At 62.3% G+C, this 57,671-nt stretch carries 44 protein-coding genes and 1 pseudogene; 19 read left to right on the plus strand and 26 right to left on the minus strand.

Translation table 11 applies throughout. The features are described from left to right. Together M5B43_RS16135 and M5B43_RS16140 are read left to right on the plus strand one after the other, a co-directional pair. On the plus strand, positions 1 to 291 hold a 291-nt coding region (locus M5B43_RS16135; RefSeq protein ID WP_248751101.1), incomplete at its 5' end, for a hypothetical protein. A 73-nt stretch (positions 292 to 364) separates the two neighbouring features. Next, positions 365 to 2,530, plus strand: coding sequence for a mechanosensitive ion channel domain-containing protein (locus M5B43_RS16140; protein WP_248751029.1), 2,166 nt, complete (start codon positions 365 to 367; stop codon positions 2,528 to 2,530). A gap of 222 nt (positions 2,531 to 2,752) precedes the next feature. Here the strand turns inward: M5B43_RS16140 and M5B43_RS16145 are convergent, their stop codons facing one another. The 5 genes from M5B43_RS16145 to M5B43_RS16165 all read right to left on the minus strand — a co-directional run bounded on the left by M5B43_RS16145 (position 2,753) and on the right by M5B43_RS16165 (position 7,707). Continuing rightward, entirely contained in the window at positions 2,753 to 2,977 is a 225-nt protein-coding gene (locus M5B43_RS16145) for an MbtH family protein (RefSeq protein ID WP_028617283.1), read from the minus strand. An 82-nt stretch (positions 2,978 to 3,059) separates the two neighbouring features. Next, the gene (locus M5B43_RS16150; RefSeq protein ID WP_248751030.1) at positions 3,060 to 4,472 is read right to left on the minus strand and encodes an aspartate aminotransferase family protein; all 1,413 of its coding nucleotides are present in this window, start codon (positions 4,470 to 4,472) and stop codon (positions 3,060 to 3,062) included. A gap of 332 nt (positions 4,473 to 4,804) precedes the next feature. Further along, positions 4,805 to 5,572, minus strand: coding sequence for an N-acetylmuramoyl-L-alanine amidase (locus M5B43_RS16155; protein WP_248751031.1), 768 nt, complete (start codon positions 5,570 to 5,572; stop codon positions 4,805 to 4,807). Positions 5,573 to 5,692: 120 nt separating this feature from the next. Next, on the minus strand, positions 5,693 to 7,012 hold the full coding sequence (locus M5B43_RS16160; RefSeq protein ID WP_248751032.1) for an ATP-binding protein: 1,320 nt from the start codon (positions 7,010 to 7,012) through the stop codon (positions 5,693 to 5,695). After that, positions 7,012 to 7,707, minus strand: a complete 696-nt coding sequence (locus M5B43_RS16165; protein WP_248751033.1) for a response regulator transcription factor — start codon at positions 7,705 to 7,707, stop codon at positions 7,012 to 7,014. The genes M5B43_RS16160 and M5B43_RS16165 overlap by 1 nt, the downstream gene beginning before the upstream one ends. Positions 7,708 to 7,882: 175 nt before the next feature. Between M5B43_RS16165 and dsbD the strand changes: the two genes are divergently transcribed. From dsbD to M5B43_RS16185, 4 genes and pseudogenes are all read left to right on the plus strand, one after another. Next, complete coding sequence (gene dsbD / locus M5B43_RS16170; RefSeq protein WP_248751034.1) at positions 7,883 to 9,610, plus strand: protein-disulfide reductase DsbD; 1,728 nt, start codon at positions 7,883 to 7,885, stop codon at positions 9,608 to 9,610. After that, positions 9,610 to 10,455 (plus strand): TlpA disulfide reductase family protein, encoded by an 846-nt coding sequence (locus tag M5B43_RS16175; protein WP_248751035.1) that lies wholly within the window; start codon positions 9,610 to 9,612, stop codon positions 10,453 to 10,455. Before dsbD ends, M5B43_RS16175 begins: the two co-directional genes overlap by 1 nt. Continuing rightward, positions 10,431 to 11,204 (plus strand): thiol:disulfide interchange protein DsbG, encoded by a 774-nt coding sequence (gene dsbG, locus M5B43_RS16180; protein ID WP_248751036.1) that lies wholly within the window; start codon positions 10,431 to 10,433, stop codon positions 11,202 to 11,204. The genes M5B43_RS16175 and dsbG overlap by 25 nt, the downstream gene beginning before the upstream one ends. Before the next feature lie 102 nt (positions 11,205 to 11,306). Further along, positions 11,307 to 11,626: pseudogene (locus tag M5B43_RS16185) on the plus strand (transposase); the annotation flags it as partial. Positions 11,627 to 11,730: 104 nt separating this feature from the next. Here M5B43_RS16185 and M5B43_RS16190 read toward each other — a convergent pair. After that, positions 11,731 to 24,624 carry a non-ribosomal peptide synthetase gene (locus tag M5B43_RS16190; RefSeq protein WP_248751037.1) on the minus strand — a complete coding sequence of 4,298 codons (12,894 nt, stop codon included), beginning with the start codon at positions 24,622 to 24,624 and terminating at the stop codon, positions 11,731 to 11,733. Between the two features lie 70 nt (positions 24,625 to 24,694). Next, positions 24,695 to 25,447: an alpha/beta fold hydrolase gene (locus M5B43_RS16195; RefSeq protein ID WP_248751038.1), complete on the minus strand. Its 753-nt coding sequence runs from the start codon at positions 25,445 to 25,447 to the stop codon at positions 24,695 to 24,697. A gap of 302 nt (positions 25,448 to 25,749) precedes the next feature. Between M5B43_RS16195 and M5B43_RS16200 the strand changes: the two genes are divergently transcribed. Then, positions 25,750 to 26,301: an RNA polymerase factor sigma-70 gene (locus tag M5B43_RS16200; protein ID WP_248751039.1), complete on the plus strand. Its 552-nt coding sequence runs from the start codon at positions 25,750 to 25,752 to the stop codon at positions 26,299 to 26,301. A 2-nt stretch (positions 26,302 to 26,303) separates the two neighbouring features. Here M5B43_RS16200 and M5B43_RS16205 read toward each other — a convergent pair whose 3' ends face one another. Continuing rightward, on the minus strand, positions 26,304 to 27,092 hold the full coding sequence (locus M5B43_RS16205) for a transporter substrate-binding domain-containing protein (RefSeq protein ID WP_248751040.1): 789 nt from the start codon (positions 27,090 to 27,092) through the stop codon (positions 26,304 to 26,306). Positions 27,093 to 27,184: 92 nt separating this feature from the next. Then, positions 27,185 to 27,808 (minus strand): TetR/AcrR family transcriptional regulator, encoded by a 624-nt coding sequence (locus M5B43_RS16210; RefSeq protein WP_248751041.1) that lies wholly within the window; start codon positions 27,806 to 27,808, stop codon positions 27,185 to 27,187. A gap of 153 nt (positions 27,809 to 27,961) precedes the next feature. On the opposite strand from M5B43_RS16210, the gene M5B43_RS16215 reads away from it, so the two are divergent. The 8 genes from M5B43_RS16215 to M5B43_RS16250 all read left to right on the plus strand — a co-directional run bounded on the left by M5B43_RS16215 (position 27,962) and on the right by M5B43_RS16250 (position 37,183). Continuing rightward, positions 27,962 to 29,740, plus strand: a complete 1,779-nt coding sequence (locus M5B43_RS16215; protein ID WP_248751042.1) for an acyclic terpene utilization AtuA family protein — start codon at positions 27,962 to 27,964, stop codon at positions 29,738 to 29,740. Positions 29,741 to 29,752: 12 nt separating this feature from the next. Next, positions 29,753 to 30,625 carry an SDR family oxidoreductase gene (locus M5B43_RS16220; protein WP_248751043.1) on the plus strand — a complete coding sequence of 291 codons (873 nt, stop codon included), beginning with the start codon at positions 29,753 to 29,755 and terminating at the stop codon, positions 30,623 to 30,625. Positions 30,626 to 30,628: 3 nt separating this feature from the next. Then, positions 30,629 to 32,245, plus strand: coding sequence for a geranyl-CoA carboxylase subunit beta (atuC, locus tag M5B43_RS16225; RefSeq protein ID WP_248751044.1), 1,617 nt, complete (start codon positions 30,629 to 30,631; stop codon positions 32,243 to 32,245). A gap of 24 nt (positions 32,246 to 32,269) precedes the next feature. After that, the gene (gene atuD / locus M5B43_RS16230; protein WP_248751045.1) at positions 32,270 to 33,427 is read left to right on the plus strand and encodes a citronellyl-CoA dehydrogenase; all 1,158 of its coding nucleotides are present in this window, start codon (positions 32,270 to 32,272) and stop codon (positions 33,425 to 33,427) included. After that, entirely contained in the window at positions 33,424 to 34,185 is a 762-nt protein-coding gene (locus tag M5B43_RS16235) for an enoyl-CoA hydratase-related protein (protein ID WP_248751046.1), read from the plus strand. The genes atuD and M5B43_RS16235 overlap by 4 nt, the downstream gene beginning before the upstream one ends. 110 nt (positions 34,186 to 34,295) lie before the next feature. Continuing rightward, positions 34,296 to 36,218 (plus strand): acetyl/propionyl/methylcrotonyl-CoA carboxylase subunit alpha, encoded by a 1,923-nt coding sequence (locus M5B43_RS16240; RefSeq protein ID WP_248751047.1) that lies wholly within the window; start codon positions 34,296 to 34,298, stop codon positions 36,216 to 36,218. A gap of 74 nt (positions 36,219 to 36,292) precedes the next feature. Beyond that, positions 36,293 to 36,835 carry an exonuclease domain-containing protein gene (locus tag M5B43_RS16245; RefSeq protein WP_248751048.1) on the plus strand — a complete coding sequence of 181 codons (543 nt, stop codon included), beginning with the start codon at positions 36,293 to 36,295 and terminating at the stop codon, positions 36,833 to 36,835. Between the two features lie 63 nt (positions 36,836 to 36,898). Continuing rightward, positions 36,899 to 37,183, plus strand: a complete 285-nt coding sequence (locus tag M5B43_RS16250) for a pyrimidine/purine nucleoside phosphorylase (RefSeq protein ID WP_248751049.1) — start codon at positions 36,899 to 36,901, stop codon at positions 37,181 to 37,183. Positions 37,184 to 37,232: 49 nt separating this feature from the next. Here the strand turns inward: M5B43_RS16250 and M5B43_RS16255 are convergent, their stop codons facing one another. Together M5B43_RS16255 and M5B43_RS16260 are read right to left on the minus strand one after the other, a co-directional pair. Continuing rightward, positions 37,233 to 38,039: an MOSC domain-containing protein gene (locus M5B43_RS16255; RefSeq protein WP_248751050.1), complete on the minus strand. Its 807-nt coding sequence runs from the start codon at positions 38,037 to 38,039 to the stop codon at positions 37,233 to 37,235. A 38-nt stretch (positions 38,040 to 38,077) separates the two neighbouring features. Beyond that, a complete protein-coding gene (locus M5B43_RS16260; RefSeq protein WP_248751051.1) occupies positions 38,078 to 39,013 on the minus strand; it encodes a chemotaxis protein CheV in 936 nt (311 codons plus the stop codon). A gap of 554 nt (positions 39,014 to 39,567) precedes the next feature. Between M5B43_RS16260 and M5B43_RS16265 the strand changes: the two genes are divergently transcribed. The 3 genes from M5B43_RS16265 to M5B43_RS16275 all read left to right on the plus strand — a co-directional run bounded on the left by M5B43_RS16265 (position 39,568) and on the right by M5B43_RS16275 (position 41,937). Then, positions 39,568 to 40,017 carry a hypothetical protein gene (locus tag M5B43_RS16265; RefSeq protein ID WP_248751052.1) on the plus strand — a complete coding sequence of 150 codons (450 nt, stop codon included), beginning with the start codon at positions 39,568 to 39,570 and terminating at the stop codon, positions 40,015 to 40,017. Positions 40,018 to 40,387: 370 nt separating this feature from the next. Then, complete coding sequence (locus M5B43_RS16270) at positions 40,388 to 41,281, plus strand: sensor histidine kinase (protein WP_248751097.1); 894 nt, start codon at positions 40,388 to 40,390, stop codon at positions 41,279 to 41,281. Next, a complete protein-coding gene (locus tag M5B43_RS16275; protein ID WP_248751053.1) occupies positions 41,278 to 41,937 on the plus strand; it encodes a response regulator transcription factor in 660 nt (219 codons plus the stop codon). Before M5B43_RS16270 ends, M5B43_RS16275 begins: the two co-directional genes overlap by 4 nt. Here the strand turns inward: M5B43_RS16275 and yegS are convergent. The 15 genes from yegS to flhA all read right to left on the minus strand — a co-directional run bounded on the left by yegS (position 41,896) and on the right by flhA (position 57,205). After that, positions 41,896 to 42,816, minus strand: a complete 921-nt coding sequence (yegS, locus tag M5B43_RS16280) for a lipid kinase YegS (RefSeq protein ID WP_248751054.1) — start codon at positions 42,814 to 42,816, stop codon at positions 41,896 to 41,898. The two genes, M5B43_RS16275 and yegS, sit on opposite strands and share 42 nt — an antisense overlap. 154 nt (positions 42,817 to 42,970) lie before the next feature. Beyond that, on the minus strand, positions 42,971 to 43,363 hold the full coding sequence (locus M5B43_RS16285) for a DUF2802 domain-containing protein (RefSeq protein ID WP_248751055.1): 393 nt from the start codon (positions 43,361 to 43,363) through the stop codon (positions 42,971 to 42,973). Next, positions 43,364 to 43,846 carry a chemotaxis protein CheW gene (locus tag M5B43_RS16290; RefSeq protein WP_010564003.1) on the minus strand — a complete coding sequence of 161 codons (483 nt, stop codon included), beginning with the start codon at positions 43,844 to 43,846 and terminating at the stop codon, positions 43,364 to 43,366. Between the two features lie 80 nt (positions 43,847 to 43,926). Then, positions 43,927 to 44,718: a CheW domain-containing protein gene (locus M5B43_RS16295; protein ID WP_248751056.1), complete on the minus strand. Its 792-nt coding sequence runs from the start codon at positions 44,716 to 44,718 to the stop codon at positions 43,927 to 43,929. After that, entirely contained in the window at positions 44,718 to 45,506 is a 789-nt protein-coding gene (locus tag M5B43_RS16300) for a ParA family protein (protein ID WP_177000081.1), read from the minus strand. The genes M5B43_RS16295 and M5B43_RS16300 overlap by 1 nt, the downstream gene beginning before the upstream one ends. Positions 45,507 to 45,557: 51 nt before the next feature. Continuing rightward, on the minus strand, positions 45,558 to 46,445 hold the full coding sequence (gene motD, locus M5B43_RS16305) for a flagellar motor protein MotD (RefSeq protein WP_248751057.1): 888 nt from the start codon (positions 46,443 to 46,445) through the stop codon (positions 45,558 to 45,560). Positions 46,446 to 46,587: 142 nt separating this feature from the next. After that, positions 46,588 to 47,328, minus strand: a complete 741-nt coding sequence (locus tag M5B43_RS16310) for a flagellar motor protein (protein WP_005790033.1) — start codon at positions 47,326 to 47,328, stop codon at positions 46,588 to 46,590. After that, on the minus strand, positions 47,328 to 48,461 hold the full coding sequence (locus M5B43_RS16315; RefSeq protein WP_248751058.1) for a chemotaxis response regulator protein-glutamate methylesterase: 1,134 nt from the start codon (positions 48,459 to 48,461) through the stop codon (positions 47,328 to 47,330). The genes M5B43_RS16310 and M5B43_RS16315 overlap by 1 nt, the downstream gene beginning before the upstream one ends. A gap of 49 nt (positions 48,462 to 48,510) precedes the next feature. After that, a complete protein-coding gene (locus M5B43_RS16320; RefSeq protein ID WP_248751059.1) occupies positions 48,511 to 50,724 on the minus strand; it encodes a chemotaxis protein CheA in 2,214 nt (737 codons plus the stop codon). A gap of 11 nt (positions 50,725 to 50,735) precedes the next feature. Further along, a complete protein-coding gene (locus M5B43_RS16325; protein ID WP_248751060.1) occupies positions 50,736 to 51,524 on the minus strand; it encodes a protein phosphatase CheZ in 789 nt (262 codons plus the stop codon). Between the two features lie 18 nt (positions 51,525 to 51,542). Continuing rightward, positions 51,543 to 51,917: a chemotaxis response regulator CheY gene (locus tag M5B43_RS16330; protein WP_005790040.1), complete on the minus strand. Its 375-nt coding sequence runs from the start codon at positions 51,915 to 51,917 to the stop codon at positions 51,543 to 51,545. A gap of 168 nt (positions 51,918 to 52,085) precedes the next feature. After that, complete coding sequence (gene fliA, locus M5B43_RS16335) at positions 52,086 to 52,826, minus strand: RNA polymerase sigma factor FliA (RefSeq protein ID WP_169353512.1); 741 nt, start codon at positions 52,824 to 52,826, stop codon at positions 52,086 to 52,088. Next, the gene (gene fleN / locus M5B43_RS16340; RefSeq protein WP_003192912.1) at positions 52,823 to 53,656 is read right to left on the minus strand and encodes a flagellar synthesis regulator FleN; all 834 of its coding nucleotides are present in this window, start codon (positions 53,654 to 53,656) and stop codon (positions 52,823 to 52,825) included. Before fleN ends, fliA begins: the two co-directional genes overlap by 4 nt. A 106-nt stretch (positions 53,657 to 53,762) precedes the next feature. Then, positions 53,763 to 55,079 (minus strand): flagellar biosynthesis protein FlhF, encoded by a 1,317-nt coding sequence (flhF, locus tag M5B43_RS16345; protein ID WP_248751061.1) that lies wholly within the window; start codon positions 55,077 to 55,079, stop codon positions 53,763 to 53,765. Positions 55,080 to 55,090: 11 nt separating this feature from the next. Next, a complete protein-coding gene (gene flhA / locus M5B43_RS16350; protein ID WP_248751098.1) occupies positions 55,091 to 57,205 on the minus strand; it encodes a flagellar biosynthesis protein FlhA in 2,115 nt (704 codons plus the stop codon). A gap of 78 nt (positions 57,206 to 57,283) precedes the next feature. On the opposite strand from flhA, the gene M5B43_RS16355 reads away from it, so the two are divergent. Continuing rightward, positions 57,284 to 57,514 (plus strand): hypothetical protein, encoded by a 231-nt coding sequence (locus M5B43_RS16355; RefSeq protein WP_248751062.1) that lies wholly within the window; start codon positions 57,284 to 57,286, stop codon positions 57,512 to 57,514. Positions 57,515 to 57,671 lie beyond the last annotated feature (157 nt).

Genomic DNA, 57,671 nt, shown 5'->3' on the forward strand with positions numbered 1-57,671 from the left:
AATGTGGGAGGGGCTGCGCATCTATCCGAACGGCAAACTGACCTGCATCACCTGCACATCTCATATTCCGACCTAGACTTGTCAGTATCCCCATTCCGACAAGGCCGTCGTCCCATGATCACCATGTCCTCCTTCCACGCCATGCTTATCCCCATTCTGATCGGCATGATCCTTCTGGCGGTAGGCTTCAACTTCCGCGACAAGCCCCTCGGCGTATTCGGCATGTGGATCGGCATGCTGCTGATTCTGGCGACTGTGGTTTACAAGATCCTCGCCAAATTGGCGGAATGACAAATGCGCTCGCATTGGGCATAGCGGCCTCGTACACTCGGTCAATTCGTCGTTTCCAAGGTTGACCGCCTCTGTGCTTTCCCGTCTGCTTGCCCTGCCCTGTTATGCCCTGATCGCCCTGCTCACGCTATTGCCGCTTACATCGGCCCAGGCCGTGAGCTTGCCCGGCTTGCTGGGCAACTCCACCAAAGCCCAGCCCCAAGCCGACGTACCGCTGGGGCAGTCGCTGGATGAGGTGATCAAGACCCTGGAGAGCGACCAGCAGCGCACCCAACTGCTGAGCGACCTGAAGAAGCTGCGCGAGGCCACGCAAAAAGCCCAGCCGGCCACCGAGCAAGGCGTGCTCGGCTTGATCGGCGGAACCCTGGCGGGCCTTGAGGCACAGTTCTCCGGCGCCGACAGCCCGCTGGGGCGCTGGTCCAATGAAGTGGACCTGGCCAAGGACGAACTCAGCGCCCTGATGTTGCCGGCCAGCGAATGGCTGCCGATCATTTTCGGCTTTGCCGTGATCCTGGCGGTGTGGAGCCTGCTGGCTGCAGCGCTGATCTGGCTCAGCCATCGGGTACGCGAGCGCTTCGGGCTCCCCGAAGAACTGCCGCAACACCCTCGCACCTGGGACATGCTGCGCTTTGCCCTGCGCAAGCTCGGCCCGTGGCTGATCGCCCTGGTGATCACGGTTTACCTGAGCTACGCCCTGCCTTCGTCCCTGGGTAAATCCTTGGCGATGGTGCTGGCTTACGCGTTGGTGATCGGCACCTGCTTCTCGGCGATCTGTGTGATTGCCTTCTCTGTACTCGACGGCCCGCACCGTCACCGCGCGCTGTACATCCTGCGTCATCAAGCCTTTCGCCCGCTGTGGTGGATCGGCAGCTTTGCCGCCTTCGGTGAAGGGTTGAGCGACCCGCGCCTGGTAACAGCACTGGGCCCGCACCTGGCCCACACCGCAGCCACCGTGGCGAATGTGATGGCGGCACTGTCCACCGGCGTGTTTATCCTGCGGTTCCGCCGGCCGATTGCGCACCTGATCCGCAACCAGCCGCTGTCGCGCCGCCTCACGCGCCGCGCCCTCACCGACACCCTGTCGATTATCGGCACCTTCTGGTACATCCCGGCGTTGCTGCTGGTGGGCATCTCGCTGTTCGCCACCTTCCTGTCGGCCGGCGATACCAGTACTGCCCTGCGCCAATCGCTGCTGTGCACGGTGTTGCTGGTGCTGTGCATGGTGATCAATGGCCTGGTGCGGCGCCACGCGCTCAAGCCGCAGCGCGGGCATAAGCGTCACGCGCTGTATTCCGAGCGCCTGAAAAGCTTCGTCTACACCCTGGTGCACCTGGTGGTGTGGCTGGTGTTTATTGAGCTGGGGCTGCGGGTCTGGGGCCTGTCGATGATTCGCTTCACCGAAGGTGACGGCCATGAAGTCAGCGTCAAGCTGTTTGGCCTGGGCGGCACGCTGCTGTTCGCCTGGCTGATCTGGATCCTCAGTGACACCGCGATCCATCACGCCCTGACTCGCTCGCGCAAAGGCTTGGCCAACGCCCGTGCGCAAACCATGATGCCGTTGATCCGCAACGTGCTGTTCGTGACCATCTTTATCATCGCCGCCATCGTGGCCCTGGCGAACATGGGCATGAACGTCACGCCGCTGTTGGCCGGTGCGGGTGTGATCGGTATCGCCATCGGTTTTGGCGCGCAGTCGCTGGTGGCGGACTTGATCACCGGCCTGTTCATCATCATCGAAGACTCCCTGGCCATCGATGACTACGTGGATGTCGGCGGCCACCTCGGCACCGTCGAGGGCCTGACCATCCGCACCGTGCGCCTGCGTGACATCGACGGCATCGTGCACACCATCCCGTTCAGCGAGATCAAGAGCATCAAGAACTACTCCCGGGAGTTCGGCTACGCGATCTTCCGGGTGGCAATCCCCTACAACATGGAAATCGACGACGCCATCAAGTTGATGCGCGATGTCGGCCAGAAGATGCGCAACGACCCGCTGCAACGCCGCAATATTTGGTCGCCGCTGGAGATTCAGGGCGTGGAAAGCTTTGAGTCCGGCAGCGCAATCCTGCGGGCGCGCTTCAAGACCGCGCCGATCAAGCAGTGGGAAGTGTCGCGGGCGTTCAACCTGTCGCTCAAGCGCCATCTGGATGAAGCCGGGCTGGACCTGGCGACGCCGCGCTTGAGTGTGCAGGTGGTGACCGCCGGTACGGTGCAGGAGAAAGAGACACAGCAATGAACAGGCAGAGATGCTGAGCGAGAAAATCCTCGCCAAGCCTGCGCTGGGCGGCCAAGGATGACGTGATGCAGGGCTGAATCACGACCCGGGGTGCTTTGTGGATTGTGGCGAGCGAGCTTGCTCGCGCTGGAGTGCGAAGCGCTCCCATTTTTTGGGGCTGCTTCGCAGCCCAACCGGAGCAAGCCCCTCGCCACAGGAAGCCTGCCCCAGTGACCGTTTGTGTCAACCTGCGAGCGCAGCGCCGTCCATCTTCTGGCGCAGGCTCAACGGACGCATGTCGGTCCAGACCTCTTCGATGTAGGCCAGGCACTCTTTCTTCATGCCACTCTTGCCCACCGTGCGCCAGCCTTCCGGCACAGCCTTGTAGTCGGGCCAGATCGAGTATTGCTCTTCGTGGTTGACCACCACCTGGAACAGGATGTCGTCGCGGTCAAATACTGAGGTCATTGCGGTTCTCCGTCGCTCAAAGGCTGGCTGCGCACCACGCGCAGCGCTGATATCTGTAGAAACGTACCAAGGGCCTGGAAAATTAGAGGCCGGCAACTGCCGCCGCCAAGGCGCGCCCGAAGATCTCGGCCACTTGGTCGACCTCTGTGGCAGTGATCACCAACGGTGGCAGGAAGCGCACCACGCTGCCATGGCGCCCGCCCAGTTCCAGGATCAGGCCACGCTTGAGGCATTCACGTTGCACCCGCGGCGCCAACTGTCGATGCACGGGGGGGTGGCCCTGAGTGTCGAGCGTGCCATCCGGGTCAACCAGTTCCACCCCGAGCATCAGCCCACGCCCACGAATATCGCCCAACTGCGGGAAGTCGCGCTGCAGGCTGCGCAAGTGTTCGCCCAGGCGCTCACCCATGACGGCCGCGTGGCCCGCCAGATCATGCGCCTGGAGGTAGCGCATCACCGCCGAACCCGCCGCCATGGCCATCTGGTTGCCACGGAACGTCCCGGCATGAGCACCCGGCAGCCAGGTGTCGAGCCAGTCGCGATACACCACGACCGCCAGCGGCAAGCTGCCGCCGATGGCTTTGGACATCACCACCACATCCGGAATGATACCGGCGTGTTCGAACGCAAACATCTTGCCGGTGCGGCCGAAACCACTCTGGATTTCATCGACGATCAACGCCACCCCGGCCTGCTCGGTGATACGCCGCAAGCCGCGCAGCCAATCGAGATCGGCGGGGATCACACCGCCCTCGCCCTGCACCACTTCGACAATCACCGCCGCCGGCAGCAGCACGCCGGCTTCCGGATCGTTGAGCAGGTTTTCCAGGTAATGCAGGTTGACCCGCACGCCTTGCGCGCCACCCAGGCCGAACGGACAGCGGTAGTCGTAAGGGTATGGCAGGAACTGCACGCCATTGCCGAGCAACGCCCCCAACGGTTGCTTCGGCCCCAGGCTGCCCATCAGGCTCAAGGCGCCCTGGCTCATGCCGTGATAACCGCCCTGGAACGACAGCACAGTGCTGCGACCGGTCGCCGTGCGCACCAGTTTCAACGCAGCTTCCACCGCATCGGTCCCCGTGGGGCCGCAGAACTGGATTTTCGCTTCCCGCGCCAACGCCGAGGGCAGCAGACCAAACAGGTCCTGCACGAACTGATCCTTGACCGGTGTCGTCAGGTCAAGGGTGTGCAGGGGCAGCTCGTCGCTCAATACCTGCTCAATGGCCTGGATCACCACCGGGTGGTTATGCCCCAGCGCCAGGGTTCCGGCGCCGGCCAGGCAGTCGATGAAACGGCGGCCCTCCACGTCTTCCACATAAATGCCCTTGGCGCGCTTGAGCGCCAGGGGAATGCGTCGTGGATAGCTGCGGGCGTTGGACTCCTGCTGGCGTTGGCGGGCCAGCAGCGGGGTTTCGTCAAACTGGTAGAGCGTTTCCGCCGGCGCCGGGCCCGCGTGCACGGGGGCGTCTTCGATACGGCTGGTAGCGACTGACATCTCTCGATCCCTCAATACGCTGATGATGGTGACCAAACTGCCGATCCGTGGGCGGGGAACGTGGGACATGCGCACGGATTTCATGTTCTGGAGACGCATCAGGTGCGGGGGGATTTAGGTCTGTGGTCGTTTTAAGTCAGATAGGCCGGGTACCTATCTGATTCTGTCGTAACGGCTCTGCCATTACGGGAGGTTTACCCGATGCATGGAGATCACACTGTGGGAAGGGGCTTGCTCCCGATTGCGGTGATTCAGCTAAAAACGTGTTAACTGACACACCCTCATCGGGATCAAGCCCCCTCCCACACGTTGAAACGCGGCTATGCGCCCCCTCAAATGCCCCGATACCGCTCATTCAGCGCATACAGAATCGCGCACGTCTGCGCATCCAGGAACCCGCAGTCATCCCGGCTACGAAAGTGCATCTGGAACGCCCTTGTCCGCTGCTCGAACGCCTGCCGGTTCTGCGCCGGTTTATAGCCATACCGCTGAAACGCGCGCTCCACTTCCACCTCCGGCGGCAGCGCCACGCAAAACCTGCGCTGATACATTGCCCGGGTCGACTCATCGAACCAGGCCCCGACGCCCGCCTCATATAAGTCCTGCCACGGAAATCGCGGCCCCGGATCACGCTTGCGCCAATACGCCACATCCGAATGCCCGAGGATGTCGGTCGGCCCGATCTGCGGGTAGCGTGCGAGGATGTCGCGCAGTAAATCAATCAGTACGACAACCTGTTCCTGGCTATAGGCAGGAAAGCTGAACACACCCTGGTCATCTCGCGCCAAATTGACGATTTCGATGCCAATCGAACGACTGTTGAGATTATCCCGCCCCAGCCAATGGCTGACCCCGGCATGCCAGGCGCGCTTGTCCTCGTCCACCAGGTGGAACACCCGCAACTCGTCATAACCGGCGCGGCGGTAGCTGGGTTCATCAGGGTCGGGCAAAAGATAGTGGGCACTCACGCCGTCGTGAGTCAGGGTATGCAGGGACGATTTAAACGGCGCTGCGGTGTAGTGCAGGATTACCTGCCGCACGGGCTCGCCATTCCGTTCGTTGAAGCCCGTGGAGGGGAAACTGGTATCGATGACCAACATATGAACCGTCCTTTTCAATTCGGACCGAATCATTCGGCCCGTTCAAGCGCAAAAAATTACCGCCATCCTGAAGGGTTGAACTTCGGGCGGGCGGTAACTATTTGGCACATGAAAAAGCGCTCACTTGCGCAGCGGCATACTCAGGTCAACCCGCAAGCCATCCGGCTGGCTGTCGAACTTCAACGAGCAGGAGCAGCGCTGCACAATCGCCTGGACGATCGCCAGGCCCAGGCCACACCCCTCGCTGCTGCCGTTACGCCAGAAGCGTTGGGTCAGGTATTGCAGGTCTTCACTGGAAATCTGCTTGCCATGGTCACGCACGCGGAACACCACATTGTCCGCCGTACTGAAGACGCTCAGTTCCACCCGGGTATCGGCCGGGGTATGGCGCAAGGCGTTGTCCAGCAGGTTGCGCAAGGCCGCGACAGCCAAGCCCACCGGCATTTCTACCGGAGCCTTGCTGAGGCTGTCTGACAGCATCAGGTCGATACGCCGATTGTCACCGGCGTTGGCATCCTGGATCGCCAGCCTGGCGACCTCATCGGCGCTGGACTGCAAGCCATCGTCAAACGACAAACTGCCTTCCACCCGCGCCAGCAGCAGGAGTTGCTCCAGGGTGCGATGCAGCCGGTCGGCGCCCTCCTCGGCGTGGGCCAGGGACTGGTCGCGGGCCGCGCCGTCGGTCATGCGCGCCACTTGCAGGTGGGTCTTGATCGCCGTCAACGGGCTGCGCAACTCATGGGCGGCGTCACCGGTGAGGCGGCGTTCGCGCTCGATGGTCTTGGCGATGCGCTGCAGCAGTTGGTTCTGGGTATCGAGCAGCGGCTTGAGTTCGCTGGGCAACGGATGGATCTGCAACGGCTCGAGGGAGTCGGCGCTGCGGCGCATCAAGGCGTCACGCATCCGATTGAGGGGTACCAGGCTCTGGCCGATACCCAGCCACAATAGGCACAGGCAGCCCAACAAGGCCACACCAACGGGCACCGAGGCCGCCAGCAGGATCGACAGGTTCAACGCCTCGCGCTCCACCTGGCGGTCAGCCGTGGTGATCAGCAAGTCACCCCGAGACAGGGTGAAACTGCGCCAGCCCACACCGTCGATGACCTGGTCGCGAAAGCCGCTCTTGCGCGACTCCAGCCCCTCATCCGGCGTGGTATGGCTGCGCGCCAGGATCTCGCCGCGCAAGGAACTGACCTGGCACGCCATGCCCCCCGGCACATTCAGTTGCTCGGTGCGCAGATGCGTACCGCCGCTCACACTGGCCAGGCCCGGCATCTGCTCGGTCAGCCCCGCGACCATGCGCGCCGACGCGACCAGGCGCTGGTCGAGGGAAAACATCATCTGGTTGCGCAAATCGTTGAGCATCCAGGCCGCGGCCAGGGTCCAGATCAACACAAAAGCGGCGCCCAGCTTGAACGTCAGGCGCAGTCGCAGGCTCATCACTTGGCCTTCTCGCTGGCATCGGCAGGGCCACCGTCGGCCTGGCCCAGGCGATAGCCCAGGCCACGCACGGTCTCGACGATGCCGTTGCCCAATTTACGGCGCAGGTGATGGATGTGCACGTTGAGGGCGTTGCTTTCCAGTTCGTCGCTGAAGCCGTAGACGCTGTCTTTGAGTTGTTCGCTGGAGAGCACGCGGCCCTTGTTATGCAACAGGGCTTGCAACAGCGCCTGTTCGCGCCGCGACAGGTCGACCGGCTCGCCGCCCAGGAAGGTCTCGCGGCTGCTCGGGTCGTAGGCCAGCCGGCCGTGTTCGATCAGGTTGACGCTACGCCCCGCCACTCGCCGCAGCAGGGTTTGCAAGCGGGCAGCGAGTTCACGCAGGTCGAACGGTTTGAGCAGGTAGTCATCGGCGCCGGCTTGCAAGCCGTCGACGCGGTTGGTCACCGAATCCCGTGCGGTGAGGATCAGAACCGGAATGTCCAGGCCCTGGCTGCGCTGTTGTTGCAACAGTTTGAGGCCGTCTTCGTCGGGCAGGCCGAGGTCGAGCACCATGATGTCGAAGGCCGCCGCCTTGAGCATCGCCCTGGCGGCGGCAGCCGTGGCCACGCGCTCGACCGTAAAGCCCTGGGCACCGAGGCCGGCCACGATGCCGCTGGCGATCAGTTCGTCGTCTTCACAGACCAGTACGTGCATGCTGAACCCTTCATGAAAGATGGGGGAATTAAAAGTGCAACGGATTAAGCAGCGATTATGCCGCGAAAAGAAGCCCCCTCAGACAATCCCTACACTTTAGAATAGCCCCGGTTAATCATCGGTTAATCAACGCCACACATTGTGTGCCTCACTTGCATCGAACTAAGGCTTGACCATGCGGCATCTGTTTACCTTTCTGCTGGTGTTGTTCGCGGGGTTCGCCCAGGCTGTGCCGGGTAATCCCTTCGAGACCAAACCTGATTTCCTCCCGGTGGGCAAAGCCTTCACCTTTACCTCCGAACGTCTTGAAAGTGGCGAAACCCAGCTGTATTGGCAGATTGCCGACGGTTATTACCTGTACCAACAACGCATGAAGTTCGACGGCCTCGCCGAAAAACCCGCGTTGCCGCCAGGCGAAGCCCATAGCGATGAGTTCTTCGGCGAGCAGCAGGTGTACCGCCAGGGCCTGGAAGTGAAGCTGCCGGCCGGTGCCAGCGGCCAGGTCAAGCTGGGCTGGCAGGGCTGCGCCGATGCGGGCCTGTGCTACCCACCGCAGTCGATCACCGTGGACCTGGGCGGCAACCCCGCCGTCGCGGCCACTGCGCAAGCCCAGGACCAAAGCCTGGCCAGCGGCCTGCAGCAGCGCAGCCTGGGCTGGAGCCTGCTGGTGTTCTTTGGCCTGGGCTTGCTGCTGGCATTTGCTCCGTGTTCGCTGCCGATGCTGCCGATCCTCGCCGGCCTGGTCGTCGGCAGTGGCGCCAGCCCGCGTCGCGGCTTCGCCTTGGCCGGCAGCTACGTGGTGTGCATGGCACTGGTGTATGCCGCGTTGGGTGTGTTGGCCGCGCTGCTGGGCGCCAACCTCGCCGCACTGTTGCAAACCCCTTGGATCCTGGGCAGCTTCGCCGCCTTGTTTGTGATCCTCGCCCTGCCGATGTTCGGTTTCTTTGAACTGCAACTGCCGGTCGCCCTGCGTGATCGCCTGGACAACGTCAGCCGTAACCAGAGCGGCGGCAGCCTGATCGGTGCCGGGGTGCTCGGCGCCCTCTCCGGCCTGTTGGTCGGCCCATGCATGACCGCGCCCCTGGCCGGCGCCTTGCTGTATATCGCCCAGAGTGGCAATGCGTTGCACGGTGGCCTGATCCTGTTCGCCATGGGCATCGGCATCGGCATTCCGCTGTTGCTGCTGGTCACCGTGGGCAATCGCTTCCTGCCCAAGCCGGGCACTTGGATGAATGTGCTCAAGGGGGTCTTCGGCTTCCTGTTCCTGGCCACTGCCGTGCTGATGATCCGCCCGGTGGTCGGCGAAAGCCTGTGGCTTGGCCTGTGGGGCGCGCTGGCCATCGCAATGGCCTATTGCGGCTGGCGCCTGGCCCAGGATTTCGGGCGTGTCGCCATGCTGTTCGGCGCCGGTTCCGTCGTCCTGGGGTTGTGGGGTGGCTTGCTGATGGTGGGTGCGGCGGGCGGCAGCGATGATGTATGGCAACCGTTGAAGGTCTACAGCGGTTCGCGTGCCGACGCGGCGCCGAGCGCCCATGATGCTTTCATGACGATCAACGACCCGGCCGTGCTGCAAAGCCAGCTCGACAGCGCCAAGGCCCAGGGCCAGTGGGTACTGGTGGACTACTATGCCGACTGGTGTGTGTCATGCAAGATCATGGAGAAACAGGTCTTCGGCCAACCCGACGTGATGGACGCGCTCAAAGACGTGCGCCTGCTGCGCCTGGATGTCACCGCCGACAATGCCGCCAGCCGCGCCCTGCTGGGGCGTTACAAGGTACCGGGGCCACCGAGCTTCGTGTGGATCGGCCCGGACGGTGAAGAACGCCGCGCCCAACGCATTACGGGCGAAGTGGATGCCGCCACCTTCCTGCAACGCTGGACGCAAACCCGGGACGCCCACTGATGCTGACCCTGACCATCGGCACCTTCGCCATCGCCCTGAATCACTTGCTGCTGATCAGCGCGCTGATTCTCGCCACCCTGGTGGGCTGGCGCGTGGCCAAGCGTGGCGGTGAAAACCCCGAATCGGTGCTGTTCAGCCTGTTCCTGCTGGGCATGCTGGTGTCACGCGTCAGCTTTGTGCTGATGTACTGGAGTGACTACAGCAACGACCTGCTGCAAATGGTCGACCTGCGCGACGGCGGCTTTCTCGTCTGGCCCGGTGTGATCGCGCTGATCCTCGGCGCGTTGGCGTACGGCTGGCGGCGCCCGGCCCTGCGTACCCCGCTCACCGCTGGCGTCGTCACCGGGCTGGTGTTCTGGGGCCTGGCCAGCCTGTCCCTGAGCCTCTATGACAAGGGCTCGCAGCTGCCGGACATCACCTTGCGCAATGCCAATGGCGATGTGGTGCAACTGGCCGATTACAAAGGCGGCCCACTGGTGATCAACCTGTGGGCAACCTGGTGCCCGCCGTGCCGCCGCGAAATGCCGGTACTGGAGCGCGCACAACACCAACGCCCCGACGTGACCTTCCTGTTCGTCAACCAGGCCGAAAGCATGCAAAGCGTCAGCACCTTCCTCGCCACCCAGGGCCTGACCCTCGACAACGTCCTGTTTGACGCCAGTGGGCGCCTTGGCCAGGCCGTGGGTTCGATGGCCTTGCCGACAACCCTGTTCTACCAAGCCGATGGGCGCCTGATCAACAGCCACCTGGGCGAACTGTCCCAGGCCAGCCTGGCCCGCGCCATGGAACCCTTCGACACTGCCCCAATAAGGAAACCGACATGCCTCGCCTCCGCCACTTGCTGACCCTGCTGCCGCTGACCTTCTTGTCACTCAGTGCAGCCACCCTGGCCCAGGCCGAAGACTGGCCGGCACCGATCAAACAGATCGAAGCCAAAGGCGCCAAGATCCTCGGCAAGTTCGACGCCCCCAGCGGCCTCACCGGTTACGCCGCCCAATACCAGAACCGCGGCATGGCCCTGTACCTGACCGCCGACGGCAAAAGCGTACTCGCCGGCAACCTGTACGACGCCCAGGGCAACGACCTGAGCAGCGCGCCGCTGGAAAAACTGGTGTACGCGCCGATGGCCAAGGAAGTCTGGGCCAAGATGGAAAAGAGCAGTTGGATCCAGGACGGCGATAAAAATGCACCACGCACCGTCTACCTGTTCAGCGACCCCAACTGCCCGTACTGCAACATGTTCTGGGAACAGGCCCGCCCATGGGTAAAAGCCGGCAAGGTGCAGTTGCGTCACATCATGGTCGGCATCATTCGCGAAGACAGCCCGGGTAAATCCGCCGCCCTGTTCGCCGCCAAAGACCCGCAAAAAGCCCTGGAAGAACACGAAGCCGCCGGCAAGGGCAGCAAGCTCAAGGCCCTGGAGAAGATCCCGGCCGATATCGAAGCCAAGCTCGACGCCAATATGAAGTTGATGGATGAACTGGAGTTGTCGGCGACGCCGGCGATTTTCTACCTGGATGACCAGGGTGGGTTGCAACAGCAGCAAGGGGCGCCTTCGCCGGATAAGTTGGTGAAGATATTGGGGCCAAAATAACCAGATACTAGGCTCTGTACGAAATCCCGAGAAACCCGATCGTCGCCCCTCGAACGCTGAGACTTTGTAGCGTCTGCGCCATCAACGGAAAGGAATTCGGTGATGGCAAAGCGTTACGAACTCGCGGACGAGGCCTGGGATGTGCTCTCCGATCTCTTCATCGAAACCCAGGGTAGGGGGCGGTCTCGTTTGAACGACCGATTGATGCTCGATGGCGTGCTCCGGGTTCTCTGCTCCGGTGCTGCCTGGCGAGATCTACCCGACCGTTTCGGGGCTGGCGAAATCAGGGAAGGTTCGACCAGATGCTCAAGCGCTTTCATCTGAGGTTGAATGAGCAAGGTTTGATTGTGCAGACCTGGATGATCGACTCAACAGCTGTACGCACAACCCGAGCCTCGTCTGGCGCCGGAAAAAAAGGGGGCCTGATAAGTGAGTCCTATTTTCTAGCCCTCGCCCACTGTCAGAATTCACAGTTTTCACCCAAAAAAACGGCGCTATCCGACCAACGAACAGCACCGTTTCCACCTTAAAACCCCTCCAACTCCGCCATCAAATCACTCAGCCGATCCACCTTCTCGGCACTGATCTCCTCGCCCGCCAACCCCTCGATATACTCGGCCAACTCCGCCACCGTGCTGCACTCGAACATCGCCCGCAGCGGCACGTCGCGCTGCAAGGTTTTCTGCACCCGCGAGGCGATCTGCGTAGCCAGCAAAGAGTGCCCGCCCAGCTCAAAGAAGTTGTCCTGCACCCCAACCCTTTCAACCTTCAACACCTCGGCCCAAATTCCGGCCAGGGTGGTTTCCAGTTCATTGCGCGGCGCCAGGTAGTCCTGGCTGTGCAGTTGGCCGATCTCCAGGGCCGGCAGGGCCTTGCGGTCGAGTTTGCCGTTGACGTTGAGCGGCAGGCGTTCAAGCCATAGCCAATGCAGCGGCACCATGTATTCCGGCAGCTCGCTGCGCAGGCGTTGCTTGATGCGGTCCAGGTGTTCGCTCGGGTCCAGCGTGGCGTCGGCAGCCACCAGGTAGCCAACCAGATGCTTGCCGTTAACGCCCTCCTGAACACCGACCGCCGCATCGCGGACTTCAGGTTGTTCGTGCAGGCGCGCTTCGATTTCACCCAGCTCAATGCGATAGCCGCGAATCTTCACCTGATGGTCGATACGCCCGACATACTCCAGCACGCCATCGTTGCGGCGCCGTGCCAGGTCGCCGGTACGGTAGAGCCGTTCGCCAGGCGCGCCAAAGGGGTTGGGTACAAACACCTGGGCGGTGCGCAGCGGATCGCTGACGTAGCCGCGACCGACACCGGTGCCGGCGACGCACAATTCGCCCACGGCACCTTGGGGCACCAGCGCTAACGCGCCGTCCAGCAGGTACAAGCGGTTGTTGTCGGTCGGCGTACCAATCGGCAAATAAGTGCCACGGGTCGAGGCCAGGTCGACGCGGAAGAACGCCACATCATCCGAACATTCCGCCGGGCCGTAGGCGTTGACCAGGCCGATGTCGGGGTAGCGCAACAGCCACTGGTGCGCCAGTTCCGGCGGCATGGCTTCCCCTGTGGGCAGCATCCAGCGCAGGCCATCGAGACTCATGCGCTCCTGGGCCAGCATGCCCTGGATCAGCGACGGCACGCTTTCCAACACCGTGATGCCTTGCGCCTGAACGTGCGCCAACAAGCCTTGCGGATCATGGGCAATGGTATTGGGCACGATGTCCACCCGCGCACCGAACAGCGGTGCAGCGAGGAACTGCCACACGGAAATGTCGAAGCTCTGCGAGGCGGTCTGGGCGATCACGTCCACTTCGCTCAGGTCCAGGTACGGCACCTTGCTCAACTGGTTATTGAGCATGCCGCGTTGCTCGACCATCACGCCCTTGGGCAAGCCGGTGGAGCCCGAGGTATAGATCACATAGGCGAGGTTGTCGGGGCCACTGCAGACACCCGGGTTCTCGCCACGCGCAGGCACCTCATCCCATACCAGCAGTGGGCAGTCCAAGCCTTCCAACAGCTCGATGGCCTGCTCCCGGCACGCCTCGGTACACACCAGCAACGGCGCACGGCTCAGGTCGATGATGCGGCTCAGGCGCTGGTTGGGCAGCCCTGGGTCCAGCGGCAGGTAACCGGCACCGGCCTTGAAGCTGCCGATGATCATGCCGAGCAGATCCAGGCCACGTTCAGCCAGCAATGCCACCGGTTGGTCCAGGCCGACACCCGCCGCAACCAGCGCATGACCCAGGCCATTACTGCGGCGGTTCAACTCGTCGTAGCTCCACTGCTGGTCGAGGCAACTGGCGGCAATCCGCTGCGGATGTTGCGCCACCTGCGCTTCAAACAACTCGATATAGCTTCGCTCCAGCGGGTAGGCGTGCTCGCTCTGGTTACAGCCGTGCACCAGGAAGTCACGCTCCTGCTCGCCCATCAGTGGCAGGTCGGCCATGTCACCGTGGAAGCCTTGCACCAGTGCCAGCAACAGGCGCTTGAACTCGCCGAGCATGCCTTGCACGGTGCTTTCGTCGAAGTAACGCTGGTCGTAGGACAGGTGCAGTCCAAGGTCATCGCCCGGATAGCACACGGCGGTCAGCGGGAAGTTGGTGTGGGTACGGCCGGAGTCCGAGGTGGCATTCAAGCTTTGCGCACGGTCCAGTACCGAGACGTCCACCGGGGCGTTCTCAAATACGAACAGGCTATCGAACAGCGGCTGGCCCTTGGGCAACTCGCTGTGCTCCTGGATCGCCACCAGCGGCAGGTATTCGTACTCGCGCAGTTGCATGTTGCTGTCGAGCAACCCATTCAACCACTGGCGCACGCTGCAACGCTGGTCATCCTCAGGCAGCTTCACCCGCAGCGCGATGCTGTTGATGAACAGACCGACGGTGCGTTGCATCTCGGGCATTTGCACCGGGCGCCCGGCCACGGTGACGCCGAACAGCACGTCACGATCCCCGCTCAAGCGGCGCAGCACCAAGGCCCAGGCTGCCTGGGCGAAGGTGTTCACAGTGAGTTGGTGAGCCTGGGCCAATTCGCGCAGTTGCATACCGTCGCGGGCATCCAGACGGGTGTAGCAATCGCCCACCACCATGGCGCCGCTGCCTCCGGCGTGTTCACGCAGGAACGGGCGGTCGCTCGGGATCGGCGTGGTGCGCTCGAAACCTTGCAGGTTGTGCTGCCACCACTGACGGGCCTCGTTCAGGTCCTGGCGTTGCAGCCAGGCAATGTAGTCGCGGTAGCGCGGCGGCGTGGCCAGTTGCGCCACGCGCCCCTCGCCCAGGGCCATGTAGAGTTCGAAGAAGTCATTCATCAGCAGCGAACGGCACCAGGCATCGATGAGGATGTGGTGGTTGCTCATCATGAACCAGTAGCGCGCTTCACCCACGCGGATCAGGCGCAGGTGGAACGGTGCCTGGTTGAGCAGATCGAAGCCGGCTTCGCGTTCAGCCTTGAGCAGTGCTTGCAGACGCGGCTCCTGCTCGGCCTCGGGGTCGGCGCTCCAGTCCAAGTACTCAATCGGCGTGCTGCCCGGCGTGTGGATCACTTGCAGCATGTCTTCGCCGACGTTCCAGCAGAACGACGCACGCAAGGCTTCATGCCGGGCGATCACCGCTTGCCAGGCTTGGGCAAAACGCTCGGGGTCCAGGGCGCTGTTGATGCGGTAGCGGTCCTGCATGTAATACAGGCCAGTGCCCGGTTCCAGCAGGGTATGCAGCAGCAGGCCCTCTTGCATTGGGGTCAGCGGGTAGACGTCTTCGATGACACCGGCCGGCACCGGCAAGGCGTCGAGCTGTGCTTGAGTCAGGTGCGCCAGGGGGAAGTCGGACGGCGTAAGGCCACCGGCCTCGTCCTGGAGACAATGGCTGATCAGGCTTTGCAGCTCAGTCACATACGCCTCGGCCAATTCGCCGATAACCTGCGAATCGTGACGTTCGCGGCTGAAGGTCCAGCGCAGCAGCAGTTCACCGCCGTAAACCTGGCTGTCGACACTCAGCTCATTGGGCAGCGGCGCATCCAGGTCGTGGGCCAGGCCCGTCGCCTCATCCAGCGGATGGAACAGCGCATCGGCCCCGAAACTCTGGTCGAACTGGCCCAAGTAGTTGAAGGTGATATCGGCCGAGGGCAGTGCCGCCAGGGTCTGCCGGCAGGGGTCGTCGGCCAGGTAACGCAGTACGCCATAACCCAGACCTTTGTGCGGTACCGCGCGCAGTTGCTCCTTGATCGCCTTGATCGAGGCGCCCTGCTCCGCTGAAGGCGTCAGGCGCAATGGATAAGCACTGGTGAACCAACCGACGCTGCGGGTCAGGTCGACGTCATCGAACAAGGCTTCGCGGCCGTGGCCTTCCAGCTGGATCAACGCCGAGTCGTGGCCGCTCCAGCGGCACAGCACGCGGGCCAGCGCCGTCAGCAGCAGGTCGTTGACCTGCGTGCGGTAAGCGCTCGGGGCCTGTTGCAACAACCGGCGCGTGTGCTCGCTGTCCAGACGCACGCTGACCGTTTCAGCCTCGCGATGACGCCGTGCACCGTGGGGACGCGCTACCGGCAATGCCAGCGCGGGGCCGGCCAACTGCGCTTGCCACACGCCCAACTCTTCGCGCAGGGATTCGCTGCCGGCATACGCCTTCAACCGCGCGGCCCAATCCCGCAGCGCGCTGGTCTTGGCCGGCAGGTTGACGGACTGGCCTTCGCTGAGTTGGCGGTAAACCGTTTGCAAGTCTTCCAGCAGTACGCGCCACGACACGCCATCCACTACCAGGTGATGAATCGCGATCAGCAGACGTTGCTGCCCCAGCGGGCCGTCCACCAGCAAGGCGCGCAACAGCGGGCCGTGTTCAAGGTCAAGGCTGCGTTGGGTGTCGGTGAACAACGCCGCGCACTGATCCATATCGCCTACCTGTGCCTGCATCAGCACGCCGCCCTGCGGCACGGCCAAGTGTTCGGCGTGCCAGTGTGCGCCGTGCGGGGTGAAGCTCAAGCGCAGCGCGTCGTGATGCTCCAACACCGCCAGCAACGCCTGCTCCAGGCGGTGAGGGTCGAGCAATTGCAGCGGCTTGAGCACCAACGCCTGGTTCCAGTGCTGGCGCGCCGGGATGTCGGTGTCGAAGAACCAGTGCTGGATCGGCGTAAGCCCCGAGCTGCCCGTCAGTACGCCTTGTTCGGCCGTGACCTGCTCCGAACGGGTGGCAACCGCCGCCAGGGTTTGTACGCTCTGATGCTGGAACACATCACGCGGGCTGAAGTGAATCCCGGCCTGCCGCGCACGGCTGACCACCTGGATCGACAGGATCGAGTCGCCGCCCAGTTCAAAGAAGTTATCGTCAAGGCCGACCTGCTGCACGTTCAACACCGCGCGCCAGATCGCCGCCAAGGTGCTTTCAAGCGCGTTGCGAGGCGCCACGTACGGTTGACGGTTGGCCTGCGGGTCCGGTTGCGGCAAGGCCCGGCGATCAAGCTTGCCGTTGGCGGTCAGGGGCATGCTCTCCAGCACGATCACCTGCGCGGGCACCATGTAGTCCGGCAGCTGGGCCTTGAGGTGGGCCTTCAACGCTTCGCGCAGTGAAGCCGGCTCGGCCTCGCTGGTCAGGTACGCCACCAGCTGTTTGCCGCTCGGCGAATCCAGTGCCAGCACCACCGCTTCGCGCACGGCCTCATGCTCCAGCAGGCGAGTTTCGATTTCGCCCAACTCAATGCGAAAGCCACGGATCTTCACTTGATGGTCGATGCGGCCCAGATACTCCACCAAGCCATCGGCCCGTTGGCGCACCAGGTCGCCGGTGCGATACAGGCGCCCGCCATGGCTGGCAAACGGGTCGGCGACAAAACGCTCGGCGGTCATGCCCGGACGCTGGTGATAACCCTGGGCCAGCCCCGCTCCGCCGACGTACAACTCGCCGGTCGCACCTTGAGGCACCAGCGCCAGGTCAGCATCGAGAATGTAAGCCACACGATCACCGATGATGCGGCCGATAGGCACGCTGCCGGCGCCCTCTTCCAACGCCTGCGGCGCCAGGCTGGCGAGCGGCATGACGACGGTTTCGGTCGGGCCATAGGCGTTGAAAAACACCTCCGGGGTGAACGCCGCACGGATGCGTTGCAAGTGCTCGCCGGTCAACGCCTCGCCACCGGTGATGCACATGCGCACTGGCAAGGTCTGCTGCTGGGTCGCCAGCCACTGTGCCAATTGGCTGCCGTAACTCGGTGTGAAGCCGAGGACATTGATCCGATGGGTGCGGATCAGCGCGCAGATTTCTTCGGCATCCCATTGGCCCTGGGCGCGCAAAACCACCTGTGCACCACTGAGCAACGGCACCAGTAATCGCTCGGTGGCAGCGTCGAAGTTAATCGAATAGAAGTGCAACTCGCAGTCGTGCACACGCATCCCAAAGCGCTCGATCACCGCCTGGCAGTGCATGGCGATTTCACCGTGGGACACCACCACGCCCTTGGGTTTACCGGTGGAACCGGAGGTGTAGATCAAGTACGCCTGGTGTTGCGCCAGGCTGACAAACGGCAGCGCATCGGCGGGGTAATTCGCCAGCACCGGCAGGTCATCTTCCAGGCACCAGCACGCCACCGTCGCCGGCAGCTCGCCGAGGGCTTCGAACATCGCCGCGTCACTGAGCAGCAGGCCAATGTCGCTGTCCTCGATCATGTAGTGCAGGCGATCCAGCGGGTATTCCGGATCCAGCGGCACATAGGCCCCACCGGCCTTGAGGATCGCCAGCAGGCCGACCACCATGTCCAGCGAGCGTGGCAAGGCCAGGCCAACGCGGACCTGTGGCCCGACGCCGCGCTCGCGCAGCATCCAGGCCAGGCGGTTGGTGCGGGCATCCAGTTCACGGTAGCTCAGTGTCTGGCCTGCAAAGGTCAATGCCGGCGCATCGGGACGCGTCGCTGCTTGTTGGCTGAACAGTGAGTGGATGCACTGGTCGAGACGGTGCGAACCAGGCTCGACGCCCAGGCTGTCGCGCAATGCCCGTTGTTCAATGGCCGTCAACAATGGCAACTCGCTAAGACGCTGGTGCGGGTCGGCGATCAACGCCTCCAGCAGGTTGCACCAATGTTCGGCCATGCGCGCAACGCGCGGCTCGTCGAACAGGTCGGTGCTGTAGGTCAGGCAGCAACCCAGGCGATGGTCGAGGTCAGTGACCTCCAGGTTGAGGTCAAACTTGGTCGCGCGCGCGTCATTGGCCAGGTACTCGACCGTCATGCCGGCCAATTGACGGCTTTGCTGGAACTCCCAGCGCTGCACATTGCACATCACTTGGAACAACGGGTTGTACGCGGCACTTCGGGGAGGTTGCAGGGCTTCTACCAGATGGTCGAACGGCAGGTCCTGGTGGGACTGACCTTCAATCACCGTATGACGCACGTGCTCGAGCAGCTCAGCGACATTCATCTGCCCGTTCAACTGGCAACGCAGCACCTGGGTGTTGAGGAACGCGCCGATCAGCCCTTCGCTTTCCGGGCGAATGCGGTTGGCCACAGGGGCACCGATACGCAGGTCGGTCTGGCCGCTGTAGCGGTAGAGCAACACGGCCAGGGTGGCGGTCATGGTCATGAACAGGGTCAGGCCACGCTCGGCATTGAACGCACGTACGCGGGCGGCCAGATCGTCGCTCAGGTCGAAGCGGTATAGCTGGCCCTGATGGCTCTGTACCGGTGGCCGTGGGCGGTCGGTGGGCAACTCCAGCAGCGGGTGTTGCGTGCCGAGTTGCGCCGTCCAGTAATCCAGCTGACGCTGGCGTTCGCCAGACGCCAGCCACTGGCGTTGCCACACGCTGTAGTCGAGGTAGTGCACCGGCAGCGGCGCCAGCGGCGAGTCGCGGTCGTCGATGAAGGCTTCGTAGAGCGCACTGAGTTCACGGGCAAAGATGTCCATGGCCCAGCCTTCGGTGACGATATGGTGCAAGGTCAGCACCAGGTAGTGTTCCTGCTCGCCGGCCTTGACCAGGCAGGCGCGCAACAGCGGCCCGGTTTCCAGATTGAAGGGGGTATGGGCTTCGTGATCGGCCCGTTGCTGCAAACGCTGCTCGCGCTCGGCCGCCGTCAGTGCAGACAGGTCCTGCCAGTCCATGCGCACACCGGTCTGCGGCGAGACCTTCTGGTACGCCACGCCGTCGACGCTCGGGAAGGTGGTGCGCAGGGTTTCATGGCGCATGATCAACGCCTGCAATGCCGCCTCGAAACGCCCCACATCCAGCACGCCACACAGGCGCGCCATACCGCCAACGTTGTAGGCCGGGCTGTCCGGTTCCATCTGCCAGAGGAACCACATGCGCTGTTGGGAATAGGACAACGGTACCGGCTGGCGGCGGTCAACCTTGGCGATGGCCGTTTGTTGGTTGCGCTGGCCCGAAGCCTGGAGCAGGCCGACTTGCTCGGCAAAGGCGCCCAGCTCACTGGCTTCGAACAAGGTGCGCAGCGGCAGCTCGACGTCGCACGCCTGACGGGTGCGGGAGATGATTTGCGTGGCCAACAGCGAATGGCCACCCAGGGCGAAAAAGTCATCGCGCAGGCCGACCCGTGGCAAGCCCAGCACTTGGCGCCAGATCGCCGCGATTTGCCCTTGCAAAGGGGATTGGGGTTCGATGTGTTCGCGGGTTTGCCATACCGGCGCCGGCAGCGCACGACGGTCGAGCTTGCCGCTGGGGCTCAGGGGCATGGCGTCCAGGCGCATCAGTTGCGCCGGTACCATATACTCCGGCAGCTCGGCGGCCAGGGCCGATTTCACGTCCTGCTCATCCAACTCAATGCTCGCGGTGTAGTAACCGATCAACTGGCTGTCACGCACCAACACCACGGCTTGGGCGATGCCGTGCAGGGCCAGCAGGCGCGCTTCGATTTCTTCCGGCTCCACCCGGAACCCCCGCAACTTGACCTGCTGATCGAGGCGCCCGAGGTATTCGAGCACGCCTTCGTTGCTCCAGCGTGCACGGTCACCCGTGCGGTACAGACGTGCGCCCGCCTCGCCCAGCGGGTCGGCAACAAAACGTTCTGCGGTCAACGCGGCACGGCCAAGATAACCCCGCGCCAGGCCGATACCGCCGATGCACAGTTCACCCGGCACACCGGCCGGCAATGGGTTGAGCTGCTCGTCCAGTACGCGGCAGATCACGTTGCCCAACGGGCGGCCAATCGGCGAACGCTCGCCATCGTCGGCCTGGCAGTGCCAATGGGTGACGTTGATCGTGGTTTCGGTCGGGCCATAGCGGTTGTGCAACTGCACCGCCGGCAGCTGCGCCAGTACGCGGTTGCGCAACTCGGCGGGCAAGGCTTCCCCCCCGGAGAACAGGCGACGCAGGCTGGTGCATTCAACCACCCGCGGTTCGTCGATAAACAGCTGCAACAGCGGCGGTACGAAGTGCAGCGTGGTCACGCCATGTTCCCGCACCAACTGCGCAATACGGTGCGGATCACGATGTTCACCCGGCCCCGCCAGCACCAGCCGGCAGCCAGTGATCAGCGGCCAGAAGCATTCCCACACCGACACGTCGAAACTGATGGGCGCCTTTTGCATCAGCACATCGGTTTCGTTCAGTTGATAAGTGGCCTGCATCCACTGCAAACGCTCGGCCAGCGCGCCATGGGTGTTACCCACGCCCTTGGGTTGGCCTGTGGAGCCGGAGGTGTAGATCACGTAAGCGAGGTTGTCACCGTGCAGGTGCAGGCCCGGCGCCTGGGTCGGCCAACTGTCGAGGTGCAGGCTGTCCATGGCAATCACGCCGACGCCTTCGGCCGTCGGCAACTGCTCCAGCAACGCAGTCTGGGTCAGCAGCAGGTGCGCGCCGCTGTCCTTGAGCATGTAGGCCAAGCGCTCGGCGGGGTAATCCGGGTCCAGCGGCACGTAGGCGCCACCGGCCTTGATGATGGCCAGCAGGCCGATCAGCAATTGCGGCGAACGCTCGGCGGCGATGGCTACGCACACGTCCGGGCCCACGCCTTTGTCGCGCAGGTAATGGGCCAGGCGGTTGGCCTGGGTGTGCAGTTGGCCGAAGGTCAGGCTGCCGTCCTGCCAGACCAGTGCGGTGGCGTCCGAGTCTTGCCGGTCAAGCCGCTCAGGCAACCACTGCCGGGCAGGCGTGCAAGGCGCTTCAGTCCATGGCTGCTGTTCGTCAGCCTGCATCAGCGGCAAGTCACCGATGGTTTGCTGCGGTTGGGCACACACCGCTTGCAGCAGGTGGATGAAATGCTCGGCCAGGCGCTGGATGGTTGCGTGCTCGAACAGCTCGTCGGCGTAGTCGAACGACAGGCTCAGGCGCCCATTGCGGTCTTCTTCGCTGTGCAGTTGCAGGTCGAACTTGGCTTCGCGGCTGTGCCAAGGCAGCTCATCGACGAGCAGCCCCGGCAGGCGGCGCAGGGCACTCAGGTCACGTTGCTGGTGGTTGAACATCACCTGGAACAGCCCTTGCTCGCGAGCCTGGGGGAAGGCCTCCAATAATTGCTCGAACGGCAGGTCCTGATGGGCCTGGGCGGCCATTGCGGTCTCGCGGGTGGTCGCCAGCAGTTGGTTGAATGGCAGGCGCCCGTCCAGCTCGGCACGCAGCACCAAGGTGTTGATAAAGAAACCGACCAGGCCCTGGGTTTCCTGGCGCGGGCGGTTGGCATTGGGCACGCCGATGCGGATATCGCGCTGGCCGCTGTAGCGATAGAGCAGGCTCTGGAAAGCCGCCAGCAGCAGCATGAACGGCGTGGACTCATTGACCTGGGCAGTATGCCGAATCGCTGCGCTGAGGCCCGCGTCCAGGCGCACGCTATGGCGCGAGGCGCTATGACGATGCTGCGCGGAACGTGGGTGATCAGTGGCCAGGTTCAGGGCCGGATGCTCCTCACCCAACTGGGCTTTCCAGTACCCCAGTTGCCGCTGGCCTTCGCCTTCGGCCAGCCATTGGCGTTGCCAACTGCCGTAGTCGGCGTAGTGCAAGGCCAGTGGTGGCAGCTCCAGGCTTTGGCCTTGGACGGCCGCGGCGTACAAGCGCGAGAACTCGTCGATCAGGATATCGAGCGACCAACCGTCGGCGATGATGTGGTGCAACGTCACCAGCAGTTGGTGATCTTCATCGTCCAGCCGCACCAGGGTCACCCGCAGCAGCGGGCCTTGTTCGAGATCGAATGGCGTGCGCGCGGCGTCCTCACGAATGCGTTGCGCGCGAGCTTCGCGCTCGGCGCGGGGCAGGTCACTGAGGTCGATGACGTGCAGGTCGAACGCTGCGCTGGCCGCCACGTGCTGGAACGCCTGGCCGTCACGCTCATAGAAACGCGTGCGCAGCGCTTCGTGGCGCTGGATCAGGCGCTGGAAGCTGGCGCGCACCGCGTCCTCATCCAACTCGCCACGCAAGCGCAGGGCACCCGGGATGGTGTAGGCACTGCTGCCTGGGTCCAGCTGCCAGGTGATCCACAGGCGGGTTTGTGCCAGGGATTGAGGCACATCGTCCTGGCGCGACAGGGCGTGGATCGTGCCTTGGGCGACACCGCCGTCCTGCTGCAATTGCGCGACCCGGGTGGCGAAGGCCGCAAGGGTCGGCGCTTCGAACAACAGGCGCAGGTTCAACTCGAGGCTCAGGGTTTCACGCAGGCGCGCAACCACTTGAGTGGCGGTGATCGAATTGCCGCCGAGCAGGAAAAAGTGATCGTCGGCGGCGACGCTGCTGAGTTGCAGGTGCTCACACCAGATCGCTGCGATCTGCTGTTGCAGGGCCGACGCCAACGCTGCGTCGTTCGCCTGGGCGTGCACATCAGGGAACTGCGCGTAGCTGTCGAGGCTGCCGTCGGCGTGGCGAAGGGCGCACGCCGAGCGTTGCACCTTGCCGCTGGAGGTCTTCGGCAATGCGCCGGGGTTGAGCAACACCACCACGCTTGGGGCCTCTTGACAGGCTTCGGCCACGGCTTGGCGTATCGCCTTGATCAGCGCTTCGGGCGGCAGGATTTTCTGCACGCTGCGGCTGATTTCCGCGGCGATGCCGATGCCTTCCAGGCCCTGGTCCTTGACCGAAAACGCCGCGACCCGGCCCTTGCGCACCACCTCCACTTCGCGCTCGATGGTTTTCTCGATGTCTTGCGGGTAGAGATTGTGCCCGCGCACGATCAGCAGGTCTTTCAAGCGGCCAGTGATGTACACCTCGCCCTCGCGGATAAAGCCCAGGTCACCGGTGCGCAGCCAGGTTCGCCCGGCATGCTGCACGAAGGTCTTGGCGCTGGCTTCGGGGTTGCGCCAGTAGCCATGGGCAATACTCGGGCCGGTCGCCCAGAGTTCGCCGACGTGGGGGTCGGCCAGTTCACTGAGGGTGTGGGGATCGGCAATCAGCACGGCGTGGTCCGGCTGGCCGGTGCCGCAGCTCATGATCGCAGCGCCCGGCCCCGGCTCGACGCGGTGGGCGGCCAGGGCCTGCTCATCGACACGCAGCGCCGGGATGCCCTGGCCGCGCCGGCCGCCGGCGACAAACAGGGTCGCTTCGGCCAGGCCGTAGGAGGCGAAGAAGTTATTCGAAGTAAAGCCGCAGGGGGCGAATTTCTCCGCGAAGCGTTCCAGCGTGTCGAGGCGGATCGGTTCGGAGCCGGAATAGGCGACGCGCCATTGGCTCAAATCCAGGCGCTCCAGGGCCGAATCACTGACCCGCTCGCAGCACAGGCGGTAGGCGAAATCCGGGCCACCGCTGAGGGTGCCGCCGTATTCGCTGATCGCCTCCAGCCAGCGCACTGGCCGGCCGAGGAAGTACGCCGGCGACATCAACACACAGGGTACGCCGCTGAAAATCGGTTGCAGCAGGCCACCGATCAGGCCCATGTCGTGGTACAGCGGCAGCCAGCTGACGATCACGTCATCCGGGTTGAGGTCGATGCCGAAGCCGTGGCGGATCAGTACTTCGTTGGCCACCAGATTGCCGTGGCTGATCTGCACACCCTTGGGCAAGGCGGTGGAACCGGAGGTGTATTGCAAAAAGGCGATGTCGTCGGGCTGCAGTTCGGGGGCGACCCAACTGGCCGCAAGCGCTGGGTCGAGGGTGTCGACGCTCAACACGGCCGGTGCAGGGTCGATCTGTGCCAGGCCATCGCCGAGGCTGGCAATCGTCAACAACCAGCGCGGCTCGGCGTCGGCGATGATCGACAGCAAGCGTTCCTGGTGATGGCGACGGGTGGACTCCGGTGGATAAGCCGGCACCGCGATCACCCCGGCGTACAGGCAACCAAAGAACGCTGCGACATAATCCGGGCCACTGGGGAACAACAGCACCGCACGATCCCCCCGCGCGGCGTTGGCTTGCAAGGCCGCGGCGATGGTGCGGGCACGTTGGTCCAGGTCACGGTAACTGAGCACCACGTTGTGCTCGGCGGACTCGGCAAGGAAGCGCAGGGCCACCTGGTCCGGCGTCTGCGCGGCGCGGCGTTGAAGGGACTGGGCCAGGGTGCGGGGAAGTTCGAAGGCGTCCATCTTGGGGTTCCTGCCTGAAATCGGCTTACGGGAAATTCGGCTTACTTAAAAAATCAACAGCGCGCAGCGGTCAGCCGGTGACCTGTTGCCGCGCCACACCCAGGCGCCAACGCGCCAGATGTTCGTCGGCATAACGCCGCACGCAGCGCAGCACGGCACTTTCGTGCTGCACGAGAAAGAAGTGGTGGCCGTCAAACAGGTCCAGGGAGAAGTCACTGGCGGCATCGATCTGCCAGTCGAGCAACTGGTCGGTGCGCACACTGTCCTGTTTGCCGCCAAAGACATGGATCGGCACACCCAACGGTTCGCGCCGGCCATAGTTGAAACTGCCGCACAGCAGAAAGTCTGCGCGCAGGATCGGCAACATCAACTGCATCAACTCGGGGCTGGCCAGGGCCTCTTCGGCGGTGCCCTGGAGTTCGCGCAGGCGGGCGATCAGTTGCTCATCGGTTTTTTCGACCGCGTATTCGCTGACATCACGACGCGCCGGGCCGGCCGTACCGGACGCGAACAGCGCCAACGGAGCGGGTAGATGGCGTGCGTCCAATGCATGCACCAGCTCGAACGCCAGCAAGCCGCCGAGGCTGTGGCCGAACAGTGCATAGGGGCCGTTCAGGTCGCGACTGATTTCCTCCGCCAGTTGCGCCGCCAATGCCTTGATGTCGCGCTGTAACGGCTCGTCCATGCGCATGCCGCGCCCCGGCAATTCCAGCGGGCACACCTGCAGCCACTCCGGCAGGGCTCGTCGCCAACGTGCATAAACCGAGGCGCTGGCGCCTGAATGGGGCAGGCAAAACAGGCGCAGTCGCGTCGGCGTACTCATCGCTTGAGCACTCCAGCCTGGAACACGCTGTTTGCACGGTAGAAACCCATGTCGCCCTCCTGCGGGTGCTGATCCTTGGCCGTTTTTTTAACGGACCTGTCACCCAGAAGAACGGACGGTGCCGGTAAATAATTAGTCGGCAGCGGGCAGCGAGAGGTGGTTCACACCTTTCAGGAAAGCATAGGATTAGTTCGCCTTCTCATTTGACAATAATTATCATTAAGCATAATTTGTTGCCCGATGTGTAGGAGGCACCGGCCAAGACGCCCTCCCCTAAACTCTTTTGCCACAAGGTGATTTCCATGACGGAACCAGTATCCACAGGCAGGTGCGACTCACCGCTGCTCCAGGCATTCGTCGACAATCGGCTGATCCTGGTAAAGATCGCGGCGCGCATAACCGGGTGCCGTTCCCGTGCCGAAGACGTGGTGCAAGACGCCTACTTCCGCCTGCAATCAGCACCAACGATCACGTCATCGTTCAAGGCCCAATTGAGTTATCTGTTCCAGATCGTGCGCAACCTGGCGATCGATCACTACCGCAAACAGGCACTGGAGCTCAAATACTCCGGGACGGAAGAAGAAGGCTTGAATGTGGTCATTCACGGCGCTTCACCGGAAACCTCCCACATCAACTTCAACACGCTGGAAAACATTGCCGACGCGCTGACGGCGTTGCCCAAGCGCACCCGCTACGCGTTCGAGATGTACCGCCTGCACGGCGTACCGCAAAAGGACATCGCCAAGGAACTCGGGGTTTCGCCGACCTTGGTGAACTTCATGATCCGGGATGCGCTGGTGCACTGCCGCAAGGTGTCGGGCAACCACAGCGATACGTTCGCGCGGCGGGTCTGACCTCAGGGCACCGCCATTACATCGATACGATACGGCTCGAAAATCTTCAACATCTCGCCATTGTCCCGCAGGCCCTTGAGCAATGCACCAAACGCTTCGCCCGTGATCGGCGCCTTGGGCCGCAGCAATGCGTAATGGTGGTAGACCTGATCGACGCGTTCGGACACCAGGAACTGCCCGGCCATTTCGGCGTTACGCGCCATGAAATCACTCAGGTATGAACGGGTGACCAAGGCGATATCCGCACGCCCGCGGGCGACCATCAGCAAGTTGCTGTCATGGGAATAGGTCAACGTGGCGTTGAAGTGTTCGGCCAGGTACTTGGGGTCGGGGTTGAAGTTGGCGAATGCATAGTGATAACCGCTGAAGACTGCCAGGCGCTTGCCGGTAAGGTCGGCGAAATAGCTTTGATCGCGGTCGGGTTCGCGCTGGGCGACGAAGATTTCCGCGTCTTCAAGCCCCATGTCGATGCTGGTATGGGGAATATTCTGCCAGCCCCAGGAAGGGTTTTCGAAAATCGCCATGTCAACTCGCCCCTGCTCGAAATCCCGAAAACGACGCGGGATGGAGGTCGGCACCAGCACAAACTGATAGTCGGTCTGCGCAGCGTTGAGGGCTTCGACCAATTGCGGCAGCAAGCCGGTGTCGGCACCTTGCTCAGGGCGCACCGTGTAGGGTGGAAAGTGCGCGGCACCCACCCTGACCAACTGAGCGGCACACACCTGCGTCCACGCTACGGTGCCGAGTGCCCATAAAGTAAGTCCTGCAGCCAGCCGCCATGGCGAAAACATCGAGGCACACACCGTTCAATATGCTGATGGCAATAAGCTAGGCGCTTTTAGCGGGCGAGACAACTTTCACCGGCAAATTAATAACTTGCACCTCAGTCCGCCTTCAGCACCATCAGCAAGGCTTCTTCAGCCAACTCTTCCAATGTCAGGCTGCCTTCGGCACGAAACCAGGTGGTGGTCCAGGACAAGGCGCCCGTCAGGAAGCGCCGGGTGATAAACACGTCACCGCGAATATAGCCGGCAGCCTTGGCTTCCCCCAGCACTTGCAACCAGAGTTCTTCATACACGTCACGCAGCGCCAGCACCTGGGCCTGGCCTTCGGCCGACAGCGAGCGCCATTCGTAGACCAGCACCGCCATCGCCTCGCCACTGCCACCCATGATGGACTGCAATTCACAGCGAATCAGCGCCAGCACACGCTCGCGGACGTTGCTTGCCTCTTCCAGCGAAGCGCGCATCATCGCCGTGTTGTAATGAATGGTTTCTTCCATCACCGCCCGCAGGATCTCATCCTTGCTCTTGAAGTGATGAAAAATGCTACCGGACTGGATACCCACGGCGCTGGCCAGGTCACGCACGGTGGTGCGCTCGAAGCCCTTGTTGCGAAACAGGTGAGCCGCGGTTTGCAGCAACTTGCCCCGGGCACTGTCGGGGTCGGTCAATTGGCCACCGTCGACCATGGTGCGCATCACCCGCAGGGCTTTGTGCTCATCCATGCTGCTCTCCTTCACTTCTACTGACGTCTTGGGCGGCAATTTAGGCCGTGGCAGCCACCCAAGCAAGCGCTTGGGCAAAACTTGTGTCCAGAGTTTACAAACCAAGCGCTTGCTTGGTAGTCTCCCGCCCAGCCATTCGGAGAAGGACTTCTCATGAACAAGACGGTTCGTATCGGCTGCGCCAGCGCTTTCTGGGGTGATACCTGCACCGCCGCCGCCCAGTTGGTGCACGGCGGAGCACTGGATTACCTGGTGTTCGACTACCTGGCGGAGGTCACGATGTCGATCCTCGCCGGCGCGCGAATGAAAGATCCCCAGGCCGGCTACGCCACGGACTTTGTCGAAGTCCTCACGCCGTTGCTGGCCGATATCCAGCGCCAGGGCATCCGCGTGATCAGCAACGCCGGTGGCATCAACCCCCTCGCCTGTGCCGCCGCCTTGCAAGCAGCCTGTGACAAGGCCCAGATCCCGCTGACCATCGCCGTGCTGCTGGGAGACGACCTGCAACCCCAGCTCAAGCAACTGCACGGCATCGTCGATATGTTCAACGGCACGCCGCTACCGCCCCTGTGCGTCAGCGCCAACGCCTACCTCGGCGCGCCGGGCATCGCGCAAGCGCTGAAACTGGGCGCGGACATTGTCATCACCGGCCGCGTGGTCGACAGCGCGGTGGTCAGCGCGGCGCTGGTGCATGAGTTCAATTGGTCATGGCAGGACTACGACCGCCTCGCCCAAGCCGCCCTGGCCGGGCATATCATCGAATGTGGCGCCCAGTGCACCGGCGGCAACTTCACCGATTGGCGCGACGTGCCGGACTACGAACACATCGGCTTTCCCATCGTCGAAGTCAGCGCCGATGGGCAATTTACCGTGAACAAGGTCGAGGGCAGCGGCGGGCTGATCAGTGAACTCAGCGTGGCCGAACAACTGCTGTATGAAATCGGTGACCCGCGCGCCTATCTATTGCCCGACGTGATCTGCGATTTCAGCCAGGTCACGTTGCGCCAACAAGGCAAAAACCAAGTGCACCTGCGCGGCGCCAAAGGCTTGCCACCGACCGCCCAATACAAAGTCAGCGCCACCTACCCCGACGGTTTTCGGTGTACCGCCAGTTGCCTGATCGCCGGTATCGACGCGGTGGCCAAAGCCGAACGGGTCAGCCAGGCGATCATCAACAAGACCTCGGAGCTGTTCCGCCAGCGCGGCTGGGCGCCGTACACCGAGGTGAACATCGAACTGCTGGGCAGCGAAGCCACCTACGGCGCCCACGCCCAACGCCAGGACTGCCGTGAAGTCGTGGTCAAGCTGGCCGTGCGACACCCCAGCAAACAGGCGCTGGTACTGTTTGCCCGCGAAATCGCCCAGGCCGCCACCGGCATGGCGCCGGGGCTGACCGGGATCGTCGGCGGGCGGCCCACGGTCTACCCGCTGATCCGGCTGTTTTCGTTCCTGATCGACAAATCGTCCTGCGACGTCGCCGTCGATTACCAGAACCAACGCCACACGGTTGAAAGGCCCGCCTCCACGTCATTGCTCACCCCGGCCGCCCCCATCGAGCCCCCCAAGCCGCAGGGCCGCGCCGACGCCAGCGTGTCCCTGGTGAAACTTGCCGTGGCGCGTTCCGGCGACAAAGGCAACCACAGCAATATCGGCGTGATCGCCCGCCACCCCGACTACCTGCCGTGGATCGCCGAAGCGCTGACCCCGGAGGTGATCGTCGACTGGATGGGCCACGTGCTCGACCCGATTCATGGCCGCATCGAACGCTGGTATATGCCCGGCAGCCACAGCCTGAATTTCGTCCTGGAAAATGCCTTGGGCGGCGGCGGCATGGCCAGCCTGCGCATCGACCCGCAAGGCAAGGCGTTCGCCCAGCAACTGCTGGAAATCCCCATCGCCGTGCCGCAACACATCGCAGATTCTCTTACCTAAAGGACCGTCGCCGTGGCCTTCGACTCGATCTTCAAAACCGGCCTGTTCCAAGGGCAAACCGTGATTGTCACCGGCGGCGGCAGTGGCATTGGCCGCTGCACCGCCCATGAACTGGCAGCGCTTGGCGCCCGCGTCATCCTGGTCGGACGCAAGCCGGAAAAGCTCCAGAAAGTCGCCGCAGAAATCGCTGAAGACGGCGGCAACGCGCAATGGCATGCCTGCGATATTCGCGATGAAGAGGCGGTGAAGGCGCAGGTTACGCAGATCATCCACGACCACGGCCCGATCCACGGCCTGGTGAATAATGCAGGCGGCCAATACCCGTCGCCGCTGGCGTCGATCAATCAAAAGGGCTTTGAAACCGTGCTGCGCACCAACCTCGTCGGCGGCTTCCTGATGGCTCGGGAAGTGTTCAACCAGTCGATGAGCACGCACGGCGGCGCCATCGTCAACATGCTCGCCGACATGTGGGGCGGCATGCCGGGCATGGGCCACTCGGGCGCGGCGCGTTCAGGCATGGACAATTTCACCAAAACCGCCGCGTTTGAATGGGGTTATGCCGGCGTACGCGTCAACGCCGTGGCGCCCGGCTGGATTGCCTCCAGCGGCATGGACACCTACGAAGGCGCGTTCAAGGCGGTGATCCCGACCTTGCGCGAACATGTGCCGCTCAAGCGCATCGGCACCGAGTCGGAAGTCAGCGCCGCCATCGTGTTTCTGCTCAGCCCGGCCGCCGCCTTCATCAGCGGCAGCACCTTGCGCATCGACGGTGCCGCCAGCCTGGGTAGCCGAGCATGGCCTTTGCCCAAGGCACAGCGGCCCAGTGAACCGTTCAATGGCTTCCACCGCGCCTACCTGCCCGATGTGCTCAAGGCGGAGCAATAAACCATGCCCGTGATCGAAACCCTGATAGACGCCCATAGCCCACAGTTCGCGCAAAACCGCGACGCCATGCTGGCCGCCATCGCGCAGTTGCGCCAGTTGGAACACAACCTGCTCGCCAAGGCGCAGGAAGCCAAACCCAAGTTCGACAAGCGCGGCCAGTTGCTGCCACGCGAGCGCCTCAACCTGCTGCTGGACCCCGGCGCGCCGTTCCTGGAGTTGGCTAGCCTGGCCGGCTACAAACTCCACGACGACAAAGACGGTAGCGCCGCCGGTGGCGGGCTGATCGCCGGCATCGGCTATGTCAGCGGCGTGCGCATGCTGGTGGTGGCGAACAACAGCGCGATCAAGGGCGGCACCATTTCCCCCAGCGGCTTGAAAAAATCCCTGCGCCTGCAACAGATCGCCATGGAGAACAAATTGCCGGTGGTGACCCTCGCCGAAAGCGGCGGCGCCAACCTCAATTACGCCGCCGAGATTTTCGTCGAAGGCGCGCGCAGCTTTGCCAACCAGGCGCGCATGTCGGCTATGGGCCTGCCGCAAATCACCGTGGTGCACGGCTCGGCCACGGCGGGCGGCGCGTATCAACCGGGGTTGTCGGATTACGTGGTGGTGGTGCGCGGCAAGGCCAAGCTGTTCCTCGCCGGGCCTCCGTTGCTCAAGGCGGCCACCGGCGAAGTCGCCACCGATGAAGCCTTGGGCGGCGCCCAGATGCATGCGCAAGTCGCCGGCACCGCTGAATACCTGGCGGAAAACGATGCCGATGGCGTGCGCATCGTGCGTGAAATCGTCGGCCTGCTGCCCTGGGATGACCACCTGCCGCGGGCCGCGAAACGCACCTACGCCGAGCCGTTGTACCCCATCGACGAGCTGCTCGGGCTGATCCCCGACGACCCGAAAAAACCCTACGACGTACGCGAAATCCTCGCGCGCCTGGCGGACGCCTCTCACTTCCTCGAGTTCAAGCACGAGTACGACGCCCACACCGTCTGCGGCCACCTGCACATCCAAGGCCGCGCCGTCGGTGTGATCGGCAATAACGGCCCCATCACACCCAAGGGCGCCAGCAAGGCCGCGCAGTTTATCCAGCTGTGTGACCAGAGCCGCACGCCGCTGTTGTTCCTGCACAACACCACCGGCTTCATGGTCGGCAGCGAGTCGGAACAGCAAGGCGTGATCAAGCACGGCGCGAAGATGATCCAGGCGGTGGCCAACGCCCGTGTGCCCAAACTCACGATTGTGGTGGGCGGCTCCTACGGTGCCGGCAACTATGCGATGTGCGGTCGCGGCCTGGACCCGCGCTTTATCTTCGCCTGGCCCAACAGCCGTACGGCGGTGATGGGTGGTGCTCAGGCGGGCAAGGTGCTGCGCATCGTCACCGAGGCCAAGCAACTGAAGGACGGCCTGGTGCCCGACCCCAAGGTGCTCGACATGCTCGAACAGGTCACCGCGCAAAAGCTCGACAGCCAGTCCACCGCCCTGTACGGCAGCGCCAACCTGTGGGACGACGGGCTGATTGATCCACGCGATAGCCGCACCTTGCTCGGTTTTCTACTGGATATCTGTCACGAAGCCGAACGGCGGCAACTGCAACCCAACAGCTTTGGCGTGGCGCGCTTCTAACGACGATCAGGAGAACGATAAAAAATGATTTTTACCCAGGAACACCAGGAACTGCGTCGCACCGTCCGCGCCTTCGTCGACCGCGAGATCAACCCCTATGTGGATGAATGGGAAAAAGCCGGGCGCTTCCCTATCCACGAAATTTTTCGCAAAGCCGGCGACCTCGGCCTGCTGGGCATTTCCAAGCCGGAGCAGTTCGGCGGCATGGGCCTGGACTACAGCTATTCCATCGTCGCCGCCGAAGAGTTCGGCACCATTCGCTGCGGCGGTATCCCCATGTCGATCGGCGTGCAGACCGACATGTGCACCCCCGCCCTCGCCCGCTTCGGCTCCGATGAACTGCGCGACGAATTCCTGCGCCCGGCCATCAGCGGCGAACACGTCGGTTGCATCGGCGTCTCGGAAACCGGTGCCGGGTCCGACGTGGCGGGGCTCAAGACCCATGCGCGCAAAGATGGCAGCGACTACGTGATCAACGGCAGCAAAATGTGGATCACCAACTCGCCCAGCGCCGACTTTATCTGCCTGCTGGCCAACACCTCCGACGACAAACCGCACGTCAACAAATCGCTGATCATGGTACCGATGAACACCCCGGGCATCAGCGTCAGCCCGCCCCTGGAAAAGCTCGGCATGCACAGCTCCGAGACCGCCCAAGTGTTCTTCGATGGCGTGCGCGTGCCACAGCGCAACCGCATCGGCCATGAGGGCGCGGGCTTCATGATGCAGATGCTGCAATTCCAGGAAGAACGCCTGTTTGGCGCGGCCAATATGATCAAGGGCCTGGAGTACTGCATCGACAGCACCATCGAATACTGCAAGGAGCGCCAGACCTTCGGCAAAGCGCTGATCGACAATCAGGTCATCCACTTCCGCCTGGCCGAACTGGCCACTGAGATCGAATGCCTGCGCGCGTTGGTCTACCAGGCCACCGAGCAATACATCAAAGGCCAGGACGTGACCCGCCTGGCCTCCATGGCCAAGCTCAAGGCCGGGCGCCTGGGCCGCGAAGTCAGTGACAGTTGCCTGCAATATTGGGGCGGCATGGGCTTCATGTGGGACAACCCGGTGGCCCGCGCCTATCGCGACGTACGCCTGGTGTCGATTGGCGGCGGTGCCGACGAAATCATGCTGGGCATCATCAGCAAACTGATGGGCACCTTGCCGGGGAAAAAGTCATGAACACCCTGTTGCTGGAGCCCCATAACGGCGTGTTGCACATCACCCTCAACCGCCCGCAATGCCGCAACGCCATGAGCCTGGAAATGGTCAATGAACTGCGCGCGGTCGTGGCGCAGTTGGACAGCCACGTGCGCGCGCTGGTGATCAGCGGTGCGGGTGGGCACTTCTGCGCCGGGGCGGATGTGAAGGACATGGTCCAGGCCGGCGGCCAGTTGCAGGCCCTGAACCGGGCGTTCGGCACATTGCTGCAAGAAGTAGAAGCGGTGCCCCAGGTGGTCATCGTCGTACTGCAAGGCGCCGTGCTGGGCGGTGGTTTTGGCCTGGCGTGCGTCAGCGATATTGCCCTTGCCGACCATCAGGCACAGTTCGGCTTGCCGGAGACCAGCCTGGGATTATTACCGGCACAGATTGCGCCGTTTGTGGTCAAGCGTATCGGCCTGACCCAGGCTCGCCGGCTGGCGCTGACGGCGGCGCAGTTTGATGGGGTGGAGGCTGGGCGGCTGGGGGTGGTGCATTTTGTGGAGCACGACCCGCAGGCGCTAGCCGAGCGATTGGATGAGGTGCTGGGGCAGGTGTTGCGCTGTGCACCGGGGGCTAATGGGCGGACCAAGGCGCTGTTGTTGGCGAGTGGGGCTGAACCGCTTGAAGAGGTGCTGGACCGAGGGGCGCAATGGTTTGCTGAAGCGGTGAGAAGTGAAGAAGGGATTGAGGGGACCCAGGCGTTTGTGCAGAAGCGCAGGCCGGGGTGGTGTAAATGACGTCATCGGAGCAAGCCCCCTCCCACATTTTGAAATGCGTTCCCACTGTGGGATTGGGCTTGCTCGCGATGAGGCCCGAACAAACACCCTACCAGCCAAGGGGTAACCCAATGCCTGCATTCACCAAGATCCTGATCGCCAACCGCGGCGAAATCGCCTGCCGCCTCCAGCGCACCGCCCAGGCATTGGGCTACAGGACCGTCGCCGTCTACAGCGTCGCCGACGCCCAGGCCCTGCACGTGCAGATCGCCGACGAAGCCGTCAACATCGGCGCTGCCCCGGTGCAGCAGTCCTACCTCAACATCCCGGCCATTCTCGAAGCGGCCAGGCTCACCGGCGCTGACGCGATTCACCCCGGCTACGGCTTCCTCTCCGAAAACCCCGATTTCGCCCGTGCCTGCGCACAAGCCGGGCTGGTCTTTATCGGCCCCAGCGCCGAGGCCATCGAGCTGATGGGCAGCAAGCGCTTGTCCAAACTCGCCATGCTCGAGGCCGGTGTGCCGTGCATTACCGGCTACCAAGGCAGTGCGCAGGACGACGTTACCCTGCAACAAGAGGCCCAGCGCATTGGCTTTCCGCTGATGATCAAAGCCAGCGCCGGCGGCGGTGGGCGTGGCATGCGCCTGGTCCACGACAGCACGCAACTGCAAGACCAACTGCGCACGGCCCGGTCCGAAGCCCTGAACGCCTTCGGCAGCGACGAACTGATCCTCGAACAGGCCCTGGTCGACCCGCGCCACGTCGAAATCCAACTGTTCGGCGACAGCCACGGCGACCTCATTTACCTGGGCGAACGCGACTGCTCGATTCAGCGTCGCCACCAGAAAGTCATCGAAGAAGCGCCCTGCCCCGTCATGACCCCGACGTTGCGGCACGCCATGGGCGAAGCCGCGCTCAAGGCCGGGCGCGCGGTGAATTACGTCGGCGCCGGCACCGTGGAATTCCTGCTCGATCGCAATGGCCGCTTCTATTTCCTGGAAATGAACACCCGCCTGCAAGTGGAGCACCCGGTCACCGAGCTGATCACAGGCCTGGACCTGGTGGACTGGCAACTGAGAATCGCCGCCGGTGAACCGCTGCCACTCAAGCAAGCCGACGTGACCCTGAGCGGCCACGCCATGGAAGTGCGCCTCTACGCTGAAGACCCGGCTCAAGGTTTCCTGCCGCAGACCGGCGACGTACTGCGCTGGGAGCCGGCCGACGGCGTACGGATTGACCACGGTGTTGTAGAAGGCCAGCGCATCAGCCCGTTCTATGACCCGATGCTGGGCAAGATCATCGCCCACGGCGCTACCCGCGAAGAAGCCCGGCGAAAATTGCTGCGGGCCGTGGAAGACACGGTATTGCTGGGGATGGCGACCAATCAGCGACTGCTTGCCGACCTGCTCAAGCACCCGAACTTTATCGGCGGCGCGTTCAGCACCGGCTTGATCGCCGAGCACTTCAACGAGATTGCCCCCCCGACCTTGACGGCTGAACACAGCGCCCTGGCTGCCGCGCTGTTTTACCAACACAGCGCCGCGACCCACCGCCAGGACTTATCCGGCTGGCGCAACAACGCCAGCGTGGCGTGGACCTATCGCCTGGCCATAAACGACGACGTCCAGGTGATCGCGGTCAGCGTGCTGGCCGCCAACCACCTGCAAGCCAATGGCATCGACATCCGCCATCTGAGCACCGATGGCCGTTGGGCCACCGTCGTACTCAATGGCATCCGCCGCCGTGTCGCTTACCACCTTGATGACACCCAGCTGTGGCTGCCCGGCGTGAAGGTGATCAACCGCACCCAACACATCGCCAACCGCCAGGCCGAACCCGATGGCGGCAGCGTCAAGGCGCCGATGGACGGCGCTATCGTCGACGTGCGTGTACGCGTGGGCGACAGCGTCAGTAAAGGCCAACTGCTGGTGGTGCTCGAAGCGATGAAAATGGAACATCCACTGACCGCGGGCATCGACGGCATCGTCAAGGGTGTGCAGGTGGTGACGGGCGATCAGGTGCGCAATCGTCAGGTTCTGCTGGAGATCGAATAAGTCCCTAGGCGGAACTACAAGGCCCGGCTACGCTCTATCCCCATCAGGAAGGGACGAGTACGGGAACCTGCACGATGCCTCATTGGCTGATTATTGACCTTGAAGCCACAACGGATGAAGGCGGCTGGCCCGTGACGGAGATGGAAGTCATCGAGATCGGCGCCAGCCTGGTCAACCGCCAGGGCCGCGAACTGGATCACTTCCAGCGTTTTGTGCGGCCGCTGCGTCGACCATTGCTGACACCCTTCTGTCGTCAACTCACCCATATCACCCAGGCCAACATGGACGCTGCTGCACCGATAACCGAGGTGTGGCCGCTGTTCGAGCGCTGGCTGGGCCAGCATCGGGCGCGCCTGGAAGGTTGGGCCAGCTGGGGCGATTATGACCGCGTACAACTGGAGCTCGAATGGCAGCGCCATGGCCTGGCCAGTGCGCTGCTTGAGATACCCCATGTGAACCTCAAGCAGCGCTTCGCCAAGGCCCGGCGCCTGGACAAACCGCTGGGGCTCAATGGCGCCCTGCAACTGGCGGGGATGCAGTTCCATGGCCAGCAGCATCGGGCACTGGAGGACGCACGTAACACCGCACGCCTGCTGCCCTTGATTTTGCCGGTCTAGGCAGCTTCCCTGGGCTTGGGCATACTGGCCGACCTTTCCAGACCCTTTTCCGAGGATTCACCCATGTTCAAAGTCAACGAGTACTTCGACGGCACCGTCAAGTCGATCGCTTTCGGCACCGCAGAAGGTCCGGCGACCATCGGCGTGATGGCTCCGGGTGAATACGAATTCGGCACCGCCCAGCGTGAGATCATGCACGTGGTGTCCGGCGCCCTGACCGTCAAGCTGCCAGACGCCAACGCGTGGGAAACCTTCGCCGCCGGCAGCCAGTTCAACGTACCGGCCAACAGCAAGTTCCAACTCAAGGTCGCGGTCGATACCGCTTACCTGTGCGAATACCGCGGCTAAGCGTTCGAGCGGTCAAAAAAACGCCCGTCTCCCAGGAGACGGGCGTTTTTTATTCCAGCACCGTCACCGGCATCCCGACCGCCAGTTGGCCGATACCATCGTTGACCAGGTTCTGGCCAAACATCACATCCCCATCCTGCTCGCGATAGGTCTTGAGGGTCGTCAACGGTTCGCGGTCGTCGCTGCGTTCGCCACTGCTGGGATCGATGGTGGTGAGGATGCAGCGTGAGCAGGACTTGACCACGCGAAACTCCACGTCGCCGATGCGCAAGCGCTTCCAGCCATCTTCGGCAAAGGCCTCGCTGCCCTCGATCACCAGGTTGGGGCGAAAACGCAGCATGTCCATGGGCCGACCGATGCGTTGGGACAGGTCGTCCAACGAGGCTTGGCCAATGAGTAGCAACGGGAACCCATCGGCAAACCCGACCTGGTCATCGTCCCGGCCGTAGCCATCTTGTGTGGTGCGCGCACGCTCAAGTGGCACCTGCACCAGGCGCGTCGGCTTGCCGATAAAATCACTGACCCAGGCCGCCGCTTCGTCGCCCGCGTCCGGCACACGCAACGTGTCGCGCCAGATCGTGACGCCGCGCAACGGGGCCGCGCTGCCCGGCAGCGCCACCTCCAGCGGTGCAGTGCCCGGTGTACTCAGGGTCAGGCCACCGGCAGCGTTCCACAGGGCCGACAACTGGCTCATCTTCGCCACAGCCCGCTGCGTGAGGAAACGGCCGCTGGCTTCGTCCACCAGCATCCAGCGTCGATCTCCGTCCAGCCCGAGTTTATCCAGGCCGATGTGCTGCAAGGTTTCGGCCTTGCCGGACTTCAGGGGGTAACGGTAGAGCGCGCTGAGACGAAGCATGGGCCTGCATTCCTGGGAAACAAAGTGTCATCCTAAAGTCAGGCGGGCACTTCGTCCAACATCAGTCGCTGGCGCACCACATCCACCAGCTTGTCCGGCTGGAATTTGGAGAGGAAATTGTCGCACCCGACTTTCTTGACCATCGAGTCGTTGAAACTGCCCGACAACGAGGTGTGCAGCACCACGTAGAGGCCACGTAAACGCGGGTCGTTGCGGATCTCGGTGGTGAGCCGGTAGCCATCCATCTCGGGCATTTCGGCATCGGTGAAGATCATCAGCAGTTTGTCGGTCATCACCTGGCCACTGTCAGCCCAGGCTTTGAGCATGTTCAGCGCCTTGAGGCCATCACTGGCGATGTGCATCTTCACGCCCAACTGGCCCAGGGTGTCACGCAACTGCGAAAGAGCCACGTTGGAGTCGTCTACCAGCAGCACTTCACGGCCACGGGCGCGTTCCAATACCGGGTCTTCGAGTTTTTCACGGGAGACCTTGGCGTTGTAGGGCACGATCTCGGCGAGCACTTTTTCCACATCGATGATTTCCACCAACTGGTCATCGACCTTGCTGATGGCCGTGAGGTAATGCTGGCGACCGGCACTGGTCGGCGGCGGCAGGATCGATTCCCAGGTCATGTTGACGATGCGGTCGACGCCGCCCACCAGGAACGCCTGCACCGAGCGGTTGTACTCGGTAACGATGATGGTGCTGTTGGGCCCAGGCACCAACGGACGCATGCCGATGGCCTGGGACAGGTCGATCACCGGCAAGGTCTGGCCACGCAGGTTGACCACGCCGCACACAAAGGGATGGCGCTGCGGCATCAGGGTCAGCTTGGGCAGTTGCAGCACTTCCTGCACTTTAAACACGTTGATCGCGAACAGCTGCCGTCCGGCCAGGCGAAACATGAGAATCTCCAGGCGATTCTCACCCACCAGTTGCGTGCGTTGATCTACGGTGTCGAGAATGCCGGCCATTAAAAGCTCCTGATATACGCGTGGGTTTCGCGCTGAGGGATTGTGCTACTTACTAACACTTGTTATCGGCGGCAAGCGCCAGACCTTGACCCCTGTAAAATGCCACGTAAATGCATTGATGTCACACTGACATCATGCTTTACTGCAATTGCCTCTCCCTGGGGCAAAACGACGGCCTTGCGCGACACTCAAATCGACGCGAGGTTCCGCCATGTAAGGGATTCCCCTATACACAATCAGGCCCAACCTGATATTCGCGATATCTAATAGCCATTAATGTGACGCCATTCTCATTGCATGAATGGAGTCAGGCTTTTGTTTGCCATGCCAAGCCCACGGCCCACGGGTCTTTCAGGCACTTACGTGTCGGCAACTGAAGGTGTGCAAACGCCCCGAATAGCGGGGGCCATGCACGGCTTTCGTGAGTATTCCAATAACGGTCCTACGAAAGTCTCAGAAGCGACCTACAGATTCCAGTCATATTTCAGCGCTAGTTTTAAGCCATTCACCCGGTGCGACATCTCATCACCCGACCTTATGTTGTGGAGACTTGTATGATGAATAGCGCAAACGAATGGCAAACTGCACTTCCCGAGTTTCTGCTGGAAGCCGAAATGCTGCTGGCCAAGTCGCAAGAGTGCCTGAGCCATCTGCATCTGATCCGCAACGATAGCGACGCCATCGACTGCATGAAAGCAAGCCTGGCCAAACTGGCTGAAAAGGCCGAGGGCCTGGCTTTGCAGGCGATCAGCGAGTTCTCCCGGCATCTTCAATACCTGATCGCTAACGCCGTGAGCCCCATGCAACTGCATGACCAGGCGCTGGATGCCCTGCACGACTGCCTGACGTTGCTGGCCTGGCAACTGGAACTGATCGACACCCGTACGGGCGAACTGGGCCTGGATGAAAGTGAGCAAACTTCATTGATTGCGACGGTCACCTTGCAGATCCCGCAAAGAGACTATGGCTATAAACCGCAGCAACGTCTGCATCACACAGGTTGAGGCGCGAGCAGGTCGTATTTAATACCTGGGTTATCCAAAAACGACCGTCACCCTAAAAAGGCGTCATCGATTTGCGGGCAAAATAAATATCAATTAGCCATCCATGCGTTAACCCTGCAAACCCACTCTAATAATTAAAACAACTGCCCTCTTTGAACGCTGGGATTACCGCCCAGGGTATTGGCGTGGTTAATACATCAGACGGGCACGGCGCCAGGCGACCAACGGTAATAGTGGTGGTACTATGCCCCGCTCGAAGTGATTCAACTTCATTATGGATAACAACGATTCGGCACCGCATTCCCAACAGAGCCCCGTCAGCCGCCGTGACCGGTCTTCCAGCCGCGAACCCTCATTGGCTCCATCCGCTATGTACGCCAGCCTCAAGTCACTTATCGCAAGGTCCGTGCCCCGCCGCCATGCTCGTCGCATCATCATTGCCCTGTGCCTGTGCTCGCTGTCGGTCAGCCTGTGGGCGTACCTGCAAGCGGCGCCGCTGCCGTTAGTGGTCCTGATACTCAACCTGGCTACATGGGTGGTGGTGGGTCTGCAACAGTGGAGTTCGCGTAAATCCATCAAGTTCCAGCCCCAGGAGTTGGCCGACCGCCTGCTGCAAGTCCAGGAAAACGAGCGCCATCGCCTCAGTCGCGAACTGCACGACGATATCGGCCAACTGCTGACCGCCGCCAAGCTGCAAAGCGAATGGCTGCAACGCCGCTTGCCGCAAGACCTGCAAAGCCAATGCTCGGTGCTGTGCAACACCCTCACTGAAACCCTGGCCAAGGTGCGCGACGTGTCCGCCATCCTCAACCCGCGCCAATTGGCCAGCCTGGGCCTGGAAGCCAGCCTGCGCGCGCACTTGCTCAAGACCCTGGAAAACACCCAGGTAAGCTGGAGCCTGGAATGCCAGCAGCGGTTGACCGGTATCCCCGAAGAAACGGCCGTGGCGGCCTTTCGCATCACCCAGGAAGCCGTGACCAACATGCTCCGTCACGCCCAGGCGCATAATTTGCTGGTGCGCCTGCAACGCCTGCCCGAGGGCCTGTCGCTGATGATCTGCGATGACGGCCTGGGTTTCTCGCCCGCCATCAACCCTGGCAGGGAAGGCCAACGGGGCATGGCGGGTATGTCCGAGCGGATAGATCAACTGGGGGGCAACTTGTCCGTCAGCAGCCAGCCAGGCAAAGGGACGCGGATCGAAGCGCTTTTCCCCTGGGCGCCCCGCGCCCTCCAACGGGCCAGCGCCCCTAAGGTTCTCGAGTGACCTGCAATTTACTCCTGGTGGATGACCACGCCCTGATTCGCGCCGGCGTACGCGCGTTGATCCAGGATATTCCAGGCTACGCCGTGATCGGCGAAGCCAGCGACGGTGCGCAATTGCTGGAGTCATTCAGCGCCTTGCAGCCGGATATCGTCTTGCTGGACCTGTCGATGAAACACACCGGCGGCCTGGATGCCTTGCAGCAACTCAAGAGCGCCTACCCCAAGAGCAAGGTGCTGATCCTGTCGATGCACACCGACCCCGAGCTGATCATGCGCGCGCTGGAGTCCGGCGCCCACGGCTACCTGCTCAAGGACACCACCGCCAACGAGCTGGAACACGCGCTGCTGGCCCTGCGCAACAACGAGCGCTACCTGAGCCCCGCCATTGCCCACACGGTGATCAATCAGGCGCTGATCCGCAGCCAGGGGCCCTACGTGCCCGTCGCCCACAGCCATAACCTCACGGCGCGCCAGCTGGAAATCCTGCGCTTGATCGTACGCGGCAAGTCCACCCGGGAAATTGCCCTGGGCCTGGGCCTGAGCATCAAGACCGTCGAAGCACACCGCTCGCAGATCATGAAGCGCTTGCAGATATTCGACGTGGCCGGCCTGGTGTTATTCGCCGTTCGCGAGCAGATCATCAGCCTGGACGACTAGCGGCGAGCCCAGTGGCAGGTGCACGCGCAGGGCCTTGGGTAAGGCGCAGAAGCGCAGGTCATCGCCTTTCAACGGTTCGCCGTCCAAGTTGATGTACAGCCCTTCGGCCACTTTGATCTCGACCCAGGGCAGTCGCGCCCGCACAAACATCGTGTCCAGGCCCCAGCCGTCACTCATCAGGGTCAGCAAGGTGCCGACCACTTCCTGAGGCGCCGGCAAGATGCTGATATCCAGCAAGCCATCATCGGCCAATGCTCCCGGGCACAACACGTGCCCGCCACCGGCCTGGCGACCGTTGCCGATACCCAGTGCGAGCAAGTCACCTTTCCAGTGAAACCCCGGCCCTTCCAGCTCGCCATAGGCGGCCTTCAACTCACTGAAGCGTGTCAGGCCGGTGAACAGGTAAGCGGCGCCACCGAGCACTTTTTTCAAATCTTCGGAGGTGTTGGCGGTGACCTGGCTGCCAAAGCCGCCAGTGGCCATATTGAGGAAGACCTGCCCGCCGACCTGGCCGAGGTCGATGGCCTTGGGGGCGACGTCCAGCAGTGCCAGGGCGTCTGCCGGTTGCAATGGCACACCGGCGGCGCGGGCGAAATCGTTGGCGGTGCCCAGCGGCATCAGCACCAGGCCGGCATCGGTCTTGGCCAGCACCATCGCCTCGGCTACATCGCGCAGGGTGCCGTCGCCGCCGCCGGCGATGATGTGCGTATACCCGCCCTCCAGCGCCTCGTTGACCAGGCGCTGGGCATCGCCGCCCTCCCAGGTCACCCGCACCGCCAGCTCCCAACCCTGCTCGCGCCGGGCGAGCACGGCAGCGCGCACCTCCTCGTTGAGGGCTTGCTTGCCGTGAAGGATTAACAGTGCCTTGGGGGTGCTCATTGCGGGGAATCTCCTGGGTCAAAGGTACATGAAGGATGTTGACCTTTGGGCAGGGGAAAAAAGTCTGTGGGATGGAAAATTAAAACGCCGGCAGATCCAAATGAGGGAGCAAGCCCCCTCCCACATTTGAACCGAGATCGACAGGCAAGACCGGTCAGTTCTTATGCAACTTACTCATCAACTGCGCCTCAGCCTGGGTCAACCCACACGACTGCGTCAGCTCATCCACGGTCGCGCCCATGCCCACCAACTTGGCGGCCTGGGCAAACGACAGGCTCGAAGGATCACGCTGTTCCAACTGCGCCAGCTTGTCCGGCAACGGCCCGAGGATCGCGCGCAGTTCATGCACTTCATCCCCTACCCGCACCGCGCTCTGCTGGAAGTGATCAACGCGCTTGACCACGTCCAGAACGCGCCGGTCGCGCACGGCATCGCGCTCAGCCTGTTGCAAGGCCAACTCGCGTTGCTGGCGCATGTAGCGCAGCAGGAATGCCAGCGTCCCGGCCCACAACAGGGCCAGAACAATCACCGCCGCCTCAAGGAACAATCAGATGCTCTCCAGTTCCGACCATTCTTCTTCGCTCATCATCTTGTCCAGCTCAACCAGAATCAGCAGTTCGCCGTTCTTGTTGCACACGCCCTGGATGAACTTGGCGGATTCTTCGTTACCGACGTTCGGCGCGGTTTCCACTTCCGATTGGCGCAGGTAAACCACTTCGGCCACGCTGTCGACCATGATCCCGACCACTTGCTTGTCGGCCTCGATGATGACGATACGGGTGTTGTCGTTGACTTCAGTGGGCACCAGGCCAAAGCGCTGGCGGGTGTCGATCACCGTGACCACGTTGCCGCGCAGGTTAATGATGCCCAGCACGTAGCTTGGCGCACCCGGGACCGGCGCGATCTCGGTGTAGCGCAGCACTTCCTGCACGCGCATGACGTTGATGCCATAGGACTCGTTGTCCAGTTTGAAGGTCACCCATTGCAGGATCGGATCATCCAAACCTTGTGCGGACGCTGACTTATTCATCTCTCTGACCCCTTCAAATGCCGTTCGACACGGCGTGTGTTCTTCTCTGACCGCACTCACAGGCGGCCCTATTTGTTCAATCAACTGCGTTTGTTCGGCGCCATTGCCTTGACCGCACCGCTGGCGATCAACTCGGCCAGTTCTGCCACGTCCAGCAATGCGCACATGTGTTCGATCACGGTGCCCGCCAACCACGGCCGCTGGCCACGGTGGCTACGCCATTTGATTTCGTTGGGATCCAGGCGCAATGAGCGGCTGACCTGATGCACCGCCAGCCCCCACTCGTAGCCCTGCACCGAGATCACGTATTGCAAACCCTGGCGGAAGTCGTCGCGGTAGCGGTCGGGCATTACCCAGCGCGCGGTGTCCAGCACCTTGAGGTTGCCGGCCTGGCTCGGCAGGATGCCGAGGAACCACTCCGGTTGCCCGAACAACGGTGTCAGCTCCTGGCCTTCCAGGGAATAGATCGATCCCAGGCACACCAACGGTACTGCCAGGGTCAGCCCGGCGACGTCGAACAGCAGGCATTCGAACGGCTCGGCGGCCCATGACGGGCGACCATCAGCAGTGACCGGCGGCGGCGTAATGCTGGGTGGCAGGTGGACCTCCACCACCGGTTCGACCACCGTCGATTCCACCACGGCAGGCGCGATCGGGACCACTTCAGGCACGGCCACGACGTGTGCATCACGCGCCTGCTCTTCCAGGACCGCCAACTGGAATTCATCCAGTGTGCCTTGCGGTTCTACGGCGGGCTCGAGTACCAGGATCGGTTCTGGCAGTTCCTCTGCGGTCGCTTCCTGCAGCAAGGCGTCCAGGTAGGACTCCAGTGCCAGTTGCGGCCGGGTCTTGAGTTCGACGGGACGATTCATCACGCGACCTGCGCCACAAGCTGTTGCGACAGCAAGTGCTTGAGTAAGGCGCGATAGGCCAGCACACCACGGCTTTTTCCATCGAATTGCGAAGGCGTGAGGCCCGCTCGGCTGGCATCACGCAGCCGCGTGTCCACCGGAATGTAGCCTTGCCAGATGGTGTCCGGATAAGCGTCACGCAACACGCGCAAAGTCCCCAGGGACGCCTGGGTGCGGCGGTCGAACAAGGTCGGCACGATACTGAACGGCAACGCCTGCTTGCGTGAGCGGTTGATCATCGCCAGGGTACTGACCATGCGTTCCAGGCCCTTGACCGCCAGGTGCTCGGTCTGCACCGGGATCACCAACTGCTGGCTGGCCGCCAAAGCGTTGACCATCAGCACACCGAGCAACGGCGGGCTGTCGATAATCGCGTAATCGAAGTCCTGCCATAGCTGCGCCAGGGTCTTGGCAATCACCAGGCCCAAGCCGCTTTGCCCCGGCGACTGGCGCTCAAGGGTGGCCAGGGCGGTGCTCGACGGCAGCAGGGAAATACTTTCGTTGCTGGTGGGCAGCAGCAATTGCCCAGGCAAGTCTGCCGGTACGCTGCCCTTGTGCAAGAACAGGTCATAGCAGCTGTGCTCCAGCGCATCCGGGTCGTAGCCGAAATAGCTGGTCATGGAGCCGTGAGGGTCCAGATCGACCACGACCACGCGCTTGCCCGCCTCTGCCAGCAAGCCGGCTAAGGCGATGGAGGTGGTGGTCTTGCCGACTCCACCCTTTTGATTGGCAACTGCCCAGACTCTCATTCAGTGGGTTCCTCCCGGTGGGCATAGGCGCGACCGAGACATTGCATAAGGTTATTGGGCCGGCGACGGAGAATTGACGGCGCTCTGACGAACCGGCGGCTTAACGGTTGGCGGTGCAGTTTGTGTGCCAGCCCGCTTCAATGCCGCATCCGGTGTTGCATTGGCGGTGCCGGTGCCAGTCAGGCTGCGGCGCACATCCAGGTTGCGTGACACCACCAGCACCACACGGCGGTTGCGCGCGCGGCCTTCGGCGGTGGCGTTATTGGCCACCGGCTGGAATTCACCATAGCCGACCGACGCCAGGCGCTGTGGGTTCACCCCCTGCATCGCCAACATGCGCACAATGCTCGACGCACGCGCCGATGACAGCTCCCAGTTGGTCGGATACTGCGCGGTGCTGATCGGGAAATTGTCGGTAAAGCCTTCGACGTGAATCGGGTTTTCAAACGGTTTGAGGATCGCCGCCACCTTGTCGATGATGGTAAACGCCTGATCGCTCGGCAAGGCATCGGCACTGGCGAACAGCAGGCTGGAGTTCAGCTCGATCTCCACCCATAGCTCATTGCCGCGCACGGTCATCTGGTTGGAACTGATCAGGTCGCCAAACGCGGCGCTGATATCGTCGGCGATGCTTTTGAGCGGGTCGCTGGTGCCACCGATGCCGGCAGCGGTTTCATCGCTGTCGCTGACCAACGGCTTGGCCGGGGTCACGGTCTTGGGCCGCTCCTCGCCGATGGGGATCGGCTTGAGGGCACGGTCGGTGTCGCTGAACACACCGATCAGGGCCTGGGAAATGACTTTGTATTTGCCTTCGTTGATCGACGAGATGGAGTACATCACCACGAAAAACGCGAACAACAAGGTGATGAAGTCCGCGTAGGACACCAGCCAGCGCTCATGATTGACGTGTTCTTCGGGCTCGCGACGGCGACGGCTCACAGGCACTCCCCTCCACACACCGACCCCACTGTAGGAGCGAGCTCGCTCGCGAAAGACGCAAGGGCAACGCGCTCATCCAGGATGCACGCGTTATCGTTGACGTTTTTCGCGAGCAAGCTCGCTCCTACACGGTTCATACCCATCAATCCATGAAGCCCTGGAGCTTCAGTTCAATAGAGCGTGGGTTCTCACCCTCGGCAATCGACAGGATGCCCTCAAGCAACATCTCGCGATAACGGGACTGGCGCATGGCAATCGACTTGAGCTTGCTGGCCACCGGCAACAGCACCAGGTTGGCGCTCGCAACACCATAGATGGTCGCGACGAACGCCACGGCAATGCCGCTGCCCAGTTGCGACGGATCGGCCAGGTTGCCCATCACGTGGATCAGGCCCATCACCGCACCGATGATGCCGATGGTCGGCGCATAGCCGCCCATGCTCTCGAAGACTTTGGCGGCGTTGATGTCGCGGCTTTCCTGGGTGTAGAAGTCCACTTCCAGGATGCTGCGAATCGCTTCCGGCTCGGCGCCGTCCACCAGCAATTGCAGGCCCTTGCGCGCGTAGCTGTCGGGTTCGGCATCCGCCACGCCTTCAAGGCCCAGCAGGCCCTCCTTGCGCGCGGTGAGGCTCCAGTTGACCACACGGTCGATGCCGCCTGGCAGGTCGACACGTGGCGGGAAAATGATCCACACCAGAATCTGCATGGCACGCTTGAACGAGCTCAGGGGCGACTGCAACAGCGCCGCGCCCACGGTGCCGCCAATCACGATCAGGGCCGCCGGGCCGTTGGCCAAGGCGCCCAGATGGCCGCCCTCGAGGTAGTTGCCGCCAATGATTGCGACAAACGCCATCGTGATGCCAATCAGGCTCAAGACATCCATCAGAGGCAAGCCTCCACCAGATGCTTGCCGATGTCGTCCAGGCTGTAGACGGCGTCGGCCAGGTCAGCCTTGACGATGGCCATGGGCATGCCATAGATCACGCAACTGGCTTCGTCCTGGGCCCAGATGGCGCTGCCGCCCTGCTTGAGCAGGCGCGCACCTTCACGACCATCGGCGCCCATGCCGGTGAGCACCACCGCCAGAACTTTGTCGCCGTAGGACTTGGCCGCCGAACCGAAGGTAATATCCACGCACGGCTTGTAGTTAAGGCGCTCATCGCCTGGCAGGATTTTGATCGCGCCACGGCCATCGACCATCATCTGCTTACCACCCGGCGCCAGCAGCGCCAGGCCAGGACGCAGGATATCGCCATCCTCGGCTTCCTTGACGCTGATGCGGCACAGCTTGTCCAGGCGCTCGGCAAACGCCTTGGTGAACGCGGCCGGCATGTGCTGGATCAACACAATCGGCGCCGGGAAGTTGGCCGGCAACTGGGTCAATACTCGCTGCAAGGCTACCGGGCCACCGGTAGACGTACCGATAGCGACGAGTTTGTAAGCCTTGCGCTTGGGCGCCCCCGAATGGGCGCTCGACGCAGCGGCACGCACCGGCGCCACGGCGGGGCGCGCCACCGGAGCCGGTGCCGCACGCGCGAACGACGAGCTCGGCGCAGCCGCTGCGGCAACCGGGGCCGGCGTTGGGGCCGGGGCTGGCGTGCTGAACAGGCTGCGACGGTTACTGCGGGAAATGCTGTGCACCTTCTCGCACAGCATCTGCTTGACCTTCTCGGGGTTGCGCGAGATGTCTTCGAAATTCTTCGGCAGGAAGTCCACCGCACCGGCGTCCAGCGCGTCCAGGGTCACCCGGGCGCCTTCGTGAGTCAGCGAGGAGAACATCAACACCGGGGTCGGACAGCGCTGCATGATGTGGCGCACGGCCGTGATGCCATCCATCATCGGCATCTCGTAGTCCATGGTGATGACGTCCGGCTTCAACGCAATGGCTTGATCAATCGCCTCTTTGCCGTTGGTGGCCGTGCCGACCACCTGAATCGTTGGATCGGCGGAAAGAATTTCCGAGACGCGGCGGCGGAAGAAACCCGAATCGTCCACCACCAGGACCTTGACTGCCATAAACACTCCGTTAGGCGGGGCGGGCAAAACCGCCCATGCCCCACCAGAATCAAATACGCCGTGCGGCGTAACGCTTGAGCATGCTCGGAACATCGAGAATCAACGCGATCCGACCGTCACCGGTGATGGTCGCACCCGACATGCCTGGGGTTCCCTGCAGCATTTTGCCCAAAGGCTTGATGACCACTTCTTCCTGGCCCACCAGTTGATCGACGACAAAGCCGATGCGCTGGGTACCCACGGACAGAATCACCACATGGCCTTCGCGCTGTTCCTCATGCTTGGCCGAAGCCACCAGCCAGCGCTTGAGGTAGAACAGTGGCAATGCCTTGTCGCGTACGATCACCACTTCCTGGCCGTCCACCACATTGGTGCGCGACAGGTCGAGGTGGAAGATTTCGTTGACGTTGACCAGCGGGAAGGCAAACGCCTGGTTGCCCAGCATCACCATCAGGGTCGGCATGATCGCCAGGGTCAACGGCACCTTGATGACGATCTTGGAGCCCTGGCCCTTGGTCGAGTAGATATTGATCGAACCGTTGAGCTGGCTGATCTTGGTCTTCACCACGTCCATGCCGACACCACGGCCGGACACGTCGGAGATCTCGGTCTTGGTCGAGAAGCCCGGGGCAAAGATCAGGTTGTAGCACTCGGTATCGGTCAGGCGGTCGGCAGCATCCTTGTCCATCACGCCACGCTTGACCGCGATATTGCGCAGAATGGTCGGGTCCATGCCTTTGCCGTCATCGGTAATCGACAACAGGATATGGTCGCCTTCCTGCTCGGCCGCCAGAATCACCTTGCCATTGCGGGACTTGCCCGCAGCTTCGCGTTCTTCCGGGGTTTCAACGCCATGGTCGACAGCGTTGCGCACCAAGTGGACCAGCGGGTCGGCCAGGGCCTCGACAAGGTTTTTGTCGAGGTCGGTTTCTTCACCCACCAGTTCCAGGTTGATTTCTTTCTTGAGCTGGCGGGCCAGGTCACGCACCAGGCGCGGGAAACGGCCGAAGACTTTCTTGATCGGCTGCATCCGCGTTTTCATCACGGCGGTTTGCAAGTCAGCGGTGACCACGTCGAGGTTCGACACGGCCTTTTGCATGGCTTCATCGCCGCTGTTCAGGCCCAGGCGCACCAGGCGGTTACGCACCAGTACCAGTTCACCGACCATGTTCATGATGTCGTCCAGGCGTGCGGTATCGACGCGCACGGTGGTTTCGGCTTCACTGGCGGGCTTTTCGGCAACCGGCGCCGCCGCGGCACGCGCCGGGGCAGGTGCAGGTGCAGCAGCAGGTGCCGGCTTCGCGGCCGGGGCTTTGGCAGGTGCAGGTTTGGCCGCCACCGGGGTGGCCGTCGCCGCAGCGGCTGGCGCCACTTCGCTGAACTTGCCCTTGCCGTGCAACTCATCCAACAGGGCTTCGAATTCGTGATCGGAAATCAGCCCTTCACCGGCCGGCGCGGCACTGGAAGGTGCTGCACTGGCGGCAGGCGCTGCGGCGGTAGCCGCGACCTCCGGCAGGGCTTCGGCCACAAACGTGCCCTTGCCATGCAGTTGGTCCAGCAAGGCTTCGAATTCGTCATCGGTAATGTCGGTGCTGGCAGGCGCGACAGGTGCGTCTGTCGTCGCCGCAGGTGCCACGGCGTCGGCGGCGAACTGGCCTTTGCCGTGCAACTGGTCGAGCAGGGATTCAAACTCTGCGTCGGTAATGTCTTCGCTGGTGGGCACGGCAGGCGCAGTAGCCGCTTGCGGTGCTTGCGCCTCGGCCTTGACTGCGCTGAGGGAGTTGAGCAGTTGTTCGAACTCGCTGTCCGTGACATCCGGTTCAGCTTCGACAACCGGCTCAGGTGCCTCGGCCACCGACGACGCCGACGTGTCGGCAGGCTCCGCCAGGCGCGCCAGGGCGGCCAGCAGTTCCGGGGTGGCTGCAGTGATCGGTGCACGTTCGCGCACCTCAATGAACATGCCGTTGACCGCATCCAGTGCTTCGAGAATCACGTCCATCAATTCCGAGTCAACGTGACGCTCACCCTTGCGCAGGATGTCGAACACGTTCTCGGCGATGTGGCAGCACTCCACCAGCTCATGGAGCTGGAGGAAGCCGGCGCCCCCTTTTACAGTGTGAAAACCGCGAAAAATTGCATTGAGCAGGTTCGCATCATCCGGTCGGCTTTCCAGCTCGACCAGTTGTTCGGACAGTTGCTCTAGAATTTCGCCGGCCTCTACAAGGAAATCCTGAAGGATTTCTTCATCGGCGCCGAAGCTCATGGGTGTGCTCCTTAGAAGCCTAAACTGGATAACAGGTCATCTACGTCATCCTGACCTGACATAACGTCTTCACGTTTATCGGCATGAATCTGCGGACCTTCACCCTTGGCGAGATGTTTTTGTGGATCTTTTTCCGAGAGGATCGCTTCGCGGTCATGTTCGATGCCTGCAAAGCGGTCAACCTGGCCGGCCATCAGCACCAATTTGAGCAAGTTGCTTTCCACTTCGGTGACCAGTTGGGTCACACGCTTGATCACCTGGCCGGTGAGGTCCTGGTAATCCTGGGCCAGCAGAATGTCGTTGAGGTTGCTGGAAACCGTGCGGTTTTCCTGTTCGCTGCGCGACAGGAAGCCTTCGACCCGACGTGCCAATTCACGAAACTCTTCTGCACCCACTTCCCGGCGCATGAAGCGGCCCCAGTCAACGCTCAGGGCCTGGGCTTCGGTGGCCATGCCGTTGACCAGAGGCGTGGCGTTTTCCACCAGGTCCATGGTGCGGTTGGCCGCAGCCTCAGTGAGCCTGACCACATAGGACAGGCGCTCAGTGGCATCGGTGATTTGCGAAATCTCTTCGGCCTGGGGCATGTGCGGGTCAATCTGAAAATTGACGATCGCACTGTGCAGCTCGCGCGTGAGCTTGCCCACTTCCTGGTACAGGCCGCGATCACGGGTCTGGTTAAGCTCATGGATTAACTGCACCGCGTCGCCGAACTGGCCTTTTTCCAGGCTGTCGACCAACTGGTGAGCATGCTTTTTCAGGGTCGACTCGAAATCGGCCTGCGATGATTCTTTATGCTCCATAGCTCCCCCGTGGCAGCATCAATGACCGATGCGTTCGAAGATTTTTTCGATCTTCTCTTTCAAGGCCAGCGCCGTGAACGGCTTGACCACGTAACCGTTGACCCCGGCTTGGGCGGCTTCGATGATCTGTTCACGCTTGGCTTCGGCGGTCACCATCAGCACAGGCAGGCTGCGCAGTTTTTCATCGGCGCGCACATGGCGCAGCAAATCGATACCGGTCATGCCCGGCATGTTCCAGTCGGTTACCAGAAAGTCGATGCTCCCGCTGTTGAGGATCGGAATCGCCGTAATGCCGTCATCCGCCTCGACCGTGTTGGTGAACCCAAGGTCACGCAACAGGTTTTTTATGATCCGCCGCATCGTTGAGAAGTCATCAACGATGAGGATTTTCATGTTCTTGTCCAATTCGACCTCCAAGCAGTCTTAAACGCGCCCAGCACCTGGACGCGCCATTTCAATCAACAGGCGTTACACAAAAAGGACTGCCCAGGGCACCACGGTACGAACCCGCAACGGCCATACGCCGTCACGGTAGCGTCTGCAGTGTCCCCACACTGCCTGTCAGCGCGCGCGCCACTCTCCCAATCGCCCCCGCAAGCGGGCCGCGCACTGGCTATGCAGTTGGCTGACACGCGATTCGCTGACCCCCAGGACCTCACCGATTTCCTTGAGGTTCAGCTCTTCGTCGTAGTACAGCGCCAGCACCAGGCGCTCACGCTCCGGCAAATTGGCAATCGCGTCCGCCAACGCACTCTGGAAACGCTCATCTTCCAGGTCGCGGGACGGTTCAAGATGTGCACTCGCGCCGTCCTCGTGCAGCCCTTCGTGTTCGCCGTCCTGTAGCAGGTCGTCGAAACTGAACAGGCGGCTGCCCAAGGTATCGTTCAAAATCCCGTAGTAATCGTCGAGACTCAATTGGAGTTCGGCCGCAACTTCATGATCTTTAGCGTCACGACCGGTTTTTGCTTCAATTGAGCGAATTGCGTCACTGACCATGCGCGTATTGCGGTGTACCGAGCGCGGCGCCCAATCGCCTTTACGGACTTCATCGAGCATCGCACCACGAATACGGATACCCGCATACGTCTCGAAACTCGCACCTTTGCTCGCGTCGTATTTGGTCGAGACTTCAAGCAGACCGATCATGCCAGCCTGGATCAGGTCTTCGACCTGCACACTGGCAGGCAGGCGTGCCAGCAAGTGATAGGCAATGCGCTTGACCAGTGGCGCATAGCGCTCGATCAATTCGCCTTGGCTGTCACGTGCCGACTTCTTGTAAAGGTTGTAGCCGCTGGATGTCATAGCACAGGTCCTGCGCTCGTCTGATGCACCAATCGCTCGACGAAAAACTCCAGATGCCCTCGAGGGTTGGCAGGCAGCGGCCAAGTATCGACCTTCTGGGCAATGGCCTTGAACGCCAGTGCGCACTTCGAACGGGGAAACGCTTCATAGACTGCGCGCTGCTTTTGCACAGCCTTGCGCACACACTCGTCATAGGGAACTGCGCCCACGTATTGTAAGGCGACATCGAGGAAGCGATCTGTGACCTTGGTCAACTTGGCGAACAGGTTTCGCCCTTCCTGTGGGCTTTGAGCCATGTTGGCCAGCACGCGGAAGCGATTCATGCCGTAGTCGCGGTTAAGCAGTTTGATCAGGGCATAGGCGTCGGTAATCGAGGTCGGCTCGTCACAGACCACCAGCAGCACTTCTTGCGCAGCGCGCACGAAGCTGACTACGGACTCGCCGATCCCGGCAGCGGTGTCGATCACCAGCACGTCGAGGTTATCGCCGATGTCACTGAATGCCTGGATCAGGCCGGCATGCTGCGCCGGACTCAGATGCACCATGCTCTGGGTGCCCGAAGCGGCCGGCACGATACGAATGCCACCGGGGCCCTGGAGCAGCACATCGCGCAGCTCACAGCGGCCCTCGATCACATCGGCAAGCGTGTGCTTGGGGGTCAACCCCAGCAGAACGTCCACGTTCGCCAAGCCCAGGTCAGCATCCAGCAGCATGACGCGACGGCCAAGCTCTGCCAGGGCCAGGGACAAATTCACTGACACGTTAGTTTTCCCGACGCCACCCTTGCCGCCGGTCACCGCGATCACCTGTACGGGATGCATGCTGCCCATTTTATTTCTTTACCTTGTCTTGCTTAGACGCAGGCTACATGGCTTGGCCGCGTGAATCGCTTGCAGACCATCGATGTAGGTACATTTCACGGTGTTCATCCTGTCCTCAACCGACCCGCTTTGCCGGGTGGTGGTAAAGATCGGCGAACATGTCAGCCATCGCTTCCTCGCTAGGCTCTTCTTGCATTTGCACACTGACGGCACGGCTGACCAACTGATGACGGCGCGGCAGATGCAAATCATCCGGGATCCGCGGCCCGTCGGTCAGGTAGGCAACCGGTAATTCATGACTGATGGCCAGGCTCAACACCTCGCCGAGGCTCGCGGTTTCATCGAGTTTAGTCAGGATGCAACCGGCCAGGCCGCAGCGCTTGTAGCTGTGATACGCAGCGGTAAGAACTTGTTTCTGGCTGGTGGTTGCAAGCACCAGGTAATTTTTTGACTTGATACCACGCCCGGCCAGGCTTTCCAGTTGCATGCGCAGGGCCGGATCGCTGGCTTGCAGGCCGGCGGTATCGATCAGCACCACGCGCTTGCGCAGCAACGGGTCGAGGGCATTGGCCAGGGACTGCCCCGGGTCGACGTGGGTCACCGGTACATTGAGGATACGGCCCAGGGTCTTGAGTTGCTCCTGGGCGCCAATGCGGTAGCTGTCCATGCTCACCAGCGCGAGGTTTTGCGCGCCGTACTTGAGCACATAACGGGCCGCCAGCTTGGCCAGGGTGGTGGTCTTGCCCATGCCGGCCGGGCCGACCATGGCGATCACGCCGCCCTCTTCCAAAGGTTCCAGTTGCGGCGTGACGATCATCCGCGCCAGGTGAGCCAGCAGCATGCGCCAGGCTTGGCGAGGCTCTTCGACTTCGGCGGTCAATGCCAGCAGGTCGCGAGACAACGGCCCAGACAGGCCGATGCGTTGCAGGCGACGCCACAGGTTGGCTTGTTGCGGCTTGCTGCCTTGCAGTTGGGTCCACGCTAAAGAGCCAAGCTGCACTTCCAGCAATTCACGCAGGCCATTGAGTTCAAAGCGCATCGAATCGAACACACGCGGGTCAACGGCAGCGGCCGGGGCTGGCGCTGCAGGACGCGGCGGTTCTTTGAATGTCGGTTCGACCAGCGGCTCGGCGGCGGTCAGCGGCAGGCCGGCGAACAACTGGCGATTGGTGGTGGCATCGCTGTCGCCACGCATGCTCAGTTCAGCCTGGGCCGACACAATCCGCGAGGCGGTTTTGCGCAGCTCGTCCTCAAGTTCCATGTTCGGCACGCGCGGGGCCAGTGCCGAGGGGGTGTAGTCCAGGGCAGCCGTCAACTCGACACCACCGGCAATACGACGGTTACCGATAATCGCGGCGTCGGCGCCCAGCTCATCACGTACCAGTTTCATGGCCTGACGCATATCGGCGGCGAAAAAACGCTTAACTTGCATAACCCACTACCTCAGCCGTTGGGCCCTACTGTCGCGACAATAGTCACTTGCTTGTTGTCAGGAATTTCCTGATAAGCCAAAACGTGCAAATTCGGCACTGCCAGGCGTCCAAACCGCGACAACATCGCTCGGACCGGCCCTGCCACCAACAGAATCACCGGGTGACCCGCCATTTCCTGGCGCTGCGCCGCTTCGATCAACGAACGCTGCAGCTTTTCAGCCATGCTTGGCTCCAGCAGAACGCCCTCTTCCTGGCCCTGCCCTGCCTTCTGAATACTATTGAGCAATATTTGTTCCAACCTTGGTTCCAAGGTGATAACAGGCAGCTCAGACTCAATGCCTACAATGCTTTGCACGATTGCACGGGACAATCCGACGCGCACCGCAGCCACCAGAGCGGCAGTATCTTGACTCTTGGCGGCATTGTTGGCGATAGCCTCGGCGATGCTGCGAATGTCGCGCACCGGCACCTGTTCGGCCAACAGCGCTTGCAACACCTTGAGCAATTGCGACAGCGACAGCACGCCCGGCACCAGCTCTTCGGCCAGTTTCGGTGAGGCTTTGCCCAGCAAGCCCATCAATTGCTGGACTTCCTCGTGGCCGATCAACTCGTGGGAGTGCTTGTACAGAATCTGGTTGAGGTGCGTGGCGACCACCGTGCTGGCGTCGACCACGGTGTACCCCAGCGATTGCGCCTGGCTGCGCTGGCTGACTTCGATCCACACCGCGTCCAGGCCAAAAGCCGGATCTTTGGCGGTGATGCCGTTCAGCGTACCGAAAACCTGGCCGGGGTTGATCGCCAGTTCGCGGTCCGGGTAAATCTCCGCTTCGGCCAGGATCACGCCCATCAAGGTCAGGCGGTAGGCACTGGGCGCCAAATCGAGGTTGTCGCGGATATGCACGGTCGGCATCAAGAAGCCCAGGTCCTGGGACAGCTTCTTGCGCACGCCCTTGATCCGCGCGAGCAATTGGCCACCCTGGTTGCGATCCACCAGCGGAATAAGGCGGTAGCCGACTTCCAGGCCGATCATGTCGATCGGCGTCACGTCATCCCAACCCAACTCCTTGGTTTCCTGGGCGCGAGCCGGCGATGGCAGCAAGTCCTGCTGGCGGGCGATTTCCTGCTGGGCTTGAACCTTGATCGCATTTTGCTTGCGCCAGAACAGGTAAGCCCCACCGGCCGCCATGGCCGCCATGCTCAGGAACGACACATGGGGCATGCCCGGCACGACCCCCATGATCGCCATGATGCCGGCCGCCACGGCCAGCGCCTTGGGCGAGGCGAACATCTGGCGGCTGATCTGCTTGCCCATGTCTTCGGAGCCCGAAGCACGGGTCACCATGATGGCTGCCGCTGTAGATAACAACAGTGATGGCAATTGCGCCACTAAACCGTCACCGATGGTCAGCAAGGCGTACACCCTGCCCGCATCGCCGAAGGTCATGCCGTGCTGGAAGATGCCGACCGCCATGCCGCCGATCAGGTTGATAAACAGAATCAGCAGGCCGGCGATGGCGTCACCGCGTACGAACTTGCTGGCACCGTCCATGGAGCCGTAGAACTCGGCTTCCTGGGCCACTTCCAGGCGGCGCGCCTTGGCCTGGTTCTGGTCGATCAGGCCGGCGTTGAGGTCGGCGTCGATGGCCATCTGTTTGCCGGGCATGGCATCGAGGGTAAACCGCGCGCTCACCTCGGAAATCCGCCCGGCGCCCTTGGTCACCACCACGAAGTTAATGATCATCAGGATCGCGAACACCACGATACCGACCACGTAGTTACCGCCGATCACCACCTCACCGAACGCCTGGATCACCTTACCGGCGGCGGCGTGGCCGTCCTGGCCGTGCAGCATCACCACCCGTGTGGAGGCCACGTTCAGCGCCAGGCGCAACAGGGTCGCAATCAGCAGGATGGTGGGGAATACCGCAAAATCCAGCGGCCGCAGCGCGTACACGCAAACCAACAGCACGACGACGGACAGGGCAATGTTGAAGGTGAAGAACACATCGAGCAGGAACGGCGGCATCGGCAACATCATCATTGCCAGCATCACCAGCAACAACAACGGCACACCCAGATTGCCCCGCGACAGGTCAGTCAGGGTGCCACGTGCCGTGTTGAGCATTTGAGAGCGATCTACCACCGGTATTCCTCGGGTCCTTGAAGCAAAGTTTTGACGCTGGAGGGCGACTTGGAGGCGGGGTTGCAAGAAGCCTTCCAACTTTTGTTCTCCGCCTCGGATGACTTTGCCAGCGACCGCATCTACTGGGTGGAATCGGTTCAAATGTGGTTTTGTGTGCAGCCGGGTAATGGCGAGGAAAATTCCGACATGGATTTGGGGTTAGCCCTGAGAAATGTGATCTCTAGTCCCCGTACGCCGCTGCAAACGCAGCGAAACCCTCGCCTCGGCCAATGCCTTGAGCGCAGCGGATGACACGCTCCAAACTGTGGGAGGGGGCTTGCTCCCGATGGCTGAGTGTCAGGCACTGATATTTTGACTGATCCACCGCTATCGGGAGCAAGCCCCCTCCCACATTTGGTTTTGTGTGCAGTCGGGTAATGGCGAGGAAAATTCCGACATGGATTTGGGG

Source organism: Pseudomonas sp. MWU15-20650 (assembly GCF_023242475.1).
GTDB lineage: Bacteria > Pseudomonadota > Gammaproteobacteria > Pseudomonadales > Pseudomonadaceae > Aquipseudomonas.

Coding starts and splice junctions, on each gene's coding strand:
- M5B43_RS16145 (WP_028617283.1), bottom strand. CDS start 2,977: ATGACCTCAGTATTTGACCGCGACGACATCCTGTTCCAGGTGGTGGTC.
- M5B43_RS16150 (WP_248751030.1), bottom strand. CDS start 4,472: ATGTCAGTCGCTACCAGCCGTATCGAAGACGCCCCCGTGCACGCGGGC.
- M5B43_RS16155 (WP_248751031.1), bottom strand. CDS start 5,572: ATGTTGGTCATCGATACCAGTTTCCCCTCCACGGGCTTCAACGAACGG.
- M5B43_RS16160 (WP_248751032.1), bottom strand. CDS start 7,012: ATGAGCCTGCGACTGCGCCTGACGTTCAAGCTGGGCGCCGCTTTTGTG.
- M5B43_RS16165 (WP_248751033.1), bottom strand. CDS start 7,707: ATGCACGTACTGGTCTGTGAAGACGACGAACTGATCGCCAGCGGCATC.
- dsbD (WP_248751034.1), top strand. CDS start 7,883: ATGCGGCATCTGTTTACCTTTCTGCTGGTGTTGTTCGCGGGGTTCGCC.
- M5B43_RS16175 (WP_248751035.1), top strand. CDS start 9,610: ATGCTGACCCTGACCATCGGCACCTTCGCCATCGCCCTGAATCACTTG.
- dsbG (WP_248751036.1), top strand. CDS start 10,431: ATGCCTCGCCTCCGCCACTTGCTGACCCTGCTGCCGCTGACCTTCTTG.
- M5B43_RS16190 (WP_248751037.1), bottom strand. CDS start 24,624: ATGGACGCCTTCGAACTTCCCCGCACCCTGGCCCAGTCCCTTCAACGC.
- M5B43_RS16195 (WP_248751038.1), bottom strand. CDS start 25,447: ATGAGTACGCCGACGCGACTGCGCCTGTTTTGCCTGCCCCATTCAGGC.
- M5B43_RS16200 (WP_248751039.1), top strand. CDS start 25,750: ATGACGGAACCAGTATCCACAGGCAGGTGCGACTCACCGCTGCTCCAG.
- M5B43_RS16205 (WP_248751040.1), bottom strand. CDS start 27,092: ATGTTTTCGCCATGGCGGCTGGCTGCAGGACTTACTTTATGGGCACTC.
- M5B43_RS16210 (WP_248751041.1), bottom strand. CDS start 27,808: ATGGATGAGCACAAAGCCCTGCGGGTGATGCGCACCATGGTCGACGGT.
- M5B43_RS16215 (WP_248751042.1), top strand. CDS start 27,962: ATGAACAAGACGGTTCGTATCGGCTGCGCCAGCGCTTTCTGGGGTGAT.
- atuC (WP_248751044.1), top strand. CDS start 30,629: ATGCCCGTGATCGAAACCCTGATAGACGCCCATAGCCCACAGTTCGCG.
- atuD (WP_248751045.1), top strand. CDS start 32,270: ATGATTTTTACCCAGGAACACCAGGAACTGCGTCGCACCGTCCGCGCC.
- M5B43_RS16235 (WP_248751046.1), top strand. CDS start 33,424: ATGAACACCCTGTTGCTGGAGCCCCATAACGGCGTGTTGCACATCACC.
- M5B43_RS16240 (WP_248751047.1), top strand. CDS start 34,296: ATGCCTGCATTCACCAAGATCCTGATCGCCAACCGCGGCGAAATCGCC.
- M5B43_RS16245 (WP_248751048.1), top strand. CDS start 36,293: ATGCCTCATTGGCTGATTATTGACCTTGAAGCCACAACGGATGAAGGC.
- M5B43_RS16250 (WP_248751049.1), top strand. CDS start 36,899: ATGTTCAAAGTCAACGAGTACTTCGACGGCACCGTCAAGTCGATCGCT.
- M5B43_RS16255 (WP_248751050.1), bottom strand. CDS start 38,039: ATGCTTCGTCTCAGCGCGCTCTACCGTTACCCCCTGAAGTCCGGCAAG.
- M5B43_RS16260 (WP_248751051.1), bottom strand. CDS start 39,013: ATGGCCGGCATTCTCGACACCGTAGATCAACGCACGCAACTGGTGGGT.
- M5B43_RS16265 (WP_248751052.1), top strand. CDS start 39,568: ATGATGAATAGCGCAAACGAATGGCAAACTGCACTTCCCGAGTTTCTG.
- M5B43_RS16270 (WP_248751097.1), top strand. CDS start 40,388: ATGTACGCCAGCCTCAAGTCACTTATCGCAAGGTCCGTGCCCCGCCGC.
- yegS (WP_248751054.1), bottom strand. CDS start 42,816: ATGAGCACCCCCAAGGCACTGTTAATCCTTCACGGCAAGCAAGCCCTC.
- M5B43_RS16290 (WP_010564003.1), bottom strand. CDS start 43,846: ATGAATAAGTCAGCGTCCGCACAAGGTTTGGATGATCCGATCCTGCAA.
- M5B43_RS16295 (WP_248751056.1), bottom strand. CDS start 44,718: ATGAATCGTCCCGTCGAACTCAAGACCCGGCCGCAACTGGCACTGGAG.
- M5B43_RS16300 (WP_177000081.1), bottom strand. CDS start 45,506: ATGAGAGTCTGGGCAGTTGCCAATCAAAAGGGTGGAGTCGGCAAGACC.
- M5B43_RS16310 (WP_005790033.1), bottom strand. CDS start 47,328: ATGGATGTCTTGAGCCTGATTGGCATCACGATGGCGTTTGTCGCAATC.
- M5B43_RS16315 (WP_248751058.1), bottom strand. CDS start 48,461: ATGGCAGTCAAGGTCCTGGTGGTGGACGATTCGGGTTTCTTCCGCCGC.
- M5B43_RS16320 (WP_248751059.1), bottom strand. CDS start 50,724: ATGAGCTTCGGCGCCGATGAAGAAATCCTTCAGGATTTCCTTGTAGAG.
- M5B43_RS16325 (WP_248751060.1), bottom strand. CDS start 51,524: ATGGAGCATAAAGAATCATCGCAGGCCGATTTCGAGTCGACCCTGAAA.
- M5B43_RS16330 (WP_005790040.1), bottom strand. CDS start 51,917: ATGAAAATCCTCATCGTTGATGACTTCTCAACGATGCGGCGGATCATA.
- fliA (WP_169353512.1), bottom strand. CDS start 52,826: ATGACATCCAGCGGCTACAACCTTTACAAGAAGTCGGCACGTGACAGC.
- fleN (WP_003192912.1), bottom strand. CDS start 53,656: ATGGGCAGCATGCATCCCGTACAGGTGATCGCGGTGACCGGCGGCAAG.
- flhF (WP_248751061.1), bottom strand. CDS start 55,079: ATGCAAGTTAAGCGTTTTTTCGCCGCCGATATGCGTCAGGCCATGAAA.
- flhA (WP_248751098.1), bottom strand. CDS start 57,205: ATGCTCAACACGGCACGTGGCACCCTGACTGACCTGTCGCGGGGCAAT.